Origin of the sequence: Burkholderia sp. USMB20, from assembly GCF_000949135.2 — a bacterium.
Lineage (GTDB): Bacteria > Pseudomonadota > Gammaproteobacteria > Burkholderiales > Burkholderiaceae > Burkholderia.
The window spans coordinates 396,858-453,578 of record NZ_JTAN02000005.1; the positions used below are offsets into that span (position 1 = coordinate 396,858).

Consider the following 56,721-nt stretch of genomic DNA (forward strand, 5'->3'; position numbering starts at 1 on the left):
TCTTCCTTCTGGAGAATGAAAATGAAGCGCTTTTCCCAAGTCCGCCAGATCGCCGCGGCCTCGCCCTGACCGCCGCCGCACTCGGCTCGCATGCGGCCGTCGCCGCCCCCGTCAAGAACGTCGTGCTGGTTCATGGCTACTTCGCCGACGGCTCTGGCTGGCAAGCCGTCTCGAACATCCTGACACGTGACGGCTACAAGGTTTCCGTCGTGCAGCAGCCGGAAACGTCGTTCGACGACGACGTGAAGGCAACCCGGCGCGTCGTCGACGCACAGGACGGCCCGAGCATCCTCGTCGGCCATAGCTACGGCGGCGCGGTGATCACCGAAGCCGGCAACGACGACAAGGTCGCGGGCCTCGTCTACGTCGCAGCATTCCAACCCGACACCGGCGAAAGCCCGCTCGAACTGACCAGGAAGACGCCGCCCGCGACAAAGGCGATCAAGGCCACCGAAGACGGCCATCTGTATTTCGACGAAGCGTCGTTCCATGCCGACTTCGCGGCCGACGTGCCGGCCGCCCAAGCGAAATTCATGGCGATCTCGCAAGTCACGCCGGCCGCGCAGTCGTTCGGCGTGCCGATCACGCACGCCGCATGGCGGACGAAACCGAGCTGGGCGGTCGTCGCCACCGCCGACCGCGCGATCAACCCCGAGCTCGAACGCTTCATGACGCAACGCGCCGGCAGCAAGACGATCGAACTCAAGTCGAGCCACGTCGCCTACATCTCGCATCCCGCTGAAGTCGCGAAGCTGATCGAACAGGCAGCCCGGGGCACCGGCAAGGAGTAATGCAGCGCGTTGCCCGAAGCGCTCCGGTTGACGCCGTCGGTCCAGTAACGTATCGTTTTGACACGTTACTGGACCGACAAACGCTTTCCATCATGCATTCCCGTTTCGACCGTTTTCGCGCGACGCCGCTCGGCACGCAACTCGAAGCGCTGATCGCGCGGCCTGAGCGCTATGTCGAATTCGCGGCGCTGTCGCGTGTCGGCGTCGCCGCGATCGGCGCGATCCAGCACGAAATCGCGCACAAATTCCCCGAAATCGAAGCCGATACGACGGCCCGGCAGTTCTGCGGCGCGATGGTCGCCGACGTGATGCGCCGCCACGGGCATGACGTCGTGCAGGCGCGCGGCCGGATCGGCGGCGCGCTGTTCAGCTACGGCGCGGTATTCAGCGCATTTCCACGGGTGCTGCCGTTCGCCGACGTCGTCGTCGAGCTGGCCGCGATGCCCGCGCGGATCGCCGCGTATGCCGCGCACTTTCCCGCCGTGCTCGTCACACGCCGCCCGGCCGGCACGGGCTTCTCGCTCGTCGAGCACGCATGCCACCTGCGCGACCTCGACGCGGTGTTCGCCGAACGCATCGAAGTCGTGCGCGCGCACGAGTTGCCGGTGATCGCGTCCGTCGACGGGACGGCACTCGCCGCGCAGCGCGACTACCTGGCGCAGCCGCTCGACGACGCGCTTGCCGCGTTCCGCACCGGGCGCGCCGCGCTGTGCGCGACGGCCGCCGCGCTGCAACCGTCGGAACTGGCGCGCTGCGGGCTGCGCGACGGCATCCGCCGGATGTCGCTCGACGAACTCGTGCGCGAGCTGCTCGACCACGATCGCACCCACGTGCTCGAACTCGACGAACTGCTCGCCGAACTCGAATTGCCGCCCCTTCCGTCGTCGACCGTCCAATGAGCCAGCCCACCCCGCCCGTCATCTTCGTCCACGGTTTCATCGGAACGCTCGACGTGCCCGCATGGCCCGGCCCGCATCTCGCCCCCGACCTGCTCGGCTACGGCGTCCATCGCGACACGCCGTTCGACGCGATCACGCTCGCCGCGCAGGTCGAGCATCTGCGGCAGGCTGTCGACACGCACTACGGCGCGCAGCCGGTCGATCTCGTCGGTCACTCGGTCGGCGGCGCGATCGCGATGCTGTTCGCCCATGCCCATCCGGCGCGCGTGCGCCGGATCGTCAACGTCGAAGGCAACTTCACGCTCGACGACGCATTCTGGTCGGCGTCGGTCGGCCGCATGTCACCCGCGCAAGCCGACGCGATGCTCGACGGCCTGCGCAGCGATCCATCCGGCTGGCTGCGCGGCGCGATCGACGAACCGTCGCCGCGCCAGCTCGACGATGCGCGCCGCTGGCTCGCGCATCAGCCGGCGTCGACGTTGCGCGCGATGGGACGCTCGGTCGTCGCGACGACGGGCGAACCCGGCTATCTGCAGCTGCTCTCCGAAGTTTTCGAGCGCCATCCGGTGTGGCTCGTCGCCGGCGATCGCTCGCGCGCGGGCTGGCATGTGCCGGACTGGGCGCTCGCGCGCTGCGCCGGCTTCGAGACGATCGCCGGCTGCGGGCACCTGATACCGGCCGAGCGGCCCGCCGCGTTCCGGGAGGCGCTGGCGCGCTGCCTCGGCTGACGCGCGCGGCCGCCGGACTGCGCGCCGGCCACCTGACAACTCGTAGGATTCGCCGAAATTTGGCTGAAAGGCACGGTTGCTAGAGTCGCCAAACAGGGTTTTCCCGATGCCCGACTGCCGAACGGAAACGACACATGCGAGGCTCCATGAACCTGATACGCACGTTCTGGCTACTGCTGCTGCTCGCCGTCGCGGGCCCGGCCCTCGCCTTTCAGACGCGGGTCGTCGCGATCCCGAGCGCGGCGATGAACGAGACGCTGAAGGCGACCGTCGTGCTGCCGGACGACTATGCGCGCCTGCGCCACGGGCCTGAACGCGCCGTCGAGCGCTTTCCGGTCGTCTACCTGCTGCACGGCTCCGGCGGCGACCACACCGACTGGACCGCGAACACGCGGATCGCCGCGCTGGCCGATCGCCATCACGTGATCCTGGTGATGCCCGACGGCGGACACGAAAGCTGGTACATCGACAGCCCGTTCGACTCGGGCAGCCGCTACGAAACCTTCGTCGGCGACGAAGTCGTGTCGTATGTCGACATGCACTTCAGAACCATCGCGACCAAGGGCGCACGTGCGATCACCGGGCTCAGCATGGGCGGCTTCGGCGCGCTGCGCATCGCGCTCGACCGGCCCGACACGTTCGGCGCGGTCGGCAGCATCAGCGGCGCGGTCGATCCGCGCTGCTGCGAGGACGAGCCCGGCATCGACCACGTGTTCGGCGATCCCGTCCGCCATCCGTCGTTCTGGAACCGCAACGCGATCGTCGAAAGCGCGCGCTCGTTCGTCCGTGCGCATCTCGACCTGACGATCGACTGCGGCCGCGACGACTCGTTCGTCGGCTCGAACCGCACGCTGCATCAACGACTCGTCGCACTCGGCGTGCCGCACGACTATGCGGAGCGTCCGGGCGGTCACACGTGGGACTACTGGGCGCACGCGATCCGCTACCAGATGCAGTTCTTCGCGACGTCGTTCCAGCACGGCGGCTACGCGTAGGATCCGCCCACCCGTGTCGCGCGCCGTCCGGCCGGCGTGACGCGGACAGCCCGACGCGCATCGCGCTGCCGCGCCCGTGGGTCGTCGCAGCGCGCGACGGACCCGATGGTAGGATGCGCAGGCATCGACCACCCGACTTCCTCCATGCCGCGCGACAACTTTGCGGACCTGCTCGCCTTCATCGCCGTCGCGCGCGAGCGCAGCTTCACGCGCGCGGCCGCCCGGCTCGGCGTGTCGCAATCCGCACTCAGCCATACGATCCGCTCGCTCGAGACGCGTCTCGGTGTGCGGCTGCTCACGCGCACGACGCGCAGCGTGGCGCCGACCGAAGCCGGCGAGCGCCTGCTGCTCAACCTCGCGCCGCGCTTCGACGAAATCGAGGCCGAACTGTCGGCGCTCGCGGAACTGCGCGACAAACCGGCCGGCACCGTGCGCATCAACGCGACCGACTACGTGATCCGCACGCTGCTGTGGCCGAAGCTGTCGCCGATCCTGCGCGACTACCGCGACCTCAAGGTCGAGTTCGTAACCGACTACGGGCTGTCCGACATCGTCGCGGAACGCTTCGACATCGGCGTGCGGCTGGGAGACCAGGTCGCGAAGGACATGATCGCGGTGCGCATCTCGCCCGACCTGAAAATGGCGATCGTCGGCGCGCCCGCGTATTTCGCGCAACGCGAGCACCCCGCGACGCCGCAGGATCTCGTCGCGCACGACTGCATCAACCTGCGGCTGCCGACGCACGGCGCGCTGTACGCGTGGGAACTCGCGCGCGGCGACGACACGCTGCAGGTGCGCGTCGACGGCCAGGTCACGTTCAACGGCACCTATGAAATGCTCGACGCGGCGCTCGCAGGCTACGGCCTTGCGTACGTGCCGGCCGAACTAGCCGCGCCGCACGTCGGTGCCGGCAGGCTCGTCAGCGTGCTCGACGACTGGTGTCCCACCTTTCCCGGCCACCACCTGTACTACGCGAGCCGGCGGCAATCGTCGCGGGCTGTCGCGCTGATCGTCGACGCGCTGCGCCATCACGGCCACTCATGAACCGGTTCGATAAGTGCATGCGCATTCCTGGGGATTATCGATAGGCGCGTCGGTGGCTACCATCGTCGATGTCTTCCACGTCCTCCGGAGCCCTCGATGTCCGAACCGACTTCCGCCGCGCGCCAGGCCTTCGGCGCAATCGCGCCGGCTCTCGCCGACTACACCGACAACGTGTTGTTCGGCGACGTGTGGCAGCGCCCCGGCCTGTCGCCGCGCGATCGCAGCCTGATCACGGTCGCGAGCCTCGTCGCGCTGTATCGTGTGAACGAACTGCCGTTCCATCTGAAGAAGGCGCTCGACAACGGCATCACGCGCGACGAGCTGATCGAGGCGATCACGCATCTCGCGTTCTATTCGGGCTGGCCGACCGCCAGTTCGGCGCTACCGATCGCGCAGCGCGTGTTCGACGAAGCAGGCGTGTGAGCGCCACATCCGGACCGCACGCTCATTCAACCGACTTCAATCGACGCGGGCGCTCGCCCGCATGGAGCCTCACCATGGATTACCGCTATCTCGGGCGCAGCGCGCTGAAAGTGTCGCCGCTGTGTCTCGGCGCGATGATGTTCGGCGGCGAGACCGACGAAGCGACGTCGACGCGCATCATCGACAAGGCGTTCGATCAGGGCATCAACTTCATCGACACGGCCGACGTCTATCACGCCGGACGCTCGGAACAAATCGTCGGCCGTGCGATCGCGCGGCATCGCGACAGCTGGGTCGTCGCGACGAAGTTCGGCTTTCCGGCTGGTCCGGACGCGGGACCGAACCGTCAGGGCCAGTCGCGCAAATGGATCTACGAATCGGTCGACGCGAGCCTGAAGCGGCTCGGCACCGATTACATCGATATCCTCTATTTCCACCGCACGCTGACCGATGCGCCGCTCGAAGAAGGGATGCGCGCGGTGGCAGACCTGATCCGGCAAGGCAAGGTGCGCTACGTCGGGCTGTCGAACTTCAAGGGCTGGCGCATCGCCGAGATCGTGCGCCTCGCCGACCAGCTCGGCATCGATCGCCCGGTGGCGAGCGAACCGCTGTACAACCTCGTCGATCGCACGGCCGAGGTCGAACAGTTGCCGGCGGCCGCGCATTACGGCATCGGCGTCGTGACGTACAGCCCGCTTGCGCGCGGCGTGCTGACCGGCAAATACGCGCCCGGCGCGCAGCCGCCCGCCGATTCGCGCGCGGGCCGTGGCGACCGGCGCATCCAGCAGACGGAATGGCGGCCCGAGTCGCTGCACATCGCGCGGCAGGTGGCCGAACACGCAGCCGCGCGCGGCACGACGTCGGTCGCGTTCGCACTCGCGTGGGTGATGAAGAACCGCATCGTCAGCTCGACGATCGCCGGGCCGCGCACCGAAGCGCACTGGGACAGCTACATCGATGCGTTGACGCTCGAACTCGGCCCCGACGACGAACGCTTCGTCGATTCGCTGGTGCCGCCCGGACATGCGTCGACACACGGATACACGGATCCCGGCTATCCGGTCGAAGGGCGGAAGGTTTGATGTTCGTCTGCTGAAACCGGGTGCGCGCCGCCCGACTGCACGATGCGACGGGTGTAATGGCCGGTTGGCGGAGGATGAGCGACTGACATGCCGGACGTTGTCGTCCGGCATGCTGGTACGTCGGCACGCCGACGAACGTCGCATGACGCGGCGAAACGATCAGAACGAAAGACGGAAGACAACCGCGGCCGAAGCGAAAGCAGAAGCCGCGAATTCAGTTCAGTTGTTCAGTTGCCGTGCGCGGCGTCGGCGCCCACCACGCGATCGAAGAATTCCTGCGCACGCGCCAGTTCGGCGAGCGCGCGATCGAGGCGCGACATCGCAAGTGCATAGTCGGCCGACGAGATGTCGTCGTCGCTTTCGCCGCGCACGGCGCGAAACGCCTGGTCGACGTTGCGCGTCGCCTCGACGAAGCGTTGCGCGGCCCGGGCTTCCCGCGAACAGGTGTGGGTCGACATCGACACTTCTCCCTCAGGGTTGCTGTGTGAAGCAAGCCGACGCCCAGTGTGCGTGGTGCGCATGTCGGCGGCGTGAACGACGGCAAGCAGCCTGTCGATGCACGGCCACCGCGCGGCACGCTTCGTGGCGATTGTCGCTCCGCACCCGCCGATCCGCTACGGCGAGATTGCAACAAATTCTTGCGCGCGCCGGGATGGCGGCCACACGCATGTGCGTCGACGCGCGTCGCTGCACGCGCATTCATCTGCCCTGCCTTGCGTCACGCGCCGCGCACCGGCGGCGCGAAACTCATGCGCGCCCGATGCGCGGATGCGCGAGACCGCCGAACGCGGCCGCTTCGCCGGGCGACAGATCGAACAGATCGCCGGTGAGCTCGCCCGGATGCTCGGCCGCGGGCCGGCTGCGCAGCCGCGCGACATGCGTGGGCGCGACGTAGGCAGCCGCCGTTTCGATCGGCGGCACGTCGAACAGGTCGCGCGTGACGCCGCGCACGGCATCCGTCGGCGACTTTCCGCGCAGGCGCGCGACCAGTTCGACGAAGCGGTCGAAATCGCCGGCGCGCGTCGCCTTGTTCACTTCGGCGAGATCGCGCGCCTTCAGCACGCACGGCTGTGCGAGCCGCACGAAATACGGTGCCTCGAGTTCGACCGACAGCGCGAGCGGATAGCTCTTGCCGGTTTGTTCCTTCGCGCGCCCGATGCAGTCGACCACGGCCGCGCCCTGCGCGACGCCGAGCGGCTTGCCCGTGCTCACGCTGCGCAGGTGATCGGGGCACACGCGCAGTTGCGTGCCAACCGTCAGCGCGGTGGACGATGCGCAGACGAGCGCGTAGTGCTGTTCGCGACGCCGGCCCGACGGCAGCGTCGCGCGGCTTGCAATGAACGTGTGCGGCGGCAGCGGCCGCACCTGGCCGCTGGCGTCGACCCAGGCGTTCCACAGCAGCGCGTCCTCGCGCTTGCGCTCGCCGGGCCGCGGACGCGACGCAACCGGCGAGAACAGCGCGAGCAGCGAGCCCGTGCGATGCGCGGCGACTTGCGCGCTGCTGCCGAGCGGCTGGTTGATGCCCCACAGAAAACGCCCGCCTCCGAGCCGGCGCTCCCATTCCTTGCGGAGCACGACGGTCGGCAGTTCCTCGCCGGACTCGGTACCGATCTTCGTCCAGCAGAACGTGGGAGGGAGGTGTTTCAGTGTCATCAACTTTCTCGGGATACAGCCTCGCTGGTGACAGCAAGCCCATTCAACAACCGTAACTGTATAGGTATAATGCATCGCATGGAAGCCCCGGATCACGATTTTCCTGTACAAGACCTGTTACGCCGTCTGATGGCGGACACGCGCTCGTCCAGCGAAATCGCGCGACTTTCCGGGGTCAGCCAGCCGACCGTGTCGCGGCTGCGGCTGTCGAACGGGCATCGGCTGCGGCGCAGCGCGCCATTCAACAAGCTATGCAGTTTCTACGGCGTCGATACCGGCCCGGCGCGCCGCCGCTACAACGACCTGCTGCGCGACGCGATCGTCGACGCGTGGGACGGCTCCGACGAGCACGGGCGCGCACTGCTGGTCGTGATTCAAGGGTTGAAGGATCTGCAGGCGAAGGCGGATGACGGGTGACGGCGCGCGCGGGCGTTCATCAATGGAAGGAAGACCGGGAGCATCCGGCGAGCGGGCGGTGACGAATACGATTCGTCACCGCCCGTTTTGCTTGGGGCGACGCTTCGAGATCGCGCCGTTTCGCAACTGGCTCGGCAGCAGTCGGCACGATGTGACCCGCCCTGCCGCATTCGTTGCCGAGCCGGCTCCACGCCGCGATACGCGAAGCCTGCCTCCGCGCACGGCAACGCCACGTTCGCTAGAATGCGCGGCTCGACGTGACTCGAATCAAAGCGAAAGGAAACGCCATGAAACTCCCGTTCGAGTGGCAGATCGGCCTGCGCTATGCGCGCGGCGGCCGGCGCTCGGCCAGCGACGGCTTCGTGTCGTTCATCACCGGTGCCGCAATGGCCGGTATCGCGCTCGGCGTCGCAGCGCTGATCGTCGTGCTATCCGTGATGAACGGCTTTCGCACCGAAGTACGCGACCGGATGCTGTCGGTACTCGCGCACGTGGAAATCTTCTCGCCGTCCGGCACGCTGCCGGACTGGCAATTGACCGCGCACGAATCGTTAAAGAGCCCCTCGGTGCGCGCCGTCGCCCCCTATGTCGACGCACAGGCGCTGCTGACGAACGCAGGCAACGTAACTGGTGTCGCATTGCGCGGCATCGATCCCATGCTCGAGCCGCGCGTGTCCGACGTCGTGCGCAAGCTGAAGACCGGTCGTCTCGACGCGCTCATGCCAGGCGGGATGGGCATCGTGATTGGCTCGGCACTCGCGGACGCACTGCACGTCAAGATCGGTGACCGCATCACGTTCTTCGCGCCCGGCAATCATGCGCGTGTCGACGACGCACTGCCACGGTTCCGCCAGTTCACCGTCGTAGGCACGTTCGAGTCAGGCCACTATCAGTACGACAGCGCGCTCGCATACATCCATCTCCAAGACGCACAAAAGCTGTCGAACGTGGCCGCGCCGACCGGCCTGCGGTTACGCATCGACGATCTGCAACGTGCGCCGGAAGTCGCGCAGGCGCTCGCGCGTTCATTGTCAGGCGAGCTTTACATCCGCGACTGGACGCGACAGAACCGTACGTGGTTCGAGGCCGAGCGACTACAAAAGCGCATGCTGTCGTTGGTCCTGATGCTGATCGTCGCAGTCGCCGCATTCAATCTCGTGTCGTCGCTCGTGATGACCGTTACGCAGAAACAGGGCGACATCGCGATCCTGCGCACACTTGGCGCACCACCCGTGTCGATCACGAAGATTTTCGTCATCCAGGGGATGGCGATCGGCGTTGCCGGCACGTTGGCCGGCGTCGCGCTTGGTTGCACGATCGCGGCAAGCATCCCGACCGTGCTACCGGCCGTCGAACGGTTGCTCGGCATCCACTTCCTGACACCCTCCGTGTATTTCCTCAGCGCACTGCCGGCGAAGCTCGCTGTGACCGACGTGATCACGATCGCCGCGACAGCATTCCTGATGTCGTGCGTCGCGACGCTCTACCCGAGCTGGCGCGCCGCGCGCGTCCGACCGGCCGAAGCGCTGCGCGACGAGTAAGCGCGAAAGCCGACGCTCATGTCGCCATTGGATGTGCACTCGACCGGCGCGCCGAGGCCGACGTGAGTGAGCCGCCAACTGTTTCGTCACCTCCACCAGCATCACAAAACTTTTTTACACGCAGTTAAAAAAGTTTGACACGCCGTTTTCGCTGAGATAACTTTTGCGCAAGCTTCCGGAAAGCAAACGCGAACCGGCAAGCCATCACGATGCGCGGCGCGGCCGAAACCGCCGATCCGTTTCATTCCGTCGCCGCACGCGCGTCGCGTCGTGTTTTTTCGCAGCGCAGCACCGCAGCTCGCAACATCCCCGTCTCATCGAATGATGTCGTTCCGTTTCATCTGGAAGGACGCGTGGCACGCACGCATTTGATTCGCAGTCCTGCATGACAGCAATGCACTACCGCCGCTTTCCGGCCGGGATCGCGCCCGGCGTTGTCCCGATGGTGCAGTTTCCTCTTCGTCGCATGCAGTAATCGGCCCGGCCCGCAGGGGGCGTATCGCGGAACGGTCGTATCCACACAATCAAAAGAACGAGGTCGGCAATGCAATTTCATATCAGAGGATCGCGCAGCGCATGGCTACCCGCGCTCGTCGCGGCCGCGACGCTCGCCGCGTGCGGCGGTGACGACGGCGGCAGCGTGGCAGGCGTCTCCGCGCTCGCGCAAAATCAACAGGACGAGGCCGCTGCATCGGCGGCGGCCGGCGCTCAATCGCTCGCAGCGCGCGTGTCGCCGTCCGGCGTCCCGTACGCGAACCCGGCGAGCGGCGGACGCTACAAACCGGTGATCAGCAACGGCCAGGTACAGCCGTCGCTGTCGGGCGGCACGATCGAGGAAAACGCGTGGATCGACACGCCGGTCGACTCCGACGGCGACGGTACGCGCGACCGCATTCACGTGCGCGTCGTGCGTCCGTCCGAGACCGCCAGCGGCGCGCGCACGCCGGTCATCGTGCTCGCGAGCCCGTACTACGCGGGGCTTGCCGACAGCCCGAACCACGACGTCGACGTCGAACTCGACGGCTCGCCGCATCCCGTTGCGACGGCCGCCGCCCCCGGCGGCGCGTCCGCGCGGATCATGGCCGCCGCGCCGCAAGTGCGCATGCTGCAGCAGCTCGAAGCGGCCGCCGCCGGCCGTTCATGGATCGAAGGCTACTTCGTGCCGCGCGGCTTCACGATCGTCTATGCGGACTCGCTCGGCACCGCCGGCTCCGACGGCTGCCCGACGATCCTCACGCGCGACGAATCCGTCGCGATGGCGTCGGTGATCCGCTGGCTCGGCCGCGATGCGACCGCGAAGGATGCGAGCGGCAAGGCAGTCGTCGCGAGCTGGTCGACGGGCCACGTCGGAATGTACGGCGTGTCGTACGACGGCACGCTGCCGAAGATGGTCGCGAGCCTGCGCACGCGCGGGCTCGATGCGATCGTGCCGATCGCCGGGTTGTCGAACATGTACGGCTACTATCGCTCGGGCGGCCTCGTGCGCGCGCCGGAAGGCTATCAAGGTGAGGACGTCGACGTCTATATCAAGGCGCTGCTGACGAATGCGCATCCGGAGCGCTGCACGCACCTGGTCGACGAAGCGCTGCAGCAGGAAGACCGCAAGACGGGCGACTATTCGCCGTTCTGGGCCGCGCGCGACATCCCGACCGAGCACGCCGTCGCGCCGGCACTCGTCGCGCAAGGGTTGACCGACGACAACGTGCGCGTCGACCAGTCGACATCGTGGTATCTCGCGATGCGGCGCCAGGGCGTGCCGACGCAGCTGTGGCTGCATCGCCTGAAACACACCGACCCGACCCGCGTGCCGGCGATGGCCGATGCGTGGACCGCCGAGGTGAACCGCTGGTTCACGCGCTACCTGATCGGCGTCGACAACGGCGTCGAACGCGATCCGCGCGCGGTGGTCGCGCAGGCCGACGGCACGCTGCTGAAGGAAACCGACTGGGCCGCGCGGCGCGCCACGCCGGTCGCGTATTTCGCGGGCGGCGACGGCACGGGCACCGGCACGCTGTCGCGGCTGCCGAGCGGCGGCCCGCTCGCGCGCTTCACCGACGATGCGTCGATTCCCGCGCTCACGCTGGCGAACGCGCCGACCGGCGAGCATCGCAGCCGCTTCGAGACGACTCCGTTCACGACCGCGACGCGCCTGTCCGGCTCCGCGACCGCCCGCGTGCGGCTGACCTTCACCGGCGTCGCGAACGTGACGGCGCTGCTGGTCGACCGCGCGCCGGACGGCACGGCGACGATCGTCTCGCGGGCATGGACCGATCCGCGCAACCGCGTGTCGGACTGGATCTCGGCGCCGGTGCTGCCGGGCATGCCGTATGACCTCAAGCTGACGTTCATGCCGCGCGACTACACGCTCGAAGCGGGTCACAGGCTCGGCCTCGTCGTGCTGTCGAGCGACAACGAGGCGACGCTGCGGCCAGCACCGGGCACGGGGCTCGCGCTCGACCCGGCAGGAACGTCGGTGACGGTGCCGCTGGTGTCGTCCTGACCCGGCGCGCGCAAAACGGGCGCGGTGATCCGAAGGATGCGCGTGCGATCGTGAACGATCGCACGCGCCCGAATCCACACGAAACGTACCCTGGGCGCCACGCGGCGATGCTGCACCGTTGCGTGGCGCCGTTCTTCATCGACAATGCGGCTCAGCCCGCCGCAAGACGCCTGGGCACGACATCCGGCCACAGGTTCGCGCGCTCGACGAGTTGATCGTTGCCGGTATGTTCGCGGGAGTGGCGGCTCATCCCGCCGCGCCTCGGCACGAAGGGTACGGCAGCGATAGTCATCGATCGGCTCCATGAACGGCACACGTCCGGCATCGGCCGGACGGCATGGAGTGCGATGTCATTGCAGCGGGATCGACGTTCCGGCGCCGAATGGCCGGCCTTGATGCGAATTTTTCCGATTTTCGCGTGCGGGTTGCGGATACATGCCGGCGCGCCGCACGGACCACACTCACAGCGGCGTCAGCACCGCCTCCCCGGCGAAATATCGCGCCGCATTGTCGAGAAACTGCTGGACCGAGCGATCGAGCGCCTCCGGCGACCAGCCGCCCATGTGCGGCGTCAGCACGATATTGTCGAGCGCCGTCAGCGCGCGCGGCGGCTCCGGCTCGCCTTCGTAGACGTCGAGCCCCGCGCCCGCGATGCGCCGTTCGCGCAGCGCATCCGCCAAAGCGGCGGTATCGACAACGCTGCCGCGCGACACGTTGACGAGAAACCCGCCGGGGCCGAGCGCATCGAGCACCGCGCGGTCGATGAGGTGACGCGTGCCCGCGCCGCCCGGCGTCGCGACGATCAGGAAATCGGCCCATTGCGCGAGCGCCTCGACGCGCTCGAAATAGCGATACGGAACATCCTTCCCGGAACGGTTGTGATAACCGATCTCGATGTCGAAGCCGGCCGCGCGCCGCGCGCACTTCTCGCCGATCTTGCCGAGCCCGACGATACCGAGCTTCTTGCCCGACACGTTCGGCGGCATCGGCAGCGCGTCGCGCCATACGCCCGCGCGGGTCTTCGCATCGAGTTGCACGACGTTGCGCACCGCCGCCAGCAGCAGCGCGAACGCATGATCGGCGACGCAATCGTCGTTGGTGCCCGCGCCCGTCACCACGGTGATGCCGCGCGCCTTCGCATGCGCGACGTCGATGTGCTCGTAGCCGGCGCCGAGCGCGCTGACGAACGTGAGCTGCGGCAGACGGTCGATTTCAGCGGCTGTCAGGCCCGTGCTGCCGTTGGTCAACACCGCGCGAATCGTGCGGCCGTGTTCGGCGATCGCGCGCTCGCGTTCCTCGGCGGTCGGTGCATGGTGGACGTCGTACGACGCGGCGATCTCGCGGTGCGCGTCGTCGCGCAGCGCGATAAGGACCAGTAGCTCGGGTTTCATGTCAGCAAGTGTCCGCAGGCGGGAATGCGCTCCAGTGTAACAACGGCGTGCGACGCATGCGGGTTACCCCCACGCGTGCTGTGGACGTGCCGCCGCACGCGGTTTGCCAAAGCCGACTCAGTCAAGTAACTTTCGGCGTACGTCCCCGTTCTGGAGAAAGGCCCCGATGAAGCTCGCCCTGCCCGCCCGCATCCTGGGCCTCGCGTTCGCCGCCGCAGTCGTCGCACCCGGCGCGCACGCCGACACGCCCGTCGTGGTGTCATCGAAAATCGACACCGAAGGCAACCTGCTCGGCAACGTCATCGCACAGGTGCTGAAGGCCCACGGCATCCCCGTCACCGAAAAGATCGCGCTCGGCACGACCCCGATCGTGCGCAAGGCGCTCACGAGCGGCGAGATCGACATCTACCCCGAATACACGGGCAACGCGGCGTTCTTCTTCAACAAGGCCGACGATCCCCTGTGGAAGAACGCGAGCCAGGGCTACGACACCGCGAAGAAGCTCGACTACGCGGCGAACCATCTCGTCTGGCTGACGCCGGCGCCCGCGAACAACACGTGGGGCGTCGCCGTGCTCGCGCCGGTCGCGCAAGCGCAGCACCTGAAGACCTTCTCCGACTTCGGCAAGTGGATCGCGGGCGGCGGCAAGCTGAAGCTCGCGGCATCGGCCGAGTTCGTGAACAGCGCATCCGCGCTGCCGTCGTTCGAAAAGGCATACGGCTTCAAGCTGAAACCCGATCAGCTCGTCGTGCTGTCGGGCGGCGACACGGCCGCGACGATCAAGGCCGCCGCGAACCAGACCGACGGCGTGAACGCGGCGATGGTGTACGGCACCGACGGCGGCATCTCGTCGAGCGGCCTCGTCGTGCTCGACGACGACAAGCACGTGCAGCCCGTCTATGCGCCGACGCCGGTGATTCGCGAAGCCGTGCTGAACGCGCATCCGCAAATCGCCGACTTCCTGAAACCCGTGTTCGCGAGCCTCGACCTGAAGACGCTGCAGACGCTGAACGCGCGCATCCAGATCAACGGCGAACCGGCGGCCGGCGTGGCCAAAAGCTACCTGAAGTCGAAAGGCTTCGTTAAGTGACGGGTCGCGCGGTGGCGTCCGCGCGGCGCATCACGCTCGACAAGGTCGGTATCCTGATCGGTGTCCTGACGATCGTGGCGGTGTTCGGCATGCCGTTCATGGTGCTGCGGCCGAACCGTATCGCGGCCGGCACGGGGCTGTCGGTATTCGCCGCGCTGCCCGCCGTGCAGGGTGCCGCGCTCGCCGCGCTGTGGCTCGTCGGCGCGTTGTGGGCGATGACGGCGAGCCGTCCCGCATGGCGGCTCGCGGCCGGCTGCACGTGGCTCGCGACGCTGGCCTACGCGGTCGGTGCGGCGGCGACGCACGCCGTCGCCCCCGCCGACGAGCGCTCGCACCGTGTCGCCCCGGCGGCGTGTGCTGCTGCTGTTCGCGTGGGCGTGCCTCGTCGCCGAACGCGCTCGCGCGGCTCGGCCTTCGGCCCGTGGCGGCCGCTCTTCGCGCTCGCCGTCGCCGTGGCAGCGATAATCGCTGCCGGCTCGCGAGCGGCTGGTGGACGGCTGTCCGTGATGCGCGAATACGCGGTGCGCAGCGACGACTTCTGGCGGGCGAGGCGATCCGGCACGTCGCGCTCGCGCGGCTCGGTCGCGGCGCGCTCGTCGCGGCCTGCCGCTCGGATCGCATGCGCGCGGTCGCGCCGGTGCGCACCGTCGTGATGCCGGTGCTCAATATCGTGCAGACGATCCCGAGCATCGCGATGTACGGGCTGATGATGGCGCCGCTCGGCCTGCTCGCCGCGCACGTGCCGCTCGCGGCCGCGCTCGGCATCCGCGGGATCGGCGTCGCGCCGGCCGTGCTCGCGCTGTTTCTCTACTCGCTGCTGCCGATCGCGTCGAGCGTCGTGGTCGGGCTCGAACAGGTGCCGCCGCACGTGACCGAAGCAGCACGCGCGATGGGCATGACGCGCGCGCAGCGGCTGCTGCGCGTCGATCTCGTGCTCGCGTTGCCGGTGATCCTGAGCGGCGTGCGCATCGTGCTGGTGCAGAACATCGGCCTGACCGCGGTCGCCGCGCTGATCGGCGGCGGCGGGTTCGGCATCTTCATCTTCCAGGGAATCGGGCAATCGGCCGCCGATCTCGTGCTGCTCGGCGCGATCCCGACGATCGCGCTCGCGCTGGCGGCCGCCGTCGTGTTCGAAGCCGCGACCACGCTCGCGAAGGAACGTACCGCATGATCGAGATCGAACGCATCGGCAAACGCTTCGGCGACGTCGTCGCCGTCGACGACGTATCGATGACGATGAAGCAAGGCACGATCACCGCGCTCGTCGGCGCATCGGGCAGCGGCAAGTCGACGCTGCTGCGGATGATCAACCGGCTGATCGCGCCGACCGGCGGCACGATCCGCATCGACGGCGTCGACACCGCGAGCGTGCCGCCCGAGCAGTTGCGGCGGCGCATCGGCTACGTGATCCAGGGGCACGGCCTGTTCCCGCACTGGAGCGTCGCGCGCAATATCGCGACCGTGCCGCGCCTGCTCGGCTGGCCGGCCGAGCGCATCGACGCGCGCGTGCGCGAACTGCTCGACCTGTTTCATCTCGCGCCGTCCGAATTCGCGGACAAGCTGCCGCACGAACTGTCGGGCGGCCAGCAGCAGCGCGTCGGCGTCGCGCGCGCGCTCGCGGCCGAGCCCGCGATGCTGCTGATGGACGAGCCGTTCGGCGCCCTCGATCCGATCATCCGCAACAAGGCGCAGGACGATCTGTACGCATTGCAGCGCCGCCTCGGCATCACGGTCGTGATCGTCACGCACGATATCGAGGAAGCGCTGAAGCTCGGCGACACGATCGCGGTGATGGACGGCGGACGGCTGCTGCAGGTCGCGTCGCCGGCCGAGATTCTCGGCAAGCCGGCGGCGGGTGTCGTCGAGCAGCTCGTCGCCGGCGTCGACCGGCCGCTGCGCCTGCTCGCGCTGACGCCGATCGACGCGGTGGCCGAGCCCGGCCACGCCGACGGCGAACCGATCGCCGCGACACGCACGCTGCGCGACGCGGTGTCCGAGCTGCTGTGGCGCGGAGCGGACGCATTGCCGGTCGAAGGCGGCAACGGGCCCGACGTGCGCCGCATCACGCTCGACGCGATCCGCGCGCACGCGAGGAAGCCCGCATGACGACGCGGCCCGCGCGTTCGCATTCGCCCCGGCCGCGGCGGCTGCCCGCGCATGTCGCACGCGCGGCCGCGCTCGCGCTGCTGCTCGTGCTGCTGTTGCGCCCCGCGTGGCTGCAGGGCGTGTTCGCGCCGTTCGCGGACAACGGCGCGCCGGTCATCTACGACCGCGCGAGCCTGCTCGATCTCACGCTCGCGCATCTCGGCACCGTCGCGCTGTCGAGCCTGCTCGGCACGCTGGTCGCGGTCGCGGCCGGGATCGCGGTCACGCGGCCGGCCGGCGCGGATTTCCTGCCGGTCGCGCGCAGCGTCGTCGACATCGGCCAGACCTTTCCGCCCGTCGCGGTGCTCGCGCTCGCGGTACCGGCCGTCGGCTTCGGGTTGAAACCGGTGCTGATCGCGCTCGTGCTGTACGGGCTCCTGCCGGTTTTCGAGAGCACGATCGCGGGGCTCGAGGACGTGCCGCGCGACGTCGTCGACGCCGCGCGCGGGATGGGGATGAGCGGCTGGCAGCAGCTGGTGTCGGTCGAGCTGCCGCTCGCGTTTCCGGTGATCGTGAACGGCATCCGGCTCGCGGTCGTGATCAATCTCGGCACCGCGACGATCGGCTCGACGGTTGCCGCGCGCGGGCTCGGCGACGTGATCATCGCGGGCCTGCAGACGTCGAACACCGCGTTCGTGCTGCAGGGCGGCGTGATCGTCGGGCTGCTCGCGGTGCTGGTCAGCGATGCGATCGGGGCGATCGCGCGAGTGGCGGGCGCGCGGCGGGCGTAGCACGCGGCAGGCGGATTACGCACCCGCAGTCGTTGCGTCGCGGGAGAACAAGGGGGCGCAAAAAAAACGGGCGCGCTTCATCCGGACTCCGATGCGTGTTCGTGCAACGATCCTGTCTGCGCACCGCGCGCATCGATACAAGCCTACATCGTGCTTTCATTCGAGCCTGCGCTCGAACGCGCACGACGATTGGCCGATATACTATGCGCCTCTCATTTCCCCGCACTCCACCATGCGACGACGGTTTCTCTGGCTGATCGTGCTTTCGCTCGGCATTGCGCAACAGGCGTCGGCGCAGCAGGCGCCCACCCTGCCTGCCTCCGCGCCCGAAGCGGCCGCATCCGCGCCGAGCATGGCCTCCGCACCGCTCGCGAACGATCAGCCGAACGAAGAAAACCGCCGCATCACGTCGTACCTGACCAGGAAATTCGGTGTCGCGAAAGAGCGCGCCGCGAAGCTCGCCGATATCGTGAGCGTCACTGCGACGAAATATTCACTGCCTCCGGCACTCGTTTACGCGATTATCTCGATCGAATCGCGCTTCCAGGAAAAGGCGCGCGGCCAGCACGGCGCGACCGGGCTGATGCAGGTCGTGCCGTCCGCGCACCGCGGCATGCTGCGCGACGTGAAGGACCTCACCGAGCCGAATGCGAACGTCGAAGCGGGCTCCAAAATCCTGTCGGGCTATGTGCGGGCGGCCGGCGGCAACGTGCAAGCCGGGCTGAGGAGTTATGGCGGCTCCAACGCGTATGCGGCGAAGGTGATGCAGCGGGTCGACGCGTTCCGCTTCGTGCTCGAACCGGAAGACGGCGCGAAAGGCTCGAACGACACGAACCCGCGCATGGTGCCGGTCAGCGATCCGTCGACCGCGGCGCCCGCCGCGAGCCGCAACGCAAAGTAGGCGCACCGCGCGCGTCAGAGCAGCTCGACGTTGACCTTGGGCACCATGGGCGCAATCCGCAGGACGCGCTCGGCCTGAGCTCGCACGTACTCCGAAATACGGTGTACCCATGCACGCTCGTCGCCTGCGTACACGCCGGATTCCGCCAGTTCGGGAGCCAGCTTCCCGGCCAGCGTCGCCATCCGCGTCATTTCACGCGCAACGAGCGCCGGCCGGATCCGCACACGATGCGCGAAGTCCGCGAGCGCGAAAGCCGTGAGCTCCTCGGTGCGAAACACATCGCCGTACGCCATCGCCATGTCCTGCACATAGGCGTCGCCGTAGACATTCACGCACACCAGGTCGTAAAGCGGCGCCGGATCGAGCCCGCCGCTGCTGACGAAAAACGAAATGTTCTTGCCGTGCGCGTCGCTGTTGCCGATCAGCAGCTGCAACAACGCCCAGCGCAACATGGCCGAACGCGCGGCGGCGGGCGTCTCGAGAAACGGCGTCAGCGAAAACAGCTTTTCGAAGCTCACGCCTTCGCGGATATTGCGTACGTCCGCATTGTTGCCGAGATTGCGTTCGTATTTGAGTGTCGCCGGCAAGTCGAGGGCCTGGCATCCATCGATGACATGAAGTCGCCGCACCGCGCTCACGCGCTGCGGATCCTCCGGATCGGTCGTCACGACCCGGTCGAATCGTTCGATCAGCAGAATTGGTTCGGGGATGCGCCGAATCTCGACATGCGCGACCGGCAAGCCCATGCGGGCCGCCAGCGTCATGCAGAAATGCTCGTTGGCCACCATGAACGGCGCCTGCGGGCTGCGCGACTCAGGCTTCAGAATGTGCGAACTGCTGAGCGCCCCGTCGACAAGCGCATACCGTTCACCCTCGACGAGCACCTGCAGTTTGTCCTGATGGCCGGCGATCGACAGGCGTACCTGATCGTCCCACACGGGAAACGGAATCGCATCGCGCTTGCGGATACGATCGGTCAGTTCCTCCGCGGAGATCGGTCGGCGCACGGGTTCGAGGGTTTCAGGCGCCCGTGCGGGCGAACCGTCGTCCGGAACGAAGCTCAACGCACCGACGGGCTCCTTGCCGAGCATTCGAATCAGGCCGAAAACGTTGTCCTTCGACATCTGATACATCGAGGCGGCCACGTCGAGTGCACGGCCCTCGGGCAGCAGGTTGCCCACGAAGCGCTGGATCGCGCCCGACGGCGGGATTCCCCCGTCGAGCGGAATGCACGGCGACAGCGCAAACGCATCGCCGCGTGCCAGCCACGCCGGATCGTAGGAAAAGCCGTAGTCGTCGCGGCGGGCATCGTAAGTCAACTGCCCGACCGGCGAGCCATCGGCCGAAATGCGCAGACGATGGATCATCACGGGCCCTCGGGCAAACCGGACGAGCCTGGCAAAGCGGCGCGCACCGTCGCGGTGTCACGCAATGCGTTGCGCGCCGCCGGGACGTCGCGTTTCGGCACGACGAGCAAATTGAGGCCGAAGCCGTCCAGTACCTTGAACAGCTTGTCGAGACTCACCGCGCGGCCGTTTTCGAGCCGCGACAGGACGTCCTTGGAGACGCCGAGCATGTCGGCCGCATCGTCGATCCGCATCTGGTTCTGCGCGCGCCGGTTGCGCACGAGCGCGCCCAGGGCGGCAAGGTCCGGTGCGAACGGGTCGGGTGCCGCGATGGGTTGCGGTAAGGTTCGGGCCATAATTCCGAAATTTCAGGAACAAAGCGCCGTCACAGGCAGCTGACGGCATAGTTACGTAAATATCGGAATTATAATGGTTCAACGGCCGAACGGCCAATTGTTCCGGTATTTCAGGAATAAAATCGAGAACGGCACGTGACCGTCGATTATTCGCATATTTCAGGAATTATAAATGGAAACGGCGACGCCTCCGCGCCGCCGTCTCGCACTGACCGGATCCCGCCGACCAGCCCTACCCGCTCAAAGCTGCCCCGCCGCCCCCGTCCACCGCAGGTAATCCCCGCGCGTCCAGTCGAGCGACACGCCCACGCGCTTCGTCCCCGGCCGGATCTTCGGCTTGTACATCGACAGCGTCAGCGACTCCAGCGCGGGCCATTCGCGGAACGACAGCACCGCGAGATCGGCGACGAGCGTCTCCAGCAGCCGCGTATGCGGCTTGTGCGACAGGAACGACGCGACGCGCGCGCAGTAGCCGTCGTAGTCGATCCACTCGCCCTGCTCGCTCGGCTCGCAGCGATACCCGAGCCGCGCATCGATCACGATCGGCTGCGGCGCCTCGTGCTCGTGCGCGTGGATGCCGATCCGCGCGGGCACCTTCAGTTCGTCGACGAACACGCTCCAGCCGCGCCCGCGCAGGCGCGGCGCGTCGATCGCCACGAACGGTTCGTCGAACGGCTTCATGATGCGAGCGGCGCCGCGGCGTCGAGCATGATGCGCACGAAATAGTCGGCGAAGCTGCGGCGCAGGACGATCTCGAACGTATCGTCGCCGGTCGGGATCAGCGTGATCGGCGACTTGAAGTAGTGCGACTGCGCGCACTGGCCCGGCTTGAGCACACGCGGATGCAGGTCGAGCGGGCAGCCGCGCGCGATCACGTCGCGCACGCGTTCGCCGCTGACCTCGACGACCGTGTAGCCGCTGCCGACGTCGACGGCCGCCGCATACGAACCCTGCACGGCCTCCGCGAGCTGCGCCTCGAGCACGCCCGCCTGCACGGGCCCGTTCGAGCGCACGAGCCACTCGTCGGGACCGAGCCACAGCACGTCGTACTCGGCGCCGCGCGCGACCGTGTTCGGCACCGCCGGCGGCCGGCAGCCGACCACGCGCTCGAACGCGCTGACGAATGCCGGGTCGCTCAGCTCGCCGCGCACGTTCACGAGATCGAGGAACGGCCGCTCGCGCAGCGTGAACTTCTTCGATGCGCGCGCCTGGTGCAGCTTCAGCACATCGGCCGCGCCGACGAACGGCGATTCAAGCGTCACGCCCGCGCCCGCCACCGGCGTCTGGTTTCTCGTTTCATTCCACATGCTGGCGCACCCCTTCGGTATCGTAGAAAACCGGGCTCGAGATCTTCGCGGTGATGCGCTTGCCGTTGGCCAGCGGAATCACGACGCTCTCGCCCATCTTGTTCAGGCCGCCCTTCACCACCGCCAGCGCAATCGAGCGCTTCAGGATCGGGCTGTAATAACTCGACGTCACGTGGCCGATCATCGGCGTCGGATCGACCGCCGACACCTGCGTGTCCTTCGCGATGATCTGCGCGCCTTCCGGCAGCACGAACTGTTCGTCCTCGGTCAGCAGGCCGACGAACTGCTTGCGGCCTTCCTTCGACGTATCGGAGCGCGACAGCGAACGCTTGCCGAGGAAGTCCTTCGACTTCGCGACGAGCCCGCCCATCCCGAGGTCGTACGGCGTGATCGAGCCGTCGGTGTCCTGGCCGACGATGATGTAGCCCTTCTCCGCGCGCAGCACGTGCATCGTTTCCGTGCCGTACGGCGTGATGTCGAACTCGGCACCGGCTGCCATCAGCGCTTCCCACACCGCGCGGCCCGCGTTGGCCGGCACGTTCACTTCATAGGCGAGCTCGCCCGAGAAGCTGATCCGCATCACGCGCGCCTTCGCGCCCGCGACGGTGCCGTTCCGGTAGCTCATGAACGGGAACGCGTCGTTGCCGAAGTCGATGTCCTGGCAGACCTTCTGCACGACCTTGCGGCTCTTCGGGCCGACCACCGCGAACGTCGCCCAGTGATCGGTGACGGACGCGAGCCGCACCTTCATGTCGGGCCATTCGGTCTGCAGCCAGCGCTCGAGCCACGTGAGCACGCGCGCCGCGCCGCCGGTGGTCGTCGTCATCATGAAATGCTGGTCGGCGAGGCGCACCGTCACGCCGTCGTCGAACACCATCCCGTTTTCGTCGAGCATCAGCCCGTAGCGGCACTTGCCGATCTCGAGCTTGTTCCACGGGTTCGTGTACATCCAGTTCAGCAGCTTCACCGCGTCCGGGCCCTGGATGTCGATCTTGCCGAGCGTCGACGCGTCGAGGATGCCGACGCCGTTGCGCACCGCGAGGCATTCGCGCTTCACGGCCGCATGCAGGTCCTCGCCCTTCTTCGGGAAGTACCACGGCCGCTTCCAGTTGCCGACGTCCTCGAACATCGCACCGTGCTCGACGTGCCATTCGTGCACGGCCGTCTTGCGGATCGGGTCGAGGAAGTCGCCCGTCTCGCGGCCCGCGAACGTACCGAACGACACGGGCGTGTAGTTCGGGCGGAACGTCGTCGTGCCCGTTTCCGGAATCGTCTTGCCGAGCGCCTGCGCGAGGATCGCCATCCCGTTGATGTTGCCGAGCTTGCCCTGGTCGGTGCCGAAGCCCATCGCGGTGTAGCGCTTCACGTGCTCGACCGACTCGAAGCCTTCACGCGCGGCCAGCAGGATGTCGGCGGCCGCCACGTCGTTCTGGAAGTCGACGAACTGCTTCGGCCCGCGTGCGGCGGCCTCGCGGCTGCCGACGAGCCACAACGGCTGCAGCGCACCTTCGACGGTTTCCGCGACCTGCGGCGCGACGGGGCGCTGCGCGGCCGTGAAGCCCGCGGCCTTCGCCGCTTCGGCGCCCGCGTCGACCGCGAGCCGCAGCGCACGGGCGAGACCGAACTCGCCCGCGGCCGCACCGACGCTCGCTTCGGCCTGCACGGGCTTGCCCGGCAGGAAGCACGCCTTCTCGTCGCTCCAGCACGCCTTGCCGCCCGACTGCGCGAACAGGTGCAGCACCGGGCTGAAGCCGCCCGACATCGCGACGAGGTCGCACGGCAGCGACTGCAGCTTGCCGCCGGTCTGGCCGTTCGAGTAGGACGCGACGTCGACCGACGATACGCGCCACTTGCCCGAAGCGGCCGTCACGACCGCACCGCTCATCACCGTCACGCCCTGCCGCTTCGCGGCCGCGGGCAGCGCGCCGTTCGACGACGCACGCGAATCGACGACGGTCACCTTCGCGCCGCATGCCTTCAGGTCGAGCGCGGTCTGGTACGCACGGTCGTTGTTCGTGAACACGACCACGTTGCGGCCCGGCAGCACGCCGTAGCGATGCACGTAGGTGGACACCGCGCCGGCGAGCATCACGCCCGGCAGGTCGTTGTTGCCGAACACGATCGGACGCTCGTGCGCGCCGGTCGCGAGGATCACGCGCTTCGCGCGGACCTTCCACAGCAGCTCGCGCGTGCCCTTGCGCATCGACACCGGCTGGTGATCGGTCAGGCGCTGCGTGACCGTCACGAGGTTGTGGTCCTGGTAGCCGAACGCCGTGCTGCGCGACAGGATCGTCACGTCGGGCAGCTTGCGCAGCTCGGCCTCGATCTTCTCGACCCACTGCAGCGCGGGCTTCGCGTCGATTTCCGCGCGGCACGACAGCAGGCTGCCGCCGAGTTCGCGCTGGTCGTCGACGAGGATCACGCGTGCGCCGGCGATCGCTGCCGCATGCGCGGCGGCGAGGCCCGACGGGCCACCGCCGACCACGAGCACGTCGCAGTGCGCGTAGCATTTGTCGTAGCGATCGGCGTCGAGCACTTCGGGCGCCTTGCCGAGGCCGGCGGCCTCACGGATCTTCTCTTCGTACTTCGGCCACATGTTGCGCGGCCACATGAAGGTCTTGTAGTAGAAGCCCGCCGGCATGAAGCGCGAGAACTTCTGGTTGATCGCGTACTTGTCGTTCTCGAGCGACGGCTCGGCGTTCACGCTCGTCGCGACGAGGCCCTGGTACAGCTCGATCTCGGTCGCGCGCGCGTTCGGCACCGTGTACGGGCCGGTTTCGAGCTGCACGACGGCATTCGGTTCCGCGACGTCCGCCGTCACGATCCCGCGCGGACGGTGGTACTTGAAGCTGCGCGCGACGAAGTGCACGCCGTTCGCGAGCAGCGCGGACGCGAGCGTGTCGCCCTGGAAGCCCTGGTACGTGCGGCCGTTGAACGTGAACGTCAGCGGAATCGCGCGATTGATGCGGCCACCGGTGCCGAGGCGGTCTTTCTGGCTCATTTGCTCGTGCCCTCTTCGTGTGCGTTGCCGGTGGCAGCCCCACCGAACTTTTCGTAGCCCTTGATATCGTAGGTCACCGTGTCGCGCGTCACCTTGAACCAGCGGCGGCAGCCCTGCGTGTGCAGCCATTGCTCCTTGTGCAGGCCGCGCTTGTTCTCGCGCATGAACACGTATTCGCCCCATTCGCGGTCGGTCATGGTCTCGTTCGCGACCGGGCGCACGATGTCGGCTTCACCGCCGCACGTGAACTCGGATTCGGCGCGCGGCCCGCACCACGGACATTCGATCAGCAACATGTTTCTTTCTCCAATGGTCGTCGGGTTTAGTGCGCAACGGCGGCAGCGCCGTGTTCGTCGATCAGGTGGCCCGTGTAGAAGCGGTCGAGCGCGAACGGGGCGTTCAGCGGATGCGGTTCGTCGCGGGCGATCGTGTGCGCGAACACCCAGCCCGAGCCCGGCGTCGCCTTGAAGCCGCCGGTACCCCAGCCGCAGTTGAAATAGAGGCCCTTCACGTCGGTCTTGGTGATGATCGGGCAGGCGTCCGGCGACACGTCGACGATGCCGCCCCACTGGCGGTTCATCCGCACGCGCGAGAACACCGGGAACATCTCGATGATCGCCTGCAGCGTGCTTTCGATGATGTGGAAGCTGCCGCGCTGGCCGAAGCCCGTGTACTGGTCGATACCGGCGCCGATCACGAGGTCGCCCTTGTCGGACTGGCTGATGTACGCGTGCACCGCGTTCGACATGATCACCGAGTTCACCACCGGCTTGATCGGCTCGGACACGAGTGCCTGCAGCGGGTGGCTTTCGATCGGCAGGCGCACGCCGGCCATGTCGGCGAGCGTCGTCGTGTTGCCGGCCGCGACCACCGCGACCTTCTTCGCCTTGATGAAGCCCTTCACCGTGTCGACGCCGACCACCGCGCCGCCTTCGCGGCGAATCCCCGTCACCTGGCAGTTCTGGATGATGTCGACACCGGCGCGGTCGGCGCCGCGCGCGAAGCCCCAGGCCACCGCGTCGTGACGCGCGACGCCCGCACGGCGCTGGATCGATGCGCCGAGCACCGGGTAGCGGCTGTTCAGGTTGATGGTCGGCTCGATTTCCTTGATCTGCGCGGGCGTCAGGAATTCGGCGTCGACGCCGTTCAGGCGGTTCGCGTTCACGCGACGCTCGGTGTCACGCACGTCCTGCAGCGTGTGCGCGAGGTTCATCACGCCGCGCTGGCTGAACATCACGTTGTAGTTGAGGTCCTGCGACAGCCCTTCCCACAGCTTCATCGCCTTCTCGTACAGCGCGGCCGATTCGTCCCACAGGTAGTTCGAGCGCACGATCGTCGTGTTGCGCGCGGTGTTGCCGCCGCCGATCCAGCCCTTCTCGAGGATCGCGACGTTCGTGATGCCGTGCTCCTTCGCGAGGTAGTACGCGGTCGCGAGGCCGTGGCCGCCGCCGCCGACGATCACGACGTCGTATTCCTTCTTCGGTTCCGGGCTCTTCCACTGCTTTTCCCAGTTCTCGTGATACGAGAGGCCGTTGCGGAACAGGCTGAATATCGAGTAGCGGCTCATGTTAGTGATCCTTCGTTAGCATTCGATGACGTTCACGGCAAGACCGCCGCGCGACGTTTCCTTGTATTTCGTCTTCATGTCGGCCCCCGTCTCGCGCATCGTCTTGATCACCGAATCAAGCGAGACGTAGTGCTGGCCGTTACCCTTGAGCGCCATGCGCGACGCGTTCAGCGCCTTGATCGCGCCCATCGCGTTGCGTTCGATGCACGGAATCTGCACGAGCCCGCCGACCGGATCGCAGGTCATGCCGAGGTTGTGCTCCATGCCGATCTCGGCCGCGTTCTCGACCTGGTCGGGCGTGCCGCCCATCACCGCGGCCAGCGCGGCGGCGGCCATCGAGCACGCGACACCCACTTCGCCCTGGCAGCCGACTTCCGCGCCGGAGATCGACGCCGTTTCCTTGTAGATGATCCCGATCGCCGCGGCCGTCAGCAGGAATTCGACGATGCCGGCTTCGTTCGAGCCCGGCACGAATTTCACGTAGTAGTGCAGCACCGCGGGAATCACGCCGGCCGCGCCGTTGGTCGGCGCGGTGACGACCCGGCCGCCGGCCGCGTTCTCTTCATTGACGGCCATCGCGTACAGGTTGACCCAGTCGAGCATCGACAGCGGATCGCGCAGCGACTCCTCCGAACGCGCGCGCAGGCGGCCGTTCAGTTCGGCCGCGCGGCGCTTCACGCGCATCGGGCCCGGCAGTTCGCCCTCGACCTTGCAGCCGCGCTCGACGCATGCGGCCATCGTGCGCCAGATCGCAAGCAGCCCGGCGCGCACTTCGTCCTCGGGGCGCAGCGCGCATTCGTTGCGCAGCATCAGTTCGGCGATCGACAGCCCGTGTTCGCGGCACTGGCGCATCAGGTCGTCGCCGGTGCGGAACGGATACGGCACCTCGACCGCCGCGCGCACGCCGTTCACGCGATCGCCGTCGCGGTTCACGACGAAGCCGCCGCCGACCGAGTAATACTCTTTCTCGACGAGCAGCTGGCCGTGCTCGTCGAACGCCTGGAAGCGCATCCCGTTCGGATGCACGATGCTCGTGCCGCTCATCAGCTTGCGGTAGAAGCCGATGTTCTCCTTCTCGTCGAAGCGGATCGTCTGCTTGCCGAGCAGCGCCAGCGACTTCTCCGCGCGGATCGCCGCGAGCCGCGGCTCGATCAGGTCCGGATCGATCGTGTCCGGCAGGTGGCCCTCGAGGCCGAGCAGCACCGCCTTGTCGGTGCCGTGGCCCTTGCCCGTTGCACCGAGCGAGCCGTATAGTTCGACCCGCACGCGGCGCACGAAGCCGAGCAGGTTCGCGTCCTCGATGTGCGACGCGAAGCGGCACGCGGCGATCATCGGGCCGACCGTATGCGAACTGGACGGGCCGATGCCGATCTTGAACAGGTCGAACGCGCTGACGTTCATCTGGCTTCCTCTGGGTGGGCGTACGTGAAATGTCGTTGGCATCAGTACATCAAAGCGTAAAATTGGCAGATAGAACAAAAACGGCATCGGCGTGGGATACCGCCGCCAAGCCCCGCGCAGGACGGCCGGAAAGTGCGTTTTGACGATGATCGGCGACGCAAAACCACAAGTCGGCCGGCGCGCCCGCAAGCAGAGTGCAACAAGTGAGACCCGCCTTCCCGGCGTGACGAGATTGACCGCGATGACACCCGACGTACCCGCTTTCCCCCTCGCCGAACCTGCGCCGCGGCGCATCCGCTTCGGCATCGTGCTGCTGCCGAACTTCACGCTCACGGCCTTCTCGGGTTTCGTCGACATGCTGCGGCTGTCGGCCGACGACGGCGACTACAGCAAGCCGGTGCGCTGCGCGTGGAGCGTGATCGGCGAAACGCTGGCGCCGGTGCGCGCGAGCTGCGGGATCCAGATCACGCCGTGGGAAACCTTCGAGAGCGCCGAGCCGTTCGACTACGTGGTCGTGGTCGGCGGGCTGCTGCATTCGGGGCCGCAAGCCGGCCCCGAAACGCTCGAGTTCGTGCGCCGCGCGGCGGCGGACGGCGCGACGGTCGTCGGCATCTGCACGGGCGTGTTCACGCTGATGCGCGCGAACGTGCTCGACGGCTACCGCACCTGCGTGAGCTGGTTCCACTATTGGGATTTCATCGAGCGCTTCCCGAACGCCGATCCGGACCTGCTGATTGCCGACCGCCTGTTCGTGATCGACCGGCGCCGGATCACCTGCTCGGGCGGCCGCGCGTCGATCGACGTCGCCGCCGCGATCCTGCTGCGCCATTTCGACCATGCGACCGTGCAGAAGGCGCTGCGCATCCTGCTGGTCGGCGAGATGCAGAAAGGCAATGCGCCGCAGCCGCATCCGCCGGGTCTCGAGCCGGCCACGCATCCGAAGGTCAAGCGCGCGATTCTCCTGATGGAACAGCATGTCGGGCGTGCGCTGCCGCTCGAGGAACTCGCGTGCAAGCTGGACATGTCGACCCGCCAGCTCGAGCGGCTGTTCAAGGCCGAGACGGGCAAGAGCCCGCAGGCATTCGCGAAGCAGGTGCGGCTGCGCACGGCCGCGTGGCTGCTGACCAGTTCCGACCGCACCGTCGCCGATATCGCGTCGAGCTGCGGGTTCGCCGACGCGTCGCACCTCGGCCGCGAGTTCCGCAAGCAGTTCGGCGTGCCGCCGGCGACGTATCGCGAGCGCGGCGGGGAAGTCGCGGAAGGCGGTATGTCGGCGGCGACCGATCCGGACCCCGTCGAAGACATCGCCGAGTGATTGACGGTCGCGCGCGCCGCCGGCGCGCGCTTCGTTCTTCGGCTTCGCGTCCGCCCTCCGCCCTCCGCCCTCCGCCTTTCGCCTTTCGCCTTTCGCCTTTCGCCCTCCCTTCCCCCTTCGCTCGCCCTCCAACAGCGCATCGAACTCGGCACAATCGCCATATTTCGCTGTCGATTGGAACCGGTTCCAGTCAATTTGACCGACGTTGCCACGCGTTGATCGAGGGTTATTCCGGATGCTGACGCACCTTCAAATTTGTATGATGACCACATCACCTTACAAACCAGAGCGCCATGTTCGAGAAAATTCCCGCCCGTGCGATGAGCGACCACGTCGCGCAGCAACTGCTGAAGCAGATCGAAGCCGGCAGTTTCTCGGCCACCGGCAAGCTGCCGACGGAAGCCGTGCTCGCGCAGGAATTCGGCGTGAGCCGCACCGTGATCCGCGAGGCGATCTCGCGCCTGAAGAACGAAGGCGTGGTCGAGCCGCGCCAGGGCAGCGGCGTGTACGTGAACCAGCACGGCGCGATCCGCCCGCTGCGGATCGACTACGCGGAAGCCGTCGAGGCGAGCTCGCTGCCGCACCTGCTCGCGGTGCGCCGCGCGATCGAGGCTGAAGTCGCAGCCGAAGCCGCGCTGCATCACACCGCCGACGACATGGCCGACATCGACGACGCGCTGCGCAAGATCGACGACGCGGTGGCCGAAGGGCGCGACGGTGTCGCGGAAGACGTCGCGTTCCACCGCACGATCGCGGCCGTCACCGGCAACCCGTATTTCCTGAAGACGCTGCAGTTCCTGAACCAGTACCTCGAGGCCGGCGTGAAGGTCACGCGGCGCAACGAAGCGACGCGCGAGGATTTCTCGCGGCAGGTGCGCGACGAACACGCGGCGATCGCCGACGCGATCCGCGCACGCGACCCGATGGCAGCGCGCAACGCGGCGCGCACGCACATGTACAACGCCGCGCGCCGCCTCGCGGAAGCCGGCATCTGTTGATGAACGAATGCGGCGGCCCGGGCCGAACCGGTGCCGTCGTTGTCCCGAACCTTTTCCGAATCGATCAAGGTTGACCATGTCACGAAATGTTGGAGTCATCGGCCTCGGCGCGATGGGCCTCGGCGTCGCCCGCTCGCTGCTGCGCGCGGGGTTCCGCGTGCACGCCTGCGACGTGCGCGACACCGTGCTGCAGGCATTCGCGGCCGACGGCGGCGTGGCCTGCGCGAACCCGGCCGAACTCGGCGCGCGGTGCGACGTCGTCGTCACGCTCGTCGTCAATGCCGCGCAGACCGAAACGGTGCTGTTCGGCGAGCACGGCGCGGTCGCGGCGATGAAGCCGGGCGGCGTCGTGATCGCGAGTGCGACCGTCGCGCCCGACTTCGCGGTCGCGCTCGGCACGCGCATCGAGGCCGCAGGCCTGCAGATGCTCGATGCGCCGGTGTCCGGCGGCGCCGCACGCGCGGCCTCCGGCGAGATGACGATGATGACGTCGGGCCCCGCCGCCGCGTATGCAGCTTGCGACGACGTGCTCGCCGCGATCGCCGGCAAGGTGTATCGCCTCGGCGACGCGCACGGCATCGGCTCGAAGGTGAAGATCATCAACCAGCTGCTGGCCGGCGTGCATATCGCGGCGGCCGCCGAGGCGATGGCGCTGGGCCTGCGCGAAGGCGTCGACGCCGACGCGCTGTACGACGTGATCACGCACAGCGCCGGCAACTCGTGGATGTTCGAGAACCGCGTGCCGCACATCCTGAACGGCGACTACACGCCGCTGTCGGCCGTCGACATCTTCGTGAAGGATCTCGGCCTCGTGCTCGATACCGCGCGCCGCAGCAAGTTCCCGCTGCCGCTGTCGGCCACCGCGCACCAGATGTTCATGAGCGCATCGAGCGCCGGCCACGGCGGCGAGGACGATTCCGCCGTGATCAAGACTTTCCCCGGCATCACGCTGCCGCCCGCCCGCTGATTCGAACGACGTTCCCGCCATGACCGCTTCCGCTTCCCGCCCCCTGCTCGGCTGCATCGCCGACGATTTCACCGGCGCGACCGATCTCGCGAACATGCTCGTCAAGAGCGGCATGCGTACCGTGCAGACGATCGGCGTGCCCGCCGGCGGCACCGCAATCGATGCCGACGCGATCGTCGTCGCGCTGAAGTCGCGCACGATTCCCGCCGCCGACGCCGTCGCGCAGTCGCTTGCCGCCTACGAATGGTTGCGCGCGCAAGGGTGCCGCCAGTTCTTCTTCAAGTATTGCTCGACGTTCGATTCGACCGATGCGGGCAACATCGGGCCGGTGGCCGACGCGCTGCTCGATGCGGCCGGCGGCGACTTCACGATTGCGTGCCCGGCGTTCCCGGAGAACGGCCGCACGATCTATCGCGGCCACCTGTTCGTCGGCGACGTGCTGCTGAACGAATCGGGGATGGAGAACCACCCGCTCACGCCGATGAAGGACGCTAACCTCGTGCGCGTGCTGCAGCGGCAGACGAAGTCGCAAGTCGGCCTGATCCGCTACGACACGATCGCGCTGGGTGCGGCCGCCGTGCGCGAGCGGATCGAGCAGCTGCGCGCGGAAGGCGCGCGCTTCGCGATCGCGGACGCGCTGTCGGATCACGACCTCTACGTGCTCGGCGAAGCGTGCGCGGGCCTGCCGCTCGTCACCGGCGGCTCGGGCGTCGCGCTCGGCCTGCCCGCGAATTTCCGCCGTGTGGACCAACTGCCCGAGCGCGACAACGCGGCCTCGCTGCCGCAGATCGACGGATCGTCGGCGGTGCTCGCCGGCAGCGCATCGAAGGCGACCAACGCACAGGTCGCCGCGTGGCGCGAAAACCGGCCGAGCTTCCGGATCGATCCGCTCGCGGCCTCGCGCGGCGAACCCGTCGTCGACGCGGCACTCGCGTTCGCACGCTCGCACCTGCCGCAGCCCGTGCTGATCTACGCGACCGCGACGCCCGACGAAGTGAAGGCCGTCCAGCAGGCGCTCGGCGTCGAAGCAGCCGGCCATCTCGTCGAAAGCACGCTCGCGGCGATCGCCCGCGGCCTGCGCGACCTCGGCGTGCGCAAGTTCGTCGTGGCCGGCGGCGAGACGTCCGGCGCGGTCGTGCAGGCGCTCGACGTGAAATCGCTGCAGATCGGCGCGCAGATCGATCCGGGCGTGCCGGCGACGGCCACCGTGGACGCGCAGCCGCTCGGCCTCGCGCTGAAATCCGGCAACTTCGGCACGGTGGACTTTTTCGACAAGGCGCTGCGCGCACTCGACGGAGCCGCATGATGAGTCACGAAGCGACACTGCGCGAAGAGATCTGCGTCGTCGGCGCGAGCCTGTATGCGCGCGGCCATGCGGTCGGCAGCGCCGGCAACATCAGCGCGCGCCTGGACGACGGCTGGTTGATCACGCCGACCGACGCGTGCCTCGGCCGCCTCGACCCGAACGACATCGCAAAGGTCGGCCTCGACGGCCAGCCGGTATCGGGCGGCAGGCCGTCGAAGACGCTTGCGCTGCATCGCGGGATCTACGCGCGCAACGCGCAAGCGCACGGCATCGTCCATACGCATTCGACGCACCTCGTCGCGCTGACGCTCGCGGGCGTGTGGCGCGACACCGACGTGCTGCCGCCGCTCACGCCGTACTACGTGATGAAGGTCGGCCACATTCCGCTGATCCGCTATCGCCGCCCCGGCGACCCGGCCGTCGCGGCCGAAGTCGCGGCGCTCGCCGACCAGGTGCGCGGCGTGCTGCTCGACCGCCTCGGCCCGGTGATGTGGGGTCCGTCGGTGTCGCACGCATCGTATGCGCTCGAGGAACTCGAGGAAACCGCGCGGCTGTGGCTGATGACGGACCCGAAGCCCGAGCCGCTGTCCGACGCGGCGCTCGACGAACTGCGCCAGGCCTTCGGCGCGCGCTGGTAACGCAACGCGTCGCGTATACGAATCACGCAGGACTCCATAACGATTCCCATGCCCGCCGTGTGCGCGGGCCCTTCCGTCAGCACACACACACGATCCGGCGGCCTACGCGCTGCCGGCACACGACATCTCTGGAGACGACGATGACTGCTCTCGACGCGGCCGCAAGCCGCTCGCCCGCCGCGCCCGCCCAATCGGCCGAGCTCGACCGCACCTACAGGAAAGTGTTCTGGCGCATCGTGCCGTTCCTGATGCTCTGCTACGTGGTCGCGTATCTCGACCGCGTGAACGTCGGCTTCGCGAAGCTTCAGATGTCGCAGGACCTCGCGTTCAGCGAAACCGTGTTCGGCCTCGGCGCCGGCATCTTCTTCCTCGGCTACTTCCTGTTCGAGCTGCCGAGCAATCTGCTGATGCACCGCATCGGCGCGCGCATCTGGATCGCGCGAATTATGATCACGTGGGGCCTGCTGTCCGCGGTGTTCGCGTTCGTGAAGACGCCGACGCAGTTCTACGTGCTGCGCTTCCTGCTCGGCCTCGCGGAAGCCGGCTTCTATCCGGGCGTGATCCTCTACCTCACGTACTGGTTCCCGTCGCATCGGCGCGCGAAGATCATCGCGGTGTTCATGTCCGCGATTCCGGTGTCGGGCATCTTCGGCAACCCGCTGTCCGGCTGGATCATGGAGCGCTTCCACGGCGGCTCGGGCTTTCACGGCTGGCAATGGATGTTCGTGATCGAAGCCGTGCCGGCGCTGCTCGTCGGTATCGCGACGATCCTGTATCTCGACAACGGCATCCGCAGCGCGAAGTGGCTCGACGCGCGCGAGAAGCAGCTGCTCGAGGACGAAATCGCCGCGCAGCCGCAGGAACAGCAGCAGCACGGCCATTCGCTGAAGGCCGTGTTCGCCGACCCGCGCATGTGGTGGATGTCGTTGATCTACTTCGCGTTCGTCACCGGCCAGTACGGCCTCACGTTCTGGATGCCGACCCTCGTGAAATCGACCGGCATCACCGATACGCTCCAGATCGGCCTGCTGTCGGCGATCCCGTTCGTCGTCGCGATCGTCGTGATGAACCTGTTCGGCCACAGCGCGGACAAGCGCCGCGAACGCCGCTGGCACCTGATCGTGCCGGCGCTGATGGGCGCGGTCGGGTTTGCGGTCGCCGCGTCGTACTCGCACAATACGGCGGTGTCGATCGTGTTCCTGTCGCTCGCGGCGGGCGGCGTGCTGACCTGCGCACCGCTGTTCTGGTCGCTGCCGACCGCGTTCCTCGCCGGCTCCGCCGCGGCCGCCGGGATCGCGATCATCAACTCGGTCGGCAACCTCGCCGGGTTCGCGAGCCCGTACGTGATCGGCTACCTGAAGGACGTCACGCACAGCACGTCGTCCGGCATGTACGTGCTGGCCGGCATGCTCGTGATCGGCGCGATCGCCGTGTGGCTCACGCCCGCGAAACTCGTGAACCGCTGACCCTTCATTCGACGCGGGGCGCCGGGCGCCCCGCCCCATTCATTCACCGGACCGCTGCCATGCCCCGCTTCGCCGCCAACCTCTCGATGATGTACACCGAGCACGCGTTCCTCGAACGCTTCGCCGCTGCCTCGCACGACGGCTTCAAGGCCGTCGAGTACCTGTTCCCGTACGACTTCGCCGCCGAGGACATCCGCGCGCGCCTCGACGCGCACGACCTCGAGCAGGCGCTGTTCAACGCGCCGCCCGGCGACTGGGCCGCCGGCGAACGCGGGATCGCATCGCTGCCGGGCCGCGAGGACGAGTTCCGGCGCGGCATCGACCAGGCGCTCGATTATGCGCGCGTGCTCGGCAACAAGAAGCTGCACGTGATGGCCGGGATGGTCGCGCCGGGCGCAGACCGCGCGCGCCATCGCGACACCTACGTGGCGAACCTGCGGCATGCGGCGCAGGCGGCCTCCGCGCACGGCATCACGATCCTGATCGAGCCGATCAACCAGCGCGACATGCCCGGCTATTTCCTGAGCCGCCAGGACGATGCGCACGACATCCGCGCCGAAGTCGGCGCGCCGAACCTGAAGGTGCAGTTCGACTGCTATCACTGCCAGATCGTCGAGGGCGACCTCGCGATGAAGCTCAAGCGCGATTTCGCGGGCATCGGCCACATCCAGATCGCCGGCGTGCCCGAGCGTCACGAGCCGGACATCGGCGAACTCAATTACCCGTATCTGTTCGCGCTGATCGACGCGCTCGGCTACGACGGCTGGATCGGCTGCGAGTATCGCCCGAAGGCCGGCACGTCCGAGGGCCTCGGCTGGCTCAGGCCGTACCTGTAATTTCCGTATTCCTCAGAGGGCAAAGAACATGAAAGTACTGATCACCGGCGGCGCCGGCTTTCTCGGCCAGCGTCTCGCGCGCAAGCTGTTCGAACGCGGCGAGCTGACCGGCCCCGACGGCCGGAGCAGCAGGATCGACGAGCTGGTGCTTCTCGACGTCGTCGAGGGCAGCGATTTCGGCGACGCGCGCGTGACGTCGATCGTCGGCGACATCGCCGATCGCGCGGTGCTCGAAAGCGCGATCGACACGCAGACAGGCGCGATCTTCCACCTCGCGGCGATCGTCAGCGGGCAGGCCGAAGCCGATTTCGATCTCGGCATGCGGATCAACCTCGACGCATCGCGCACGCTGCTCGAAGTGTGCCGCGCGCGCGGCCATCGTCCGCGCGTCGTGTTCACGAGTTCGGTGGCCGTCTACGGCGGCGTGCTGCCCGACGTCGTGCGGGACGATACCGCGCTGAATCCGCAATCGTCGTACGGCGCGGAAAAGGCGATCGCCGAGCTGCTGCTCTGCGACTACGCGCGCCGCGGCTTCGTCGACGGCCGCGTGCTGCGGCTGCCGACCATCAGCGTGCGGCCGGGCCGCCCGAACGCGGCTGCGTCGTCGTTCGCGAGCGGCATCATCCGCGAGCCGCTGAACGGCGAGGAAAGCGTGTGCCCGGTGCCGGGGTCGACGCGGCTGTGGCTGCTGTCGCCGCGCGGCGCGATCGACGCGCTCGTCGCCGGTTGCGAGCTCGACAGCGAGAAGCTCGGCAACAAGCGCGTGATCAACCTGCCCGGCCTGTCGGTGTCGGTCGACGAGATGATCGCGGCGCTGCGCGAAGTCGCGGGCGACGAGGTCGTGAAGCTGATCCGCCATGCACCGGACGAACGCGTCGAGAAGATCGTCGGCAGCTGGCCGGGCCGCTGGGACACGACGCGCGCGGAAGCGCTCGGGCTGAAGGGCGACACGTCGTTCGCGGACGTCATCCGCAGCCATCTCGCCGACGAACGGCGTTGACGGCCGCGCCGCCCGGCAGGCCGGCAACGTCGGGCTGCATCAGCGCGGCCCGGCGGACTCCCCGACGTGCATCGATGCGCGCTTCGCGCCGGATGGCGAGCGCGCCGCGCCGGCCGCATGCTGCCACGCGAGCAATCCGGGCAGATAGAACAGCAGATCGCGCACTCGTCGCGCGCCGGCGAGCGCCAGACAGGTCGGCGCATCGAACCCGAGCAGCCCGCCGATCAGCACGAACCCGCCCTCCTGCACGCCCAGCCCGCCCGGCATCAGGAACGCGATGCTGCTCAGCAGCTGGATCAGCGCTTCGATCGCGAGCGCCTGCGCGAACGTCGGATCGGCGCCGAGGAAACGCAGCGCGAGCCAGATTTCCAGCGCATAGCCGGCGAACTGCAGCGTCTGCCAGATCACCAGATAGCGGACGACGATACCCGTCTTGCGCCAGATCACAAGGATCGACTGATCGGTGCGTGCCGATTCGCCGACCAGCGCCACCACCTTGCCGCTCGTGACGCGGTTGACCACGCGCATCGCGCGCTCGAACGGCCGCGCGTGCTGAACCAGTGCGAACAGCAGCAGCACCGGCACCAGCGCCGCCATGCCGATGGCGAGGCGCGCGGCCACCTGCGCGGCATCGGACGATACGTGTTCGAGCACGTAGCCGATCGCGACCAGCGCGAACACGAGCTGGCTGATCAACGTCAGCTGCATGTCGGCGACGAGGCTCGCCACGGCGGTCGCCGGGCGTACGCCCGCCTGCCGCAGCAGGCCGAACGACACGATCTCGCCGCCGATTCGCGCGACCGGCAACAATCCGTTGATCGATTCGCGGATCCACACGAGCTTGAGCATCGTCGCGAACGACGGCCGGCGCGGGCCGCGGATCAGCATCCGCCAGTCCCACGCATTCGCGAGCATCGGCAGGATGTGGGCCAGCGCGGCGACCAGCAACCCGGCGCCGGCGATCCTCAGCCGGTGCAGGATCTCCAGCGGATGCTCGCGCCAGACGAGCCACACCGCGAGCACCAGCCCGGCCAGCGCCGCCGCGCGCCCCGCTTGCCGCAGGCGCGCGTCGCGACGCGCGGACCGCCGGTCCGCGCCTTCGAGGTCGGCATGCGTGTCGTGCGTCATGATTTCCCCGCGGGCGACAGCAAGCCCTCGCGGTCGACGCGAAAGCGCGTGCCGCGCCAGACGACGTGCGACGAGAAGAAGCTCGACACGAACACCACGAACTGCAGGAAATCGACGAACGGCAACCAGAGCGCGCCGCGCAGACCCGCGCCGGTGGCGCGGCTCGTCTTCAACATCAGCAACGCCCGCGCGACGAGCGCCGCGAACGCCAGCCCCCAGGCGGCGAGCGTGCCGCCGGAAAACAGCACGGCCAGCACCGCCAGCGGCAACGGGTGCATCAACACCGACCCGGCATGACCGAGCCGGTCCGCCGCGCGGATCGTGCAGCTCCAGCGCAATTCGTGCGCGTACAGCGTGGCGAACGTCGCTTCGACACAGGCGTGCCCGACGACCAACGGCGGGACGACGACCTGCGCGCCGACCTGCCGCACCGCTTCGCCGAGCGCGTGATCCTCGGCCAGGTGATGCGCGAAACGCGCGAGCCCGCCGATGCGTTCGAGCGTCGCGCGCGTGATCGCAATCGTCTGGCCAAAGCACGGACGGGCGCGCCCGATGAAAAGCCCGGTGATGACGCCCGGCAGGAAATGGTAGTTCGTCATCGCGACGGCGACACCGGGCCAGAAGCCCGGCGACGCGATGCCGCGATACACGCTCGTCACGATGCCGACTTCCGACTGCTGCAGCGCGCCGACGACGGCACGCAGATAATCGCGCTCGACCAGCACGTCGCTGTCGGCAAGACACAGCACTGAATGTTCCGCGTGTTCGAGCATGTTGACGAGATTCGCGATCTTGCGGTTCGGCCCGTACAGCCGCGCGTCGGCGACGACCTTGATGTTCGCGTCCGGATGGCGCCTGCGCAACGTTTCGACGGCCGCAAGCGCCGCGTCGCCCGCATCGTGCACGCCGAACAGATGCTGCACCGGCCCCGGATAATCCTGCACGAAGAAGCTTTCGAGATGCTGTACGAGATTCCATTCGTCGCCGTGCAGCGGCTTCGCGACGGTCACGCCCGGATAATCGCACGGCACCGCCCGCGCGCGGGAAAAGAACCGGCCGACCAGCACGCTGGCCGTGACCGTGTAGGCAATGCCGAGCAACACGCCCAGTCCGCATGCGATCGACATTGCGCCGGCCAGCGCGTGCAGCAGATGCAGCAAGATCATGCTTCTCCCCAGTGGTGGCCCAATGACCGCGACGCGCCGGCCGGCACGCGCGAACGCGCGCTCACCCGGACACGCCGCCGTGTCGATTCCCGTTGAGCCGGATATCAAGGACGACCAACCGACGGTACGCGCAATCAGATGACACGACTACCGTACGGCGATCGATTCCGGTCATGCGCACATAGCCGCGAACGCCCGCGGCCCTGAACGCCGCGTGGGCCACCTTACGGGCCGACAGGATCGCGGTCGCGATGACGGTCCGGATGCGGAATGTCATCGCCGTGAAAGACGCTTCGGGTACGCTCGGCGCAAACAGCGCAGCCGGCACGACACATCCCCTGGTGGCGCTCGCAACCGACGATCCGGCGCACAAGCAGCCCGGCAGCGGGCCCGGGCTGTCGATCGTCGGGCGCATCGCGCGATGGTTCGGCGGCCGCGTGCGGTTCGGGCCCGGCATCGGCGGATACGGCCCCGGCGTCGCGATCGTGTTGCCGTCGGCCGACGCCGCCCGGATCGAGAGCGCGCATGCGTTACGGGGCGAATCCGATGCGCGGCCGCACGCTTAACGTTTTGTTAAGGATTCGGCCGTAGAATCCTCCGGAAGATACGGTCCCCACCCGCTTGCCAGGAGCTTCCATGTCTACCTCCGCCCGATACGATGCAGTCGCACGCCTTCTCCACTGGCTGATCGTGGCGCTCGTCGTCGCGCAGTATGCGATCGGCTGGACGATGCCCGACGTGCATCGCGATACGCAACCGGTCGGCCTGATCGCCGCGCACCTGATCGTGGGCACCGCGCTGCTCGCCGCGATGGCTTGCCGCGTACTCTGGCGCGTGACGCATCGTCCGCCCGCCGACCAGCTGTCGCCGGCGATGCGCGCCGTGTCCGGCGCAACGCACTTCGGGCTCTACGCGCTGCTGATCGTGGTGCCGTTGCTCGGCTGGATCAATGCGTCATCGCGTGCCTGGGCCGTGACGCTGCTCGGCATCGTGCCGCTGCCTGCGCTGTCGGCGGCCGGATCGGGATTCGGGCATGCGATGGGCGACGTGCACGGCATCCTCGCGTGGGTGCTGTTCGGCGGCATCTGCCTTCACGTCGCGGCCGCGGTCGCACATCGTTTCATCCTGCGCGACCAGGTCATGCAGCGGATGATGCCCTGGTAATCTCGCCGCCGGCATCGCTGCGGTCATCGCGGACAGCAGTCCGCCGATGACGGATCGCATCTCGCCCGCATCACTGCTCATCCCGCGATCCACCTGCGCGCCCAACGGAAGCGGGCAACGAGACGATCGCGGCGCCGCGCGAAGCGGCGCGCGATCGACGGCCTGGCCGTCCGTGCCGTTCGACCGGGCCGCGTGCCGCGAACGGCATGCGTATCGCCATACCGCGAACACGGCGGGCTGAAGACACACACGTACATGTCGGCTCCTAGTTGCCGGCCTGCGCCGGCATGACGGAGGCCGGCGCAGGCGCGGCGGCCGAAGCCGAAGCCGAAGCCGAAGCCGAAGCCGAAGCCGAAGCCGCCATCCTCGCGCGATCCTGCTCGGCGAGCTTCGCCTGCGCGGCCTGAATGTCCGCCGGATATTCGCCGTCATCCCCCTTCGACGGATCGTACCCGGCCGCTTCCAGACGAATCAGCTCCTCGCGAACCTGGGCACGCGTGAGCGGCGCATTCGATTGCGCGAATGCGGACTGACCGGAGATTGCGCCGATCATCATCAGTAGTGCGATATAAGTTTTCATCATCAACTCCTTCAATGTTGCGTGCCGATCAACCTTCGTGAATGTCGAACCCGCCGCGGCGGTCCGCTGCGTCAGCTTCCGAAATACGGCGTGCAAAAGCTCTCGGGGCCGACGCATGCGGCCGGGCGCGGACGGGTCGGTTGCGCCGCCGGCCTGCCCGCATCGGACGTCCCCGCCGGATCGCCGCCGACCGCGGTTTCGGCCTGATGCCGAGGCAGTTGCCCGGCCTGCTGCTGGAACAGCGGACTTACGTCCGGATACGACGTATCGGTCACGAAGCGCAGCCCGTTGGTTTCGGCGTCGATCAGTTGCTGCCTGACCTGCGCGCGCGTCAGTGCCTGTGCCGACGCAGGCGTCGCGACACTCGCGACGGACATCGCCGCCACCGTGGCGGCCACCAGCCAATGCGTATTCATGCTCCACTCCTTCGGAAGTCAACGAAACGAGGTGCTACACCCGTATGACGACGCGGGGCGTACGTTTATTCCCGGAATGCCGGAGCGCTCGCACCGGACCTTCACCGATCTGTCATTCTTTCGTCAGCCGGCGTAACCTGACGTAACGCAGGCCCCACCGCGCGTGGGGCAGACTGACGACACCTTGTGGATCGCCCCTCGATCATGTCCGTCGCTTACGACTATGCAGCCGGCCTGCTTCGCACGCTGTACGACCGCCATCTCGACGGCGGCGCCGTGCTCGATACGGCCGCGTTTCCCGACGCCGAGCGATTCGTTCGTGCGTGGCCGGCCATTCGCGCGGAAGCGCTGGCCGTCGCGCGCGACCTGCCGCGCATCCCGCGCTTCCACGAGATCATGCGCGAGCAGCACGACATCTCGGCCAACGATGCGCGCGACTGGCGGATGTTCATCATGCAGGCTTACGGCCAGCCGTTCCCGCGCAACCTGTCGCGCTGCCCGACCGTCGAATCGATCGTCGCGGCGTCGCCGGACGTGCTGTCCGCGTCGCTGTCGTTCCTCGCGCCCGGCAAACACATCCCGCCGCATCGCGGGCCGTTCCGCGGCATCCTGCGCGGTTATCTGGTGCTGTCGATGCCGAAGCGCGCGGATGGCACGCCGGCCGCCGTGCTGAAGGTCGACGGCCGCGACTACCGGCTCGACGAAGGCTGCTTCCTGCTGTGGGACGACACCTTCGTGCACGAAGTGTGGAACGACAGTGACGAAGTGCGGATCGTGCTGCTGCTCGATATCCGCCGGCGCGGCATGCCGCGCTTGCTGATGTGGCTGTCGAATGCGGTGATCGGCGTCGTGCGGCTCGGAATCAGGGTGCGGGGGCGGTCGATTCCGGTTTAGCAACCCGCCCGGCGCACGCGCGTTGCGGTCAATCCTCGCGCGCAAGCCGCGTCAGCACCTCGGTGAGCGCTTGAATCGCGGGTTGAGCGGCGCGCTGCACCGGGTACACGAGGTAATAGCCCAGACCGTTGCGCACCACCTCCGGAAACGGCGCGACCAGCGCGCCGGCTTCCAGCCGATCCGCCGCCATGCGCGGATCGCCGATCGCGACGCCGTGCCCGTCCGACGCGGCCGTCAATGTCAGCTCGAGCGTATCGAACACGAGCCCGGTTCCCGGGTCGACCTGCGTTGCGCCGACGGCGTCCAGCCAGCATCGCCATTCGTCGCGATTGCTGGCGGGATGCAGCAGTGTCGCCCGCGCGAGATCGGCGATCGACTTCAACGCCGCGCCCGTCTCGCGCGTACACATCGGCGTGAGGCATTCGTCGAACAGCGGCACGGCCACCATGCCCGCCCAGCTTCCGCTGCCGCGCACGACGATCGCATCGAAACCGGCGTCGGTGAAGTCCGGCGTGTCGTCCGCCGACGTGTGAATGCGCAACTCCGTGCGCGGCAACGCATGATTGAGCGCCGACAGCCGCGGCAGCAGCCAGCGTATCGCGAACGTGGAGGGCAAGCGCAATGTGAGGGTCGACGCGGCATGCGCATGCGCGCGCGCGTGTTGCGCCAGTTGCGAGAGTACGTCGACGGCCACCGTCAGCAATGCGCCGCCTTCCGCGGTCAACGTCAATCCCGACGCATGACGGACGAACAACGCACACCGGTAATGCGCTTCCAGTTGCTGCACCTGACGGCTCACCGCACCCTGGGTCCGGCACAGATGCTCGGCAGCGCGATTGAAGCTGCCGAGTTCGGCGGCGGCGACGAACGCCTGGAATGCCGTCAGCGGCGGCAGCGCACGGGTGAGATCCGCGAGCGGATATGCGCGGGCGGCATACCCGGGTTGCGGATTATTCGTTTGTTCGGTCATCGCTGCATCGCTATCGTGGTTGAACCGGTTCGCGACGGCTGTCGTGGCCGGCTCGTCAACAATCAGCGGAGAAATACCATGGTCTCGTCGTCCGACGCACTATACACGCGGCAGGTCGATACCTACCTCAAAGCGCTCGAGAGCGGCGACGTCGCCGCGATCTGCGCATTGTTCACGCCGGATGCGCAGATATTTTCGCCGTTCCTCGGCTGGATGTCGCCACGGCCCTTCTTCGAAAAAGTCGCGGCGGCCTCCGGACCAAGCCGGATCACGCCGATCGACATCTGCGTCAGCGCCACGGGCGCACGTCGGGCCACCGGCTATTTCGTCTACGACTGGGGACTGAAGGACGGCACCGCGGTGCAATTCGAGTGTGTCGACGTCTTCGAATTCGACGACGACGCGCGCATCGAGCGCATGATCATCGTCTACGACACCTATCCGATCCGCAGTACGGTCGGCGACAAGTACGCATAGCGCAGCGACAGGATCGGGCGCCCCGGCCGTTGCGCGGCGCAGCAACGGCGCCGCGCCGCCGGCCGCACGGCAATGTCGCTGCCGGCCCGATCGATCGCCTACACTACAGACCGTCCCCCCGCACGGCTCCTGCCAGCCACCGCCATGGCACACCTCTTCTTCGCGGCGTCGATCCAGCGCCATATCGACACGCCCGAGCGCGACATCGACGCACGGACGCTCGGCGAAGCGCTTGAAACCGTCTTCGGCGAACAGCCGCGGCTGCGCGGCTATATCGTCGATGACCAGGGCGCGCTGCGAAAGCACCTGTCGGTGTTCATCGACGGCCAGCCGGTACGCGACCGGCAACATCTGTCCGATCCGCTCGGTAACGGCAGCCGCGTGTACGTCGTGCAGGCGCTGTCCGGCGGATAAAGGGACGCATCGCCATCCAAACGAGCGCGCGGCCGCGCCCACAGGAGACATCCGACATGAACGATCGACTGCTCGTCGCGACCCGCAAGGGCCTGTTCGTGCTGCACGCCGACGGCAACGGCGGCTGGGCGCTCGGCGAGCCGCACTTCGTCGGCGAACCGGTCAGCATGGCGCTGGCCGACCCGCGCGACGGCACGCTGTATGCGGCGCTCAATCTCGGCCATTTCGGGGTCAAGCTGCACCGCAGGCGTGCCGGTGCCGCCGAATGGGAAGAATGTGCGGTCCCCGTCTATCCGCCGCAGCCCGCCGACGAACCGCGCGCCGACGTCAGCGCCCATGCCGGCACCGGCGACGCGCACGACGAAGCGCCCACCCCGCCCCGCCCGCCGTGGACGCTTCAGCAGATCTGGTCACTCGAAACCGGCGGCGCGGACGAACCGGGCGTATTGTGGGCCGGCACGATCCCGGGCGGCCTCTTCCGCTCCGACGACGGCGGCGATTCGTGGGCGCTCAACCGCTCGCTGTGGGATCGCCCGGAGCGCCCCGAGTGGTTCGGCGGCGGCTACGATGCGCCGGGCATCCATTCGGTGATGGTCGATCCGCGCGACAGCCGGCACGTGACGATCGGCATCTCGTGCGGCGGCGTCTGGCAGACCTTCGACGGCGGTGCGACCTGGCGAGTGAGCGCCGACGGCATGGAGGCCGACTACATGCCGCCCGAGCGGCGCGGCGAACCCAACGTGCAGGACCCGCATCGCGTCGTCCAGTGCGCGGCCAACCCCGACGTACTGTGGACCCAGCATCACTGCGCGATCTTCCGCTCGACCGACGGTGCCTCGCACTGGCAGCGGATCGAAGCGCAGCCGTCGAGCTTCGGCTTCGCGGTCGCCGTGCATCCGGCAGACCCCGACACTGCGTGGTTCGTCCCCGCCGTGAAGGATGCGTGCCGGATTCCGGTGAACGGCCGCTTCGTCGTCACGCGCACGCGCGACGGCGGCCGCAGCTTCGAGAGCCTGTCGAACGGGTTGCCGCCTGCGCCGGCCTACGATCTCGTCTATCGGCACGGGCTCGCGGTGGACGACTCCGGCACGCGTCTCGCGATGGCGTCGACGACGGGCGGGTTATGGACCTCCGCGGACGGCGGCGAAAACTGGCGGCAGGTCTCCGCGCATCTGCCGCCGGTGTATTGCGTACGCTTCGGATAACGAACGACTCACACGCAGCGCGCGCCGACGGCAAGCGCCCGCCCGTTGCGTTACGTCGGCGGCGCGATCCGCGCGACCGCGTCGCGCGTCTGCATGATTTCCGCTTCGAGCCAGTCGAGAAACCGCCGGACCCGCGGCTCGCGCTCTCGCCCGGGCCGGCACAGCGCGACGAAACGCGCGCCGGCGAGCCGCACCGATGCATCGATCGGCGTCAGCGCGTCGCGTTCGACGTGCTCGGCGGCCAGCACCGAACTGAGCAGCCCGACACCCTGGCCGTGCAGCACGGCCTGCAGCGCGTAATGCTCGTCGTCGTAATGGCGGAACACCGCGCGCTCGAGCCACGCTTCGCGGCCGGCCGCACGGCACCACGACGCCCAGTCGACCGACACGGGAAGCGGCGTATCCCAGGTGGTCTCGATCAGCTCGATACGCTCGTTCGCGCGCCCGACGTCGAGGCCGCGCGCCGCATACGCGCCGAAATACTCGTCGATCAGCGCGATCTCGTGCAGCGCGGGAAACGTGCGCGACGTCGCGCGGATCGCGAGATCGACCCGCGCGTCGCGTTCGAGATCGACGAGCGCGTTGCCGGTTTCGACCTTGATGTGCAACTGCGGATCGACGCGCCGGAACCGGCCGAGCCGCGGAATCAGCCACATCGCGGCGAACGCGGGCGTGGTGGTCAGCACCAGCGTGCGCGCATCGGTCGTCGCGGGCCGCAGCGCATCGAGCCCGCGGCTCATGCCGAGCAGCGCGTCGTGACACGCGCGAAACAGTTGCTCGCCCTCGTCCGTCAACCGCACGCCGCTCGCGCCGCGCTCGAACAGCAGTACGCCGAGCCGGCTTTCGAGCGACTTGATCTGGTGCGACACGGCCGCCGGCGTCACGGACAGTTCGTCGGCGGCCGCCTTGAACGTGCCGAGCCGCGCGCACGACTCGAATACACGCAATGCGGTCAGGGGAATTTTCGAGAACACGACGCCTCGCGGGCCGGATCCGGCCGGGTTGAATTCGATTCAATCCGCGTGAGATTAGGTGAATTGAGGCACGCGCGCAACGCGGGTAGCCTTCCGGGACGTCGCGGCACGGCGGCCGCTGCACGCAGCAGCGGCCAACCCACCGCCCAACCATCGACGAACCGACGACCGTCGAACCGGAGAACCAACGTGCAAGGCCTACCGCGCAGGATCACGCAGGCGGTGCTCTACGAAGCGATCGCCATTTCCTGCATCGCGCCCGCGATCGCGGCGTTCTTCAAGCAGGGTCTGGTCTATTCGGGCGCGCTGTCCGCGACGATGTCGGCGATCGCGCTGCTGTGGAACATGATCTTCAACGCGCTGTTCGAGCGCTGGGAAGCGTCGCGCCGGCAGCCTGCGCGCACGCTCGCGCGACGGATCCTGCATGCGACCGGCTTCGAGGGCGGGCTCATCTTCATCCTCGTGCCGGTCGTATCGTGGTGGCTCGACGTCTCGTGGTTCGACGCGTTCGTCGTCGACATCGGGCTGTTCGCGTTCTTCTTCTGCTACGCGTTCGTGTTCCAGTGGGCGTTCGATCGCGTCTTCGACGTGCCGGCGGCGACGAAGGAATCGTGACGGGGTGTTCGCGGCCCGGCTGCGCGCCGATCGACGCGCAGCCCGAAAGCAACGCGGCCCGCCCGCACGATACGGGAGGGCCGCGTTTCATCACGCCGGCGCGCCGCCGTCGGCGAGCGCGCCGGTCACGTCGACGCTCAGTGCACGCCGAGATACGCCTTCACCGCCGGCAGGCCCGGCTTGCCGTCGAGCGTCGTCACGCCGGCCAGCCACTTGTCGAGCGCCTGCGGGTTCGCCTTCAGCCACTCGGCGGCGGCCTTGTTCGGGTCTTCCTTGTTCATGATCGGCAACATCACGTGGTTCTCGATCGACGTCGTGAACTGCAGGTTCGACACGAACTTCGCGACGTTCGGGCAACGCTGCGCGTAGTCCGGCGGCGTGGCCGTCAGCACCTTCGCCTCGCCGTAGTTCGGGCCGAACACGTCGTCGCCGCCGCTCAGGTAGTCGATCTTCATCTGCACGTTCATCGGATGCGGTTCCCAGCCGAGGAACACGATCCACTGCTTGTCGCGGATCGCGCGGTTCACCTCGACCAGCATCCCGGCCTCGCTCGACTCGACCATCTTGAACTTGCCGAGGCCGAACTGGTTGCCGTCGATCATCTTCTTGATCAGCAGGTTGCCGTCGTTGCCCGGTTCGATCCCGTAGATCTTGCCGTTGAGCTTGTCGGCGTACTTCTGGATGTCGGCGAACGATTTCAGGCCGCCCTGGTACACGTAGTCGGGCACCGCGAGCGTATATTTCGCGCCGGTCAGGTTGGGCGTGGCGAGCACCTTGATCGTGCCGGCCTTCGTGAACGGCTGGATGATCGGGTCCATCGTCGGCGACCAGTAGCCGAGGAACACGTCGATCTGCTTGCTCTTGATGCCCGCAAACGTGATCGGCACCGACGCGATCGTCTTGGTCGGCGCGTAGCCGAGCCCCTGCAGCATCGTCGCAGCAAGGCCGGTGGTGGCCGCGATGTCGGTCCAGCCGACGTCCGCGAAGCGCACGTTCTTGCACACGGGCGCGTCAGCCGCATAAACCGCCGACATCGGCGCAGCCATCCCGATCCCGCATACCGCTGCGATCAATTGGCGCTTCATCTGTCTTCTCCTCAAAGTGACGTCGTTTTTCATGGGGGCGGGATCGATGGTTGAAGCCGCGCGCCGCGATCCCGGCGGCGTCGCGGACCGAATGGTTCGCGCGGGTGGCGTCAGCGCCCCGGCAACCGTCGCTCGTAGCTCGGCGCGTGACCGAACTGCGCGCGATACGCCTTGCTGAAGTGACACGGCGAATGGAATCCGCACGTCGTCGTCACGCGCGCGATCGACGCATCCGTCGTGCGCAGCAGGTCACGCGCGCGTTTCAGCCGAAGCGTCAGGTAATAGTGAGTGGGCGACACGTTCAGGTACACCTTGAACATTCGCTGCAGGTGACGCTGCGACAGCCGCACGAGCCGCGCGAGTTCCTCGAGCGACAGCGGCTCCTCGATGTTCGCTTCCATCAGCCGCACCACTTCGATCAGTTCCGCGCGCGAGAAGCCGACGCGCGCATCGACGGGGATCGGCTGCGTATCGGTCGAGCTGCGGATGCGTTCGAGGATGAACTGCTCGGACACCTGCGCGGCGAGCTGCTGGCCGAAACGCATGCCGACGAGATTCAGCATCAGGTCGAGCGGCGCGGTGCCGCCGGTGCAGGTGAGCCGGTCGCGATCGACGACGAACAGTTCGTCGGCGAACCCCACCTGCGGAAACTCCGCATGCAGAGCGGACAGGTTCTCCCAGTGCACGGTGCAGCGATAGCCGTCGAGCAGGCCACCCGACATCAGCGCATACGCGCCGGTGCAGATGCCGCCCAGCGGCAGCCCGCGTTCGGCGAGCGCCGCGAGCGTGTCGCGCGCGCCGTCGTCGACCACCTCGCGGATGTGAATCCCGCCGCACACGATCATCACGTCGGGCAGGTTCGTGTAGTCGAGCGCCTGGGTCGGCCGCACCGCGATGCCGTTGCTGGCCCGCACGGGGGCGCCGTCGAGCGAATAGATCGACCACTGGTAGTGATCGGCACGCCCGACGTAGTTCGCCATCCGAAGCACTTCGACCGCGCTCGAGAACGCGATCATCGAGAAGTGCGGCAGCGTCAGGAAGCCGAAATGGGCAAGGGACGAAACCGGTGAAACGCGAGCGGCGGGCACGGCGGCAGCGGCGGCGGACGTCACATCGAGCTCCTGGCGAACGGTTGAGCAGGTTGCACGCAGCCAGCCCCGTGGCAAACGCCACGGAAGCCGGTATCGAATCGGAAGAGGCGGCCGGAAGTCGAACCGGCCGCCGGTTGCTTACGCTTGCGCGGGCGCGGCCTTCGCGCGGAACAGCTGCTTCAGGCCCGAGAACAGCGGTGCTTTCGCGGTGCCCGGCGCGCGGCCGAAGCTCTCGGTGATGCGGTCGAGAATGATCGCGAGCAGCACGACCGACAGACCGCTTTCGAAGCCGAGGCCGATGTCGAGGCGCTGGATACTTGCGAGCACGTCGTTGCCGAGGCCGCCCGCGCCGACCATCGACGCGATGATCACCATCGACAGCGCCATCATGATGGTCTGGTTCACGCCCTGCATGATCGACGGCAGCGCGTTCGGGAACTGCACCTTGTACAGCAGCTGCCACGGCGTGCAGCCGAATGCCTGGCCGGCTTCGACGATCTCGCGGTTCACGTGACGGATGCCGAGGCTCGTCAGGCGCACAGCCGGCGGCATCGCGAAGATCACCGTCGACAGGATCCCCGGCACGCGGCCGAGACCGAACAGCATCGCGGCCGGAATCAGGTAGACGAACGCGGGCATCGTCTGCATCAGGTCGAGGATCGGACGCACGATCGCGGCGACCCACTTGCTCTTCGCGGCCCAGATGCCGAGCGGAATGCCGAGCACGAGGCTGATGATCGTCGACGACAGCGTGAGGCCGAGCGTGATGACCGTCTGGTCCCAGAAGCCCGTCGCGAAGATCAGCAGCAGCGACGCGGTGGTGAACAGCGCGAAGCGCCAGCCCACGCGCCACAAGCCAACGCCGATGAAGATCGCCATCATCAGCCACATCGGGATCGCCTGCAGGCTGTGCTCGACGAAGGCGGCGAGCCCCTCGATCGCGCGGCCGATCGCATCGAACGTCGCCGCGTCATGATCGAGCAGGTAGTGAACGGACTGGTCGACCCAGGTACCGAGCGGAATCATTTCAGACATGGGAGCCTCGCGAACGCGTGATGGCCTTCAGGATAAGAGCGCGGTCGACCGAGCCGCAGTAGCAGCCGTCGTCGTCGACAACGGGCAGTGCATTCGGGCTCGCGACGACGCGCGCGACGACATGTTCGAGCGACGCATCGCGCCGGATGCTTTCGATCGGCCGCACCGACGGCGTGTCCTGACCGATCGCCTCGCGCGTGACGAAGCCGCGGATCTTGCGTGCGGCGTCGAGCACGAACGCATATTCGGCACTGCCGTTCAGCGTCGCCGCGACGTTCGCGGCGTCGCACTTCGACATGGTCGGCACGGCGCCCGTCTGCATCAGGTCGCCCGCGGTCAGATAGCGGCTCGTGTCGATGCCGTCGAAGAACGCGCGCACGTAGTCGTCGGCCGGGTTCGCGATGATGTCCTGCGGCGTGCCGACCTGCACGAGCCGGCCGCCTTCCATGATCGCGATGCGGTTGCCGATGCGCAGCGCCTCTTCCAAATCGTGCGACACGAACATGATCGTGCGGCGCTGTTCCTTCTGCAGTTGCAGCAGCACGTCCTGCATTTCGCGGCGCTTGAGCGGATCGAGCGCGGAGAACGCCTCGTCCATGATCATCAGCGACGGGTTCACGGCCAGCGCGCGGGCCAGGCCGACGCGCTGCTGCATGCCGCCCGACAGCTCGGACGGCAGCTTGTGCGCGAACGGTGCGAGGCCGACCTGCTCGAGCACCTCCATCGCACGGCGTTCGCGTTCCTTCTTGCCGACGCCCGCGACCTCGAGGCCGAATGCGGCATTCGACACCACGGTGCGATGCGGCATCAGCGCGAACGACTGGAACACCATGCTCATGTCCTTGCGGCGCAGCGCGGTCAGCGCCGAGCGGCGTGCCGACGCGACATCGAGCCCGTCGATCAGCACCTTGCCGGCGCTCGGATCGACCAGCCGGTTCACGAGGCGGATCAGCGTGGATTTGCCGGAGCCGGACAGGCCCATCAGCACGAATATTTCGCCTTCCTGCACGTCGAACGATACGTTGTGCACACCGACGACCTGACCGGTACGCTTGAGCACATCGTCTTTCGTTGCGCCGGCGGCGAGCATGTCGAGCGCCTGCTGCGGGTTGCTTCCAAATACCTTGCACAGACCTTCGACTACGACCTTGGGGGCATCCATCGAAACCTTCTCCTCGTGTAGCGGGGACTCACGCGTGTGACTCAACGTGCCTACATAGTTGCCAGAAAAAACCCCGACCTGCCGACGAATTACGACAAACGCTTGCGCAAATACGACACACCCCGCAGGCCCGCCCGGCGGGGCGCGGCGCTCGGCGGCCCCCGATTGCGGCAACGCAATACGCGCACAGCCAGCACCGGCGGGCATCGCGGGCGTGACTTGTGCGCAGCAGCGCGACGCGCGAGCGGCGGCGTTTTGCGACAACCCGCAAAAACCGCGCGTCGCTTTGCGACAATTCCACGTCCGATCGGGCCGTCTCGCCTGCCCGGCGCCGGCAAAAAGAATGGTCGTACGAAAACAGGCGCCGCGAACGCGCGACAGCCATGCTTCGCGACCCGCCCGCAACCCAGAAAATCCCCCATGGCCATTGTGATACATTCCGGCAAACACGCCGATCGCGACGTCGCCTTGCGCCTTGCGCGTGGCGCTGCGCCGGCAGTCCGCGCATGCCGGTTCGCCTGCCGGCCATGCGGAAACAGCCTCGATCGGGCCACGCGACGATCGAAGGACGATAACGAAATGAGAGAGGGAGCAAGGCGATGAATTGGGCTTTTGCCGCAATCGGTTTCATCGTGGGCGGTATCGCCGCATTGTTCGGGGATTTCTCCGCCGCCAACGGCACGCTGCTCGGTGCGGCGGCCGGGTTCTGCATCGGCTACGCGCTGCAGCAACGCAAGCGCACGCACGGCGGTACGCCCCCCGACGCGTTCGCGATTTCCGCGACGCCGCAACCCGCTCCCGTGCCGCTCGCCGATCGCGTCGCGCGCCTCGAAGCGACGGTCGACGCGCTCACGCGCGAGCTCGACGTGCTGCGCGCCAGCTCGCCGGCGCGAAGGCCGGTGCCGCGACGACCGGCAGCGCCGCGCAGGTGCCGTCGACACCGCCCTCCACCATCACGCCGGCGCCCGCCGCGATCCCGCCTCGACCATCCGTGCAGCCTGCGTCGCGAGCGCCGGCGTGCCGTCGTCGACGTCCGCGCCCGCTCCCGCGCGGCAGTCGCCATGCGGACGAGCGCCGCACCGGCCGCCGCCGGCGCACCGACGCGTGCGCCCGCAACGACCACGCCGCCGGCCCCACCCGCCCCGCCCGAACCCCGCGAATCCGGTATCGCCGAACGCGCGCTCCGCGCCGCGCGCGACTGGCTGCTCGGCGGCAACACGGTCGTGCGCGTCGGCATCATCGTGCTGTTCTTCGGCGTCGCGTTCCTGCTCAAGTACGCGGCCGACAACGACATGCTGCCGATCGAATTCCGCCTGGCCGGCACGGCGCTCGCCGCGGCCGCGCTGCTCGCGATCGGCTGGCGCGTGCGTGCGCGCCGCGCGGCGTACGGTCTCGTGCTGCAGGGTGGCGGCATCGGCATCCTGTACCTGACGATCTTCGCCGCGACCAAGCTCTACACGCTGCTGCCGGTCGGCGCGGCGTTCCCGCTGATGGTCGCGGTGTGCGCGCTGAGCGCGTTCCTCGCGGTGAAGCAGAACGCGCTGCCGCTCGCGTTCATGGGCAGCGCGGGCGGCTTTCTCGCGCCGGTGCTGCTGTCGACCGGCCATGGCAGCCATGTCGCGCTGTTCAGCTACTACGCACTGCTGAACGCAGGCATCTTCGCGATCGCGTGGTTCAAGGCCTGGCGTCCGCTGAACCTGCTCGGCTTCGTGTTCACGTTCACGATCGGCTCGGCGTGGGGCGTGACGGCGTACCGCCCCGCGCTGTTCGCGACCACCGAGCCGTTCCTGATCCTGTTCTTCCTGATGTATGTCGGCATCGCGCTGCTGTACGCGGTGAAACGCGAGCTGGCGCTGCGCCACTATGTCGACGGCACGCTCGTGTTCGGCACGCCGATCGTCGCGACCGCGCTGCAGGCGTCGCTCGTGAAGGACATGCCGTTCGGGCTAGCATGGAGCGCGGTCGCGCTGTCGGCGTTCTACGTCGCGATCGCCGCCTGGCTCGCGCGGCGCCGCGATCGTCTCGCGCTGCTGTTCGAAGCGATGCTCGCGCTCGCGGTGATCTTCGCGACGCTCGCGGTGCCGCTCGCGTTCTCGGGCCCGACGACCAGTGCCGCGTGGGCGATCGAAGGCGCGGCGATCGTGTGGGTCGGCGTGCGCGAGAAGCGCCTTGCGCCGTTCGGCTTCGGCCTGCTGATGCAGATCGCCGCGGCCGGCGCATTCTTCACGAGCCTGCTCGGCCCGGCCGACACGAACACGCTGCCGGTGCTCAACAGCGCATACATCGCGATGCTGCTGATCGCGCTCGCCGGGCTGTTCACGGGCTGGTGGCTGCACGGACGCGACGAAGCGCGCACGTGGCACGCGTGGATGCCGGACGTCGGCGCGGCCGCCGCGGCGTGGGGGCTGCTGTGGTGGCTGAGCGGCGGACTGCACGAGATCCTCGTCTACGCGGGCCGTCACGTCGACCTGCATGCGGACCGGTTCGTCGTCGACGCGACCGCGCTGTTCGCCGCCGGCACCGCGTGGCTCGCGCACGTCGCGCGCCGCAAGCTCGCGTGGCCGATCGCCGAATGGCCGGCGCTCGCGCTGACGCCGGTGCTCGCGCTGCTCGCGTTGCGCGCGTTCGATTCGCACGAGGCGCCGCTGTCGGGCATGGGCGCGTTCGCGTGGCCGATCGCCGTCATCGCATGCTATGCACTGCTGCTGCGGCAGTCGCGCGGCACGGCGGCCGCCGGTCCGGCGGCGAGCGTGGCGGGCGCGACGGGCACGTCGGCCGTGGCGGCCATCCCCGCCCCCGTGATCGCGCCGCTGCACACGCTGATGTTCTGGACGTTGTGCGGGCTGTTCTCGCTCGAGGGCTTCTCGCGCCTGCGTGCGTTCGTCCCCGAAGGCGCGTGGAGCTGGAGCGCGTGGGCCTACGGTTTCGGCGCGCTGCTTCTGCTGGTGTCGGGCCCCGGCTCGCGCCTGCGCTGGCCGGTCGCCGCGTTCCCGCGCGCGTATCAGGTATGGGGGGCCGCGCCGCTCGCCGCGCTGCTGTGGCTGTGGAGCATCGCCAGCGTGACGAGCGACGGCGATGCGTCGCCGCTGTTCTGGCTGCCGCTGCTCAATCCGCTGGACGTCGCGCAACTGCTGATCTTCGTCGCGTTCGCCACCTGGCTGCGCCGCCTGAAGACGCTCGGGGTCACCTGGCATCCGCTGGCGGCCGACCTCGCCGCGCTCGCGACCGTGTTCCTGTGGTTCAACGCGCTGCTGCTGCGCACGCTGCATCAGCGTTTCCACCTGGCCTACGACATCGACACCGTGCTGTCGTCGTTCGGCATCCAGCAGGTGTTCATGGTCGGCTGGAGCCTGTTCGCATTCGCCGGCATGTGGCTGACGCGCCGCAACGGCATCGCGCGCGTGTGCGCGCTGGCGTCGCTGCCGCTGATCGTCGTGATGTGGGCCTGGACCTTCTACGCGAACTTCACGCAGGACGGCGGCAGCTGGGCGCGCATTCCTCTGCTCAATCCGCTCGACCTCGTGCTGGTGGTGGTCTATGCGCTCGCCGCGTCGTGGTTCGTGCGCGCACGCACGCTCGGCTGGCCGTTCGACAACTATCGCGTCGAACTGCTCGGCGCGGCCGGCGCAACGGCCTTCCTGTGGCTGAACGCGATCCTGCTGCGCACGCTGCATCACTGGACCGGCGTGCCGTACGCATTCGACGCGATGGCGGAATCGACGCTCGTTCAGGCGTCGGTCTCCGTGTACTGGACGCTCTGCGCGCTCGCGACGATGATCTGGGCCACGCGCCGCGGCTTGCGTCCGCTGTGGTTCGTCGGCGCCGCGCTCCTCGCGCTCACGGTGATCAAGCTGTTCCTGTTCGACCTGTCGCACGTCACCGGCATCGAACGCATCGTGTCGTTCATCGGCATCGGCATCCTGCTGCTGTTGATCGGCTATTTCTCGCCGCTGCCGCCGAAGGCCGCGGCCCAACCGGGCGACACCCAACCATGAAACGACTCGCAGCCCTGCTCGGCCTGAGCCTGCTGACGTCGTTCGCGACGGCCGACGGCGCACCCGGCGCGGAACGCGTCGCGCGGCGCTTCTCGCTCGATCTTGACGGCAGCGCCGCGTATTACCAGCTCACCGTGCCGCAGGCCGTCTATGCGGCCAGCCGGCGCGACGATCTCGGCGACGTGCGCGTGTTCAACGGCGCCGGCGAGCCCGTGCCGTATTCGCTCGATGCGCCTGCGGCGGCCGCCGTGCCGCCGGCGCGCACGCCGGTGCACTGGTTCCCGCTGCCGCCCGCGCGCGCCGACGACGGTCAGGCGCCGCTCGGCGTGTCGGTCGCGCCGGACGGCTCGCTGCGCGCGGCCGTCACCGCACCGGCTCGCGCGAAGCATGCGGCCGATCTCGTCGACCTGTCGCATGCGGACGGCGAGGTCGACGCGCTGCTCGTGCATGTGAGCGACGACAGCTACCAGGGCCGTGTCGCCGTCGAAGCGAGCGACGACCTGCGCAGCTGGCGCTCGCTCGGCAGCACGCAACTGCTGAAGGTCGGCCGCGGCGGCGACCTGCTGGTGCAGGAACGCATCGCGCTCGAGGGCGCGGGGCCGCGCTACCTGCGGCTCGACTGGCTCGACGGCGCGCCCGCGATCGGATCGATCGAGATCGAAACGCAACCGCACGATGCGCGCACGACGGACTCCGCTGCCGTGCCGCGTCAATGGCGCGCTGCCGTACACGTGCGGGCCGGCGGCGCGCCCGGCGAGTATCTGTTCGATACCGACGGCGCCTATCCGGTCGACCGCGTGCGCATCGACCTGCCGCAACCGAATACGGTTGCGCGCGCAACGCTGCAGAGTCGCCCCGACGCGCAGGCGCCGTGGCGCGAGGTCGCCGGTGCCGTGCTGTTCCGGCTGCAGGGCAAGGCGGGCGAGCAGCGCAACCGCCGCTGGCGTTTGCGTCGAATCCCGATCGCGCGTGGCGAATCGTCGTCGACATGCGCAACGGCGGGCTCGGCGGCGGCCAGCCGGCCGTCGCGGTCGGCTGGCATCCGGCCGCCCTGACCTTCGTGGCGCGCGGCACGCCGCCGTTCACGCTCGGTGTCGGCAATGCGTCGCTGCCGTCGTCGGCCGTGAGCCGCGATGCGCTGCTGGTCGGAATGGCGCCGGAGGTGCGGCCCGCGCGCGTCGGTGCGGCGCTGCCGGCGTCGGCGGTCCCGCCCGGGCCCGCAGCCGATACGGATGCGGCCCGCCGTTACGTGCTGTGGGGTGCGCTGGTCGTCGCGGTCGGCGTGCTCGGCACGATCGCATGGCGCCTCGCACGCGGCGGCGGCGACACGCCTGCTCGCGACGAGTAGGACCACGCCACCACGCCGGTACACCGAATCAGGCCGGTGCCGCGCGCACCGTTTGCACCGTTTGCACCGTTTGCACCGTTTGCACCGTTTGCACCGTTTGCACCGTTTGCACCGTTTGCACCGTTCGCGCCGCGACGCGGCCGTGCGGACGCGGACGCCACGGCGACGAGCGGCAGCTGGCCGCGCCGGCCGCCCCCATCGCCGGCGAGCGCGTACCGCGACGCGCACGCCAGTCGGCCCGGATCGCCGCGATCGCGCGAAGCGCCCATGATTGCGCCATCACGACAGGCCGCACGCCCCGCCGCGATGCCGGCGACATGCGACGCGCGACGCATGCAACGGGACGCCTGCACAGGATCGCGCTGTCATAGCGCTTGCCGGCGAAGCGCACGATATCGACGACGTCGAAGCCCTGGGCCCGGTAGAACGCCAGCAGATGCGACGCGGGATGCGGCGTATCGAGCGCGAGCAGCGAATAACCGCGCAACGCGGCCCACTGCCCGGCAAACGCGAGCAGCGTCGCACCGATCCCGCCGCCTTGCCAGCCGGGATCGACGGCCACCTGCCGCACGCTCGCGACGCCGTCGCGACGGTACAGCGAACACGGCGACGACGGATCGGTGGCGTAGAGCGTCATCGTGCCGACGACGCGACCGCCCGACACCGCGACATGGCATTCACCCGCTTCCGCGCGGCGACGCGTGACCTCCTCGGCCTGGTCGACACACGTACAGTTGAGCCCCATCGCGCCGAGTCGCGCGAACGCACGGTGCAGCAGCGCGGTGAGCTGCGTGTAGCTGTCGACTGCCGGATCGAAGCGCCGCACGATGACCCGGTCGGCGCGCACGGCAGGCGGCGCGGCGGGTGAACGTTCGGCGATCGTGTTCCGGGATATCGACATGGCAGCGCTCCGTGGTCAGGATGACCGAAGTCTAGGAGCGCGCCGCGAGGCGTCGCAAGAAAAAATGTCGTAAAAAAGACGAGAAATCGAAGCGAGGCGATGGCGCGGCGGTGTGCATTTTCATGCGTTCGGCGCCTTCGGACCCGTGGTCGCACATACCGATCGTTGTGCCTGCAAGCAATACGTGACGCGCACTTCGTCGCCGACACCATGCCGCGCGATTCCGGACTCGCGATGCCCCGCGCGAGCGCCCCGCATCGTCGTTG

General features: G+C 68.1%; 50 protein-coding genes and 5 pseudogenes. 32 read left to right on the top strand and 23 right to left on the bottom strand.

The window, feature by feature from the left end; all coding sequences use genetic code 11:
* Positions 1-21: 21 nt before the first annotated feature.
* The 7 genes and pseudogenes from PL79_RS09675 to PL79_RS09705 all read left to right on the top strand — a co-directional run bounded on the left by PL79_RS09675 (position 22) and on the right by PL79_RS09705 (position 5,962).
* Positions 22-791 (top strand): annotated as a pseudogene (locus PL79_RS09675) (alpha/beta hydrolase).
* 92 nt (positions 792-883) lie between these two features.
* Positions 884-1,690, top strand: coding sequence for a DinB family protein (locus PL79_RS09680; protein WP_044844393.1), 807 nt, complete (start codon positions 884-886; stop codon positions 1,688-1,690).
* Complete coding sequence (locus tag PL79_RS09685) at positions 1,687-2,418, top strand: alpha/beta fold hydrolase (protein WP_044844394.1); 732 nt, start codon at positions 1,687-1,689, stop codon at positions 2,416-2,418. The genes PL79_RS09680 and PL79_RS09685 overlap by 4 nt, the downstream gene beginning before the upstream one ends.
* A 146-nt stretch (positions 2,419-2,564) precedes the next feature.
* Entirely contained in the window at positions 2,565-3,413 is an 849-nt protein-coding gene (locus tag PL79_RS09690; protein WP_193759830.1) for an alpha/beta hydrolase, read from the top strand.
* 144 nt (positions 3,414-3,557) lie between these two features.
* Positions 3,558-4,457 (top strand): LysR family transcriptional regulator, encoded by a 900-nt coding sequence (locus PL79_RS09695; RefSeq protein ID WP_044844396.1) that lies wholly within the window; start codon positions 3,558-3,560, stop codon positions 4,455-4,457.
* 96 nt (positions 4,458-4,553) lie between these two features.
* On the top strand, positions 4,554-4,880 hold the full coding sequence (locus PL79_RS09700) for a carboxymuconolactone decarboxylase family protein (protein ID WP_044844397.1): 327 nt from the start codon (positions 4,554-4,556) through the stop codon (positions 4,878-4,880).
* Between the two features lie 74 nt (positions 4,881-4,954).
* Positions 4,955-5,962, top strand: a complete 1,008-nt coding sequence (locus PL79_RS09705) for an aldo/keto reductase (protein WP_044844398.1) — start codon at positions 4,955-4,957, stop codon at positions 5,960-5,962.
* Positions 5,963-6,189: 227 nt separating this feature from the next.
* Here PL79_RS09705 and PL79_RS09710 read toward each other — a convergent pair whose 3' ends face one another.
* Both PL79_RS09710 and PL79_RS09720 read right to left on the bottom strand, forming a co-directional pair.
* Positions 6,190-6,420: a hypothetical protein gene (locus tag PL79_RS09710; protein ID WP_044844399.1), complete on the bottom strand. Its 231-nt coding sequence runs from the start codon at positions 6,418-6,420 to the stop codon at positions 6,190-6,192.
* 289 nt (positions 6,421-6,709) lie between these two features.
* Positions 6,710-7,615, bottom strand: coding sequence for a hypothetical protein (locus PL79_RS09720; RefSeq protein ID WP_044844400.1), 906 nt, complete (start codon positions 7,613-7,615; stop codon positions 6,710-6,712).
* A 78-nt stretch (positions 7,616-7,693) separates the two neighbouring features.
* Between PL79_RS09720 and PL79_RS09725 the strand changes: the two genes are divergently transcribed.
* The 3 genes from PL79_RS09725 (at position 7,694) to PL79_RS09735 (ending at position 12,073) form a co-directional block, all read left to right on the top strand.
* Positions 7,694-8,032, top strand: coding sequence for a helix-turn-helix domain-containing protein (locus PL79_RS09725; RefSeq protein WP_044844401.1), 339 nt, complete (start codon positions 7,694-7,696; stop codon positions 8,030-8,032).
* A 287-nt stretch (positions 8,033-8,319) separates the two neighbouring features.
* Positions 8,320-9,573, top strand: a complete 1,254-nt coding sequence (locus PL79_RS09730) for a lipoprotein-releasing ABC transporter permease subunit (RefSeq protein WP_044844402.1) — start codon at positions 8,320-8,322, stop codon at positions 9,571-9,573.
* Positions 9,574-10,117: 544 nt separating this feature from the next.
* Complete coding sequence (locus PL79_RS09735; RefSeq protein ID WP_044844403.1) at positions 10,118-12,073, top strand: Xaa-Pro dipeptidyl-peptidase; 1,956 nt, start codon at positions 10,118-10,120, stop codon at positions 12,071-12,073.
* Positions 12,074-12,224: 151 nt separating this feature from the next.
* Here PL79_RS09735 and PL79_RS36105 read toward each other — a convergent pair whose 3' ends face one another.
* Together PL79_RS36105 and PL79_RS09740 are read right to left on the bottom strand one after the other, a co-directional pair.
* Entirely contained in the window at positions 12,225-12,365 is a 141-nt protein-coding gene (locus tag PL79_RS36105; protein ID WP_193759827.1) for a hypothetical protein, read from the bottom strand.
* A 169-nt stretch (positions 12,366-12,534) separates the two neighbouring features.
* Positions 12,535-13,464 (bottom strand): 2-hydroxyacid dehydrogenase, encoded by a 930-nt coding sequence (locus tag PL79_RS09740; protein ID WP_044844404.1) that lies wholly within the window; start codon positions 13,462-13,464, stop codon positions 12,535-12,537.
* Between the two features lie 166 nt (positions 13,465-13,630).
* Here PL79_RS09740 and osmF point away from each other — a divergent pair, with 166 nt between their 5' ends.
* From osmF to PL79_RS09765, 5 genes and pseudogenes are all read left to right on the top strand, one after another.
* Positions 13,631-14,554 (top strand): glycine betaine ABC transporter substrate-binding protein OsmF, encoded by a 924-nt coding sequence (gene osmF, locus PL79_RS09745; RefSeq protein ID WP_044844405.1) that lies wholly within the window; start codon positions 13,631-13,633, stop codon positions 14,552-14,554.
* A pseudogene (locus PL79_RS09750) lies at positions 14,551-15,725 on the top strand (ABC transporter permease). Before osmF ends, PL79_RS09750 begins: the two are co-directional and overlap by 4 nt.
* Positions 15,722-16,660, top strand: a complete 939-nt coding sequence (locus tag PL79_RS09755; protein WP_044844407.1) for an ABC transporter ATP-binding protein — start codon at positions 15,722-15,724, stop codon at positions 16,658-16,660. The pseudogene PL79_RS09750 and the gene PL79_RS09755 overlap by 4 nt, the downstream one beginning before the upstream one ends.
* Positions 16,657-17,430, top strand: coding sequence for an ABC transporter permease (locus PL79_RS09760; RefSeq protein ID WP_044844408.1), 774 nt, complete (start codon positions 16,657-16,659; stop codon positions 17,428-17,430). The genes PL79_RS09755 and PL79_RS09760 overlap by 4 nt, the downstream gene beginning before the upstream one ends.
* A gap of 232 nt (positions 17,431-17,662) precedes the next feature.
* The gene (locus PL79_RS09765) at positions 17,663-18,331 is read left to right on the top strand and encodes a lytic transglycosylase domain-containing protein (protein WP_044844409.1); all 669 of its coding nucleotides are present in this window, start codon (positions 17,663-17,665) and stop codon (positions 18,329-18,331) included.
* Between the two features lie 14 nt (positions 18,332-18,345).
* On the opposite strand, the gene PL79_RS09770 is transcribed toward PL79_RS09765, so the two are convergent.
* From PL79_RS09770 to PL79_RS09805, 8 genes are all read right to left on the bottom strand, one after another.
* Positions 18,346-19,698, bottom strand: coding sequence for a HipA domain-containing protein (locus tag PL79_RS09770; RefSeq protein WP_044844410.1), 1,353 nt, complete (start codon positions 19,696-19,698; stop codon positions 18,346-18,348).
* Positions 19,698-20,033, bottom strand: a complete 336-nt coding sequence (locus tag PL79_RS09775; RefSeq protein WP_044844411.1) for a helix-turn-helix domain-containing protein — start codon at positions 20,031-20,033, stop codon at positions 19,698-19,700. The genes PL79_RS09770 and PL79_RS09775 overlap by 1 nt, the downstream gene beginning before the upstream one ends.
* Before the next feature lie 240 nt (positions 20,034-20,273).
* Positions 20,274-20,714: a dihydroneopterin aldolase gene (locus PL79_RS09780; RefSeq protein ID WP_006749884.1), complete on the bottom strand. Its 441-nt coding sequence runs from the start codon at positions 20,712-20,714 to the stop codon at positions 20,274-20,276.
* Positions 20,711-21,340, bottom strand: coding sequence for a sarcosine oxidase subunit gamma (locus PL79_RS09785; RefSeq protein WP_044844412.1), 630 nt, complete (start codon positions 21,338-21,340; stop codon positions 20,711-20,713). Before PL79_RS09785 ends, PL79_RS09780 begins: the two co-directional genes overlap by 4 nt.
* The gene (locus PL79_RS09790) at positions 21,330-24,341 is read right to left on the bottom strand and encodes a sarcosine oxidase subunit alpha family protein (protein WP_044844413.1); all 3,012 of its coding nucleotides are present in this window, start codon (positions 24,339-24,341) and stop codon (positions 21,330-21,332) included. The genes PL79_RS09785 and PL79_RS09790 overlap by 11 nt, the downstream gene beginning before the upstream one ends.
* A complete protein-coding gene (locus tag PL79_RS09795) occupies positions 24,338-24,637 on the bottom strand; it encodes a sarcosine oxidase subunit delta (RefSeq protein WP_044844414.1) in 300 nt (99 codons plus the stop codon). The genes PL79_RS09790 and PL79_RS09795 overlap by 4 nt, the downstream gene beginning before the upstream one ends.
* A 26-nt stretch (positions 24,638-24,663) precedes the next feature.
* Entirely contained in the window at positions 24,664-25,908 is a 1,245-nt protein-coding gene (locus tag PL79_RS09800; protein WP_034180813.1) for a sarcosine oxidase subunit beta family protein, read from the bottom strand.
* Between the two features lie 15 nt (positions 25,909-25,923).
* The gene (locus PL79_RS09805; RefSeq protein WP_044844415.1) at positions 25,924-27,309 is read right to left on the bottom strand and encodes an L-serine ammonia-lyase; all 1,386 of its coding nucleotides are present in this window, start codon (positions 27,307-27,309) and stop codon (positions 25,924-25,926) included.
* 241 nt (positions 27,310-27,550) lie between these two features.
* Between PL79_RS09805 and PL79_RS09810 the strand changes: the two genes are divergently transcribed.
* The 8 genes from PL79_RS09810 to denD all read left to right on the top strand — a co-directional run bounded on the left by PL79_RS09810 (position 27,551) and on the right by denD (position 35,835).
* Positions 27,551-28,624, top strand: coding sequence for a GlxA family transcriptional regulator (locus PL79_RS09810; protein WP_044844416.1), 1,074 nt, complete (start codon positions 27,551-27,553; stop codon positions 28,622-28,624).
* Positions 28,625-28,917: 293 nt separating this feature from the next.
* Positions 28,918-29,622 (top strand): FadR/GntR family transcriptional regulator, encoded by a 705-nt coding sequence (locus PL79_RS09815; RefSeq protein ID WP_044844417.1) that lies wholly within the window; start codon positions 28,918-28,920, stop codon positions 29,620-29,622.
* 76 nt (positions 29,623-29,698) lie between these two features.
* Positions 29,699-30,589, top strand: coding sequence for an L-threonate dehydrogenase (ltnD, locus tag PL79_RS09820; RefSeq protein ID WP_044844418.1), 891 nt, complete (start codon positions 29,699-29,701; stop codon positions 30,587-30,589).
* Positions 30,590-30,608: 19 nt separating this feature from the next.
* On the top strand, positions 30,609-31,895 hold the full coding sequence (gene otnK / locus PL79_RS09825) for a 3-oxo-tetronate kinase (protein WP_044844419.1): 1,287 nt from the start codon (positions 30,609-30,611) through the stop codon (positions 31,893-31,895).
* Positions 31,895-32,533 carry a 3-oxo-tetronate 4-phosphate decarboxylase gene (gene otnC / locus PL79_RS09830; protein ID WP_044844447.1) on the top strand — a complete coding sequence of 213 codons (639 nt, stop codon included), beginning with the start codon at positions 31,895-31,897 and terminating at the stop codon, positions 32,531-32,533. Before otnK ends, otnC begins: the two co-directional genes overlap by 1 nt.
* Positions 32,534-32,673: 140 nt before the next feature.
* Positions 32,674-33,999, top strand: coding sequence for an MFS transporter (locus PL79_RS09835; RefSeq protein WP_044844420.1), 1,326 nt, complete (start codon positions 32,674-32,676; stop codon positions 33,997-33,999).
* A 59-nt stretch (positions 34,000-34,058) separates the two neighbouring features.
* Positions 34,059-34,835 (top strand): 2-oxo-tetronate isomerase, encoded by a 777-nt coding sequence (gene otnI, locus PL79_RS09840; RefSeq protein WP_044844421.1) that lies wholly within the window; start codon positions 34,059-34,061, stop codon positions 34,833-34,835.
* Positions 34,836-34,863: 28 nt separating this feature from the next.
* A complete protein-coding gene (denD, locus tag PL79_RS09845; protein ID WP_044844422.1) occupies positions 34,864-35,835 on the top strand; it encodes a D-erythronate dehydrogenase in 972 nt (323 codons plus the stop codon).
* Between the two features lie 39 nt (positions 35,836-35,874).
* Here denD and PL79_RS09850 read toward each other — a convergent pair whose 3' ends face one another.
* Together PL79_RS09850 and hpnI are read right to left on the bottom strand one after the other, a co-directional pair.
* Positions 35,875-36,963, bottom strand: coding sequence for a lysylphosphatidylglycerol synthase domain-containing protein (locus tag PL79_RS09850; RefSeq protein ID WP_044844423.1), 1,089 nt, complete (start codon positions 36,961-36,963; stop codon positions 35,875-35,877).
* Positions 36,960-38,129: a bacteriohopanetetrol glucosamine biosynthesis glycosyltransferase HpnI gene (gene hpnI, locus PL79_RS09855; protein ID WP_044844424.1), complete on the bottom strand. Its 1,170-nt coding sequence runs from the start codon at positions 38,127-38,129 to the stop codon at positions 36,960-36,962. Before hpnI ends, PL79_RS09850 begins: the two co-directional genes overlap by 4 nt.
* A 281-nt stretch (positions 38,130-38,410) precedes the next feature.
* Between hpnI and PL79_RS09860 the strand changes: the two genes are divergently transcribed.
* Positions 38,411-38,695 (top strand): hypothetical protein, encoded by a 285-nt coding sequence (locus tag PL79_RS09860; protein WP_135801026.1) that lies wholly within the window; start codon positions 38,411-38,413, stop codon positions 38,693-38,695.
* 70 nt (positions 38,696-38,765) lie between these two features.
* Positions 38,766-39,293: a cytochrome b gene (locus tag PL79_RS09865; RefSeq protein ID WP_044844427.1), complete on the top strand. Its 528-nt coding sequence runs from the start codon at positions 38,766-38,768 to the stop codon at positions 39,291-39,293.
* Between the two features lie 265 nt (positions 39,294-39,558).
* Here the strand turns inward: PL79_RS09865 and PL79_RS09870 are convergent, their stop codons facing one another.
* Complete coding sequence (locus PL79_RS09870; protein ID WP_044844448.1) at positions 39,559-39,873, bottom strand: DUF4148 domain-containing protein; 315 nt, start codon at positions 39,871-39,873, stop codon at positions 39,559-39,561.
* A 71-nt stretch (positions 39,874-39,944) separates the two neighbouring features.
* The gene (locus PL79_RS09875) at positions 39,945-40,289 is read right to left on the bottom strand and encodes a DUF4148 domain-containing protein (protein WP_044844429.1); all 345 of its coding nucleotides are present in this window, start codon (positions 40,287-40,289) and stop codon (positions 39,945-39,947) included.
* Positions 40,290-40,493: 204 nt separating this feature from the next.
* On the opposite strand from PL79_RS09875, the gene PL79_RS09880 reads away from it, so the two are divergent.
* Positions 40,494-41,183: an aspartyl/asparaginyl beta-hydroxylase domain-containing protein gene (locus PL79_RS09880; RefSeq protein WP_044844430.1), complete on the top strand. Its 690-nt coding sequence runs from the start codon at positions 40,494-40,496 to the stop codon at positions 41,181-41,183.
* A 28-nt stretch (positions 41,184-41,211) separates the two neighbouring features.
* Here PL79_RS09880 and PL79_RS09885 read toward each other — a convergent pair whose 3' ends face one another.
* Entirely contained in the window at positions 41,212-42,153 is a 942-nt protein-coding gene (locus PL79_RS09885) for a LysR substrate-binding domain-containing protein (protein ID WP_044844431.1), read from the bottom strand.
* 78 nt (positions 42,154-42,231) lie between these two features.
* On the opposite strand from PL79_RS09885, the gene PL79_RS09890 reads away from it, so the two are divergent.
* The 3 genes from PL79_RS09890 (at position 42,232) to PL79_RS09900 (ending at position 44,249) form a co-directional block, all read left to right on the top strand.
* Positions 42,232-42,630: a nuclear transport factor 2 family protein gene (locus PL79_RS09890; protein ID WP_044844432.1), complete on the top strand. Its 399-nt coding sequence runs from the start codon at positions 42,232-42,234 to the stop codon at positions 42,628-42,630.
* A 144-nt stretch (positions 42,631-42,774) separates the two neighbouring features.
* On the top strand, positions 42,775-43,044 hold the full coding sequence (locus PL79_RS09895) for a MoaD/ThiS family protein (RefSeq protein ID WP_044844433.1): 270 nt from the start codon (positions 42,775-42,777) through the stop codon (positions 43,042-43,044).
* Between the two features lie 56 nt (positions 43,045-43,100).
* Positions 43,101-44,249 (top strand): WD40/YVTN/BNR-like repeat-containing protein, encoded by a 1,149-nt coding sequence (locus PL79_RS09900; RefSeq protein ID WP_044844434.1) that lies wholly within the window; start codon positions 43,101-43,103, stop codon positions 44,247-44,249.
* A 50-nt stretch (positions 44,250-44,299) separates the two neighbouring features.
* Here PL79_RS09900 and PL79_RS09905 read toward each other — a convergent pair whose 3' ends face one another.
* Positions 44,300-45,223, bottom strand: a complete 924-nt coding sequence (locus PL79_RS09905; protein ID WP_044844435.1) for a LysR substrate-binding domain-containing protein — start codon at positions 45,221-45,223, stop codon at positions 44,300-44,302.
* Positions 45,224-45,412: 189 nt separating this feature from the next.
* Between PL79_RS09905 and PL79_RS09910 the strand changes: the two genes are divergently transcribed.
* On the top strand, positions 45,413-45,838 hold the full coding sequence (locus PL79_RS09910) for a PACE efflux transporter (protein ID WP_044844436.1): 426 nt from the start codon (positions 45,413-45,415) through the stop codon (positions 45,836-45,838).
* 137 nt (positions 45,839-45,975) lie between these two features.
* Here PL79_RS09910 and PL79_RS09915 read toward each other — a convergent pair whose 3' ends face one another.
* The 4 genes and pseudogenes from PL79_RS09915 to PL79_RS09930 all read right to left on the bottom strand — a co-directional run.
* Positions 45,976-46,923 carry a choline ABC transporter substrate-binding protein gene (locus tag PL79_RS09915; protein ID WP_044844437.1) on the bottom strand — a complete coding sequence of 316 codons (948 nt, stop codon included), beginning with the start codon at positions 46,921-46,923 and terminating at the stop codon, positions 45,976-45,978.
* 110 nt (positions 46,924-47,033) lie between these two features.
* On the bottom strand, positions 47,034-48,035 hold the full coding sequence (locus PL79_RS09920) for a GlxA family transcriptional regulator (RefSeq protein WP_044844438.1): 1,002 nt from the start codon (positions 48,033-48,035) through the stop codon (positions 47,034-47,036).
* A gap of 117 nt (positions 48,036-48,152) precedes the next feature.
* On the bottom strand, positions 48,153-49,049 hold the full coding sequence (gene choW / locus PL79_RS09925; RefSeq protein WP_044844439.1) for a choline ABC transporter permease subunit: 897 nt from the start codon (positions 49,047-49,049) through the stop codon (positions 48,153-48,155).
* A pseudogene (locus PL79_RS09930) lies at positions 49,042-50,453 on the bottom strand (quaternary amine ABC transporter ATP-binding protein); the annotation flags it as partial. The pseudogene PL79_RS09930 and the gene choW, both read right to left, overlap by 8 nt.
* Positions 50,454-50,810: 357 nt before the next feature.
* Here PL79_RS09930 and PL79_RS09935 point away from each other — a divergent pair.
* A pseudogene (locus PL79_RS09935) lies at positions 50,811-54,206 on the top strand (DUF2339 domain-containing protein).
* Positions 54,203-55,554: pseudogene (locus tag PL79_RS09940) on the top strand (DUF3999 domain-containing protein). Before PL79_RS09935 ends, PL79_RS09940 begins: the two co-directional pseudogenes overlap by 4 nt.
* Before the next feature lie 28 nt (positions 55,555-55,582).
* Here PL79_RS09940 and PL79_RS09945 read toward each other — a convergent pair.
* Positions 55,583-56,455 carry a GNAT family N-acetyltransferase gene (locus PL79_RS09945; protein WP_082088479.1) on the bottom strand — a complete coding sequence of 291 codons (873 nt, stop codon included), beginning with the start codon at positions 56,453-56,455 and terminating at the stop codon, positions 55,583-55,585.
* Positions 56,456-56,721 lie beyond the last annotated feature (266 nt).

Bases quoted from the DNA above. Each gene is read 5' to 3' on its own strand.
- PL79_RS09680 (WP_044844393.1), top strand. From the start codon at position 884: ATGCATTCCCGTTTCGACCGTTTTCGCGCGACGCCGCTCGGCACGCAA.
- PL79_RS09685 (WP_044844394.1), top strand. From the start codon at position 1,687: ATGAGCCAGCCCACCCCGCCCGTCATCTTCGTCCACGGTTTCATCGGA.
- PL79_RS09690 (WP_193759830.1), top strand. From the start codon at position 2,565: ATGAACCTGATACGCACGTTCTGGCTACTGCTGCTGCTCGCCGTCGCG.
- PL79_RS09695 (WP_044844396.1), top strand. From the start codon at position 3,558: ATGCCGCGCGACAACTTTGCGGACCTGCTCGCCTTCATCGCCGTCGCG.
- PL79_RS09700 (WP_044844397.1), top strand. From the start codon at position 4,554: ATGTCCGAACCGACTTCCGCCGCGCGCCAGGCCTTCGGCGCAATCGCG.
- PL79_RS09705 (WP_044844398.1), top strand. From the start codon at position 4,955: ATGGATTACCGCTATCTCGGGCGCAGCGCGCTGAAAGTGTCGCCGCTG.
- PL79_RS09710 (WP_044844399.1), bottom strand. From the start codon at position 6,420: ATGTCGACCCACACCTGTTCGCGGGAAGCCCGGGCCGCGCAACGCTTC.
- PL79_RS09720 (WP_044844400.1), bottom strand. From the start codon at position 7,615: ATGACACTGAAACACCTCCCTCCCACGTTCTGCTGGACGAAGATCGGT.
- PL79_RS09725 (WP_044844401.1), top strand. From the start codon at position 7,694: ATGGAAGCCCCGGATCACGATTTTCCTGTACAAGACCTGTTACGCCGT.
- PL79_RS09730 (WP_044844402.1), top strand. From the start codon at position 8,320: ATGAAACTCCCGTTCGAGTGGCAGATCGGCCTGCGCTATGCGCGCGGC.
- PL79_RS09735 (WP_044844403.1), top strand. From the start codon at position 10,118: ATGCAATTTCATATCAGAGGATCGCGCAGCGCATGGCTACCCGCGCTC.
- PL79_RS36105 (WP_193759827.1), bottom strand. From the start codon at position 12,365: ATGACTATCGCTGCCGTACCCTTCGTGCCGAGGCGCGGCGGGATGAGC.
- PL79_RS09740 (WP_044844404.1), bottom strand. From the start codon at position 13,464: ATGAAACCCGAGCTACTGGTCCTTATCGCGCTGCGCGACGACGCGCAC.
- osmF (WP_044844405.1), top strand. From the start codon at position 13,631: ATGAAGCTCGCCCTGCCCGCCCGCATCCTGGGCCTCGCGTTCGCCGCC.
- PL79_RS09755 (WP_044844407.1), top strand. From the start codon at position 15,722: ATGATCGAGATCGAACGCATCGGCAAACGCTTCGGCGACGTCGTCGCC.
- PL79_RS09760 (WP_044844408.1), top strand. From the start codon at position 16,657: ATGACGACGCGGCCCGCGCGTTCGCATTCGCCCCGGCCGCGGCGGCTG.
- PL79_RS09765 (WP_044844409.1), top strand. From the start codon at position 17,663: ATGCGACGACGGTTTCTCTGGCTGATCGTGCTTTCGCTCGGCATTGCG.
- PL79_RS09770 (WP_044844410.1), bottom strand. From the start codon at position 19,698: ATGATCCATCGTCTGCGCATTTCGGCCGATGGCTCGCCGGTCGGGCAG.
- PL79_RS09775 (WP_044844411.1), bottom strand. From the start codon at position 20,033: ATGGCCCGAACCTTACCGCAACCCATCGCGGCACCCGACCCGTTCGCA.
- PL79_RS09780 (WP_006749884.1), bottom strand. From the start codon at position 20,714: ATGAAGCCGTTCGACGAACCGTTCGTGGCGATCGACGCGCCGCGCCTG.
- PL79_RS09785 (WP_044844412.1), bottom strand. From the start codon at position 21,340: ATGTGGAATGAAACGAGAAACCAGACGCCGGTGGCGGGCGCGGGCGTG.
- PL79_RS09790 (WP_044844413.1), bottom strand. From the start codon at position 24,341: ATGAGCCAGAAAGACCGCCTCGGCACCGGTGGCCGCATCAATCGCGCG.
- PL79_RS09795 (WP_044844414.1), bottom strand. From the start codon at position 24,637: ATGTTGCTGATCGAATGTCCGTGGTGCGGGCCGCGCGCCGAATCCGAG.
- PL79_RS09800 (WP_034180813.1), bottom strand. From the start codon at position 25,908: ATGAGCCGCTACTCGATATTCAGCCTGTTCCGCAACGGCCTCTCGTAT.
- PL79_RS09805 (WP_044844415.1), bottom strand. From the start codon at position 27,309: ATGAACGTCAGCGCGTTCGACCTGTTCAAGATCGGCATCGGCCCGTCC.
- PL79_RS09810 (WP_044844416.1), top strand. From the start codon at position 27,551: ATGACACCCGACGTACCCGCTTTCCCCCTCGCCGAACCTGCGCCGCGG.
- PL79_RS09815 (WP_044844417.1), top strand. From the start codon at position 28,918: ATGTTCGAGAAAATTCCCGCCCGTGCGATGAGCGACCACGTCGCGCAG.
- ltnD (WP_044844418.1), top strand. From the start codon at position 29,699: ATGTCACGAAATGTTGGAGTCATCGGCCTCGGCGCGATGGGCCTCGGC.
- otnK (WP_044844419.1), top strand. From the start codon at position 30,609: ATGACCGCTTCCGCTTCCCGCCCCCTGCTCGGCTGCATCGCCGACGAT.
- otnC (WP_044844447.1), top strand. From the start codon at position 31,895: ATGAGTCACGAAGCGACACTGCGCGAAGAGATCTGCGTCGTCGGCGCG.
- PL79_RS09835 (WP_044844420.1), top strand. From the start codon at position 32,674: ATGACTGCTCTCGACGCGGCCGCAAGCCGCTCGCCCGCCGCGCCCGCC.
- otnI (WP_044844421.1), top strand. From the start codon at position 34,059: ATGCCCCGCTTCGCCGCCAACCTCTCGATGATGTACACCGAGCACGCG.
- denD (WP_044844422.1), top strand. From the start codon at position 34,864: ATGAAAGTACTGATCACCGGCGGCGCCGGCTTTCTCGGCCAGCGTCTC.
- PL79_RS09850 (WP_044844423.1), bottom strand. From the start codon at position 36,963: ATGACGCACGACACGCATGCCGACCTCGAAGGCGCGGACCGGCGGTCC.
- hpnI (WP_044844424.1), bottom strand. From the start codon at position 38,129: ATGATCTTGCTGCATCTGCTGCACGCGCTGGCCGGCGCAATGTCGATC.
- PL79_RS09865 (WP_044844427.1), top strand. From the start codon at position 38,766: ATGTCTACCTCCGCCCGATACGATGCAGTCGCACGCCTTCTCCACTGG.
- PL79_RS09870 (WP_044844448.1), bottom strand. From the start codon at position 39,873: ATGAAAACTTATATCGCACTACTGATGATGATCGGCGCAATCTCCGGT.
- PL79_RS09875 (WP_044844429.1), bottom strand. From the start codon at position 40,289: ATGAATACGCATTGGCTGGTGGCCGCCACGGTGGCGGCGATGTCCGTC.
- PL79_RS09880 (WP_044844430.1), top strand. From the start codon at position 40,494: ATGTCCGTCGCTTACGACTATGCAGCCGGCCTGCTTCGCACGCTGTAC.
- PL79_RS09885 (WP_044844431.1), bottom strand. From the start codon at position 42,153: ATGACCGAACAAACGAATAATCCGCAACCCGGGTATGCCGCCCGCGCA.
- PL79_RS09890 (WP_044844432.1), top strand. From the start codon at position 42,232: ATGGTCTCGTCGTCCGACGCACTATACACGCGGCAGGTCGATACCTAC.
- PL79_RS09895 (WP_044844433.1), top strand. From the start codon at position 42,775: ATGGCACACCTCTTCTTCGCGGCGTCGATCCAGCGCCATATCGACACG.
- PL79_RS09900 (WP_044844434.1), top strand. From the start codon at position 43,101: ATGAACGATCGACTGCTCGTCGCGACCCGCAAGGGCCTGTTCGTGCTG.
- PL79_RS09915 (WP_044844437.1), bottom strand. From the start codon at position 46,923: ATGAAGCGCCAATTGATCGCAGCGGTATGCGGGATCGGGATGGCTGCG.
- choW (WP_044844439.1), bottom strand. From the start codon at position 49,049: ATGTCTGAAATGATTCCGCTCGGTACCTGGGTCGACCAGTCCGTTCAC.
- PL79_RS09945 (WP_082088479.1), bottom strand. From the start codon at position 56,455: ATGTCGATATCCCGGAACACGATCGCCGAACGTTCACCCGCCGCGCCG.